The 57,671-nt window shown below is 35.3% G+C and carries 56 protein-coding genes, 3 pseudogenes and 3 riboswitches (1 of these 62 running past the window's edge); of the genes and pseudogenes, 35 read left to right on the top strand and 24 right to left on the bottom strand.

Annotated features, from left to right (window positions below; genetic code table 11):
- Nucleotides 1-204 carry the 3' end of a DUF4256 domain-containing protein gene (locus tag BAQ44_RS27535; protein WP_071724882.1) on the top strand. 363 nt of this gene lie to the left of the window's left edge, so the window shows 204 of its 567 coding nt (coding positions 364-567); the start codon falls outside the window, past its left edge; it ends in the stop codon at nt 202-204.
- Nucleotides 205-276: 72 nt separating this feature from the next.
- Here BAQ44_RS27535 and BAQ44_RS27530 read toward each other — a convergent pair whose 3' ends face one another.
- Together BAQ44_RS27530 and BAQ44_RS27525 are read right to left on the bottom strand one after the other, a co-directional pair.
- A complete protein-coding gene (locus BAQ44_RS27530) occupies nt 277-783 on the bottom strand; it encodes a DoxX family membrane protein (RefSeq protein WP_071724880.1) in 507 nt (168 codons plus the stop codon).
- A 202-nt stretch (nt 784-985) separates the two neighbouring features.
- Nucleotides 986-2,287 carry a DUF5068 domain-containing protein gene (locus BAQ44_RS27525; protein ID WP_071724878.1) on the bottom strand — a complete coding sequence of 434 codons (1,302 nt, stop codon included), beginning with the start codon at nt 2,285-2,287 and terminating at the stop codon, nt 986-988.
- A gap of 433 nt (nt 2,288-2,720) precedes the next feature.
- Between BAQ44_RS27525 and BAQ44_RS27520 the strand changes: the two are divergent.
- Nucleotides 2,721-3,493: pseudogene (locus tag BAQ44_RS27520) on the top strand (SDR family oxidoreductase).
- 37 nt (nt 3,494-3,530) lie between these two features.
- Here BAQ44_RS27520 and BAQ44_RS27515 read toward each other — a convergent pair.
- The 4 genes from BAQ44_RS27515 to BAQ44_RS27500 form a co-directional block, all read right to left on the bottom strand.
- A complete protein-coding gene (locus BAQ44_RS27515) occupies nt 3,531-4,199 on the bottom strand; it encodes a methionine ABC transporter permease (protein ID WP_071724876.1) in 669 nt (222 codons plus the stop codon).
- Complete coding sequence (locus tag BAQ44_RS27510; protein ID WP_071724873.1) at nt 4,174-5,214, bottom strand: methionine ABC transporter ATP-binding protein; 1,041 nt, start codon at nt 5,212-5,214, stop codon at nt 4,174-4,176. Before BAQ44_RS27510 ends, BAQ44_RS27515 begins: the two co-directional genes overlap by 26 nt.
- Before the next feature lie 12 nt (nt 5,215-5,226).
- Nucleotides 5,227-6,039 carry a MetQ/NlpA family ABC transporter substrate-binding protein gene (locus BAQ44_RS27505; protein WP_063259859.1) on the bottom strand — a complete coding sequence of 271 codons (813 nt, stop codon included), beginning with the start codon at nt 6,037-6,039 and terminating at the stop codon, nt 5,227-5,229.
- 85 nt (nt 6,040-6,124) lie between these two features.
- Nucleotides 6,125-6,239: riboswitch (SAM riboswitch) on the bottom strand.
- Between the two features lie 80 nt (nt 6,240-6,319).
- Nucleotides 6,320-7,228 (bottom strand): NAD(P)-dependent alcohol dehydrogenase, encoded by a 909-nt coding sequence (locus BAQ44_RS27500; protein ID WP_071724871.1) that lies wholly within the window; start codon nt 7,226-7,228, stop codon nt 6,320-6,322.
- Between the two features lie 145 nt (nt 7,229-7,373).
- On the opposite strand from BAQ44_RS27500, the gene BAQ44_RS27495 reads away from it, so the two are divergent.
- The 6 genes and pseudogenes from BAQ44_RS27495 (at nt 7,374) to BAQ44_RS27470 (ending at nt 14,149) form a co-directional block, all read left to right on the top strand.
- Complete coding sequence (locus tag BAQ44_RS27495; protein WP_071724869.1) at nt 7,374-8,138, top strand: DUF6612 family protein; 765 nt, start codon at nt 7,374-7,376, stop codon at nt 8,136-8,138.
- 117 nt (nt 8,139-8,255) lie between these two features.
- A pseudogene (locus BAQ44_RS27490) lies at nt 8,256-9,691 on the top strand (FAD-binding protein).
- On the top strand, nt 9,688-10,221 hold the full coding sequence (locus tag BAQ44_RS27485; RefSeq protein ID WP_061677904.1) for an MFS transporter: 534 nt from the start codon (nt 9,688-9,690) through the stop codon (nt 10,219-10,221). Before BAQ44_RS27490 ends, BAQ44_RS27485 begins: the two are co-directional and overlap by 4 nt.
- A gap of 78 nt (nt 10,222-10,299) precedes the next feature.
- Nucleotides 10,300-12,018, top strand: coding sequence for a DUF3981 domain-containing protein (locus tag BAQ44_RS27480; protein ID WP_071724892.1), 1,719 nt, complete (start codon nt 10,300-10,302; stop codon nt 12,016-12,018).
- A 127-nt stretch (nt 12,019-12,145) separates the two neighbouring features.
- Entirely contained in the window at nt 12,146-13,396 is a 1,251-nt protein-coding gene (locus tag BAQ44_RS27475; protein WP_084669660.1) for a multidrug effflux MFS transporter, read from the top strand.
- Nucleotides 13,397-13,645: 249 nt separating this feature from the next.
- A complete protein-coding gene (locus BAQ44_RS27470) occupies nt 13,646-14,149 on the top strand; it encodes a hypothetical protein (protein ID WP_061677906.1) in 504 nt (167 codons plus the stop codon).
- 16 nt (nt 14,150-14,165) lie between these two features.
- On the opposite strand, the pseudogene BAQ44_RS31885 reads toward BAQ44_RS27470, so the two are convergent.
- Nucleotides 14,166-14,338 (bottom strand): annotated as a pseudogene (locus tag BAQ44_RS31885) (DUF3951 domain-containing protein).
- Between the two features lie 103 nt (nt 14,339-14,441).
- Nucleotides 14,442-14,547, top strand: a riboswitch (SAM riboswitch).
- A 134-nt stretch (nt 14,548-14,681) separates the two neighbouring features.
- On the opposite strand from BAQ44_RS31885, the gene BAQ44_RS27465 reads away from it, so the two are divergent.
- Genes BAQ44_RS27465 through BAQ44_RS27445 form a run of 5 tightly spaced genes read left to right on the top strand, consistent with a single transcriptional unit; the run spans nt 14,682 to nt 19,961 of the window.
- Nucleotides 14,682-15,599, top strand: coding sequence for an ABC transporter permease (locus tag BAQ44_RS27465; protein WP_071724864.1), 918 nt, complete (start codon nt 14,682-14,684; stop codon nt 15,597-15,599).
- A gap of 17 nt (nt 15,600-15,616) precedes the next feature.
- Entirely contained in the window at nt 15,617-16,621 is a 1,005-nt protein-coding gene (locus tag BAQ44_RS27460) for an ABC transporter permease (protein ID WP_071724862.1), read from the top strand.
- Nucleotides 16,578-17,588: an ABC transporter ATP-binding protein gene (locus tag BAQ44_RS27455; protein WP_071724861.1), complete on the top strand. Its 1,011-nt coding sequence runs from the start codon at nt 16,578-16,580 to the stop codon at nt 17,586-17,588. Before BAQ44_RS27460 ends, BAQ44_RS27455 begins: the two co-directional genes overlap by 44 nt.
- The gene (locus BAQ44_RS27450; protein ID WP_061677909.1) at nt 17,585-18,358 is read left to right on the top strand and encodes an ABC transporter ATP-binding protein; all 774 of its coding nucleotides are present in this window, start codon (nt 17,585-17,587) and stop codon (nt 18,356-18,358) included. The genes BAQ44_RS27455 and BAQ44_RS27450 overlap by 4 nt, the downstream gene beginning before the upstream one ends.
- A 13-nt stretch (nt 18,359-18,371) precedes the next feature.
- Nucleotides 18,372-19,961, top strand: coding sequence for a peptide ABC transporter substrate-binding protein (locus tag BAQ44_RS27445; protein WP_071724859.1), 1,590 nt, complete (start codon nt 18,372-18,374; stop codon nt 19,959-19,961).
- 29 nt (nt 19,962-19,990) lie between these two features.
- Here BAQ44_RS27445 and BAQ44_RS27440 read toward each other — a convergent pair whose 3' ends face one another.
- Nucleotides 19,991-20,458, bottom strand: coding sequence for a YusW family protein (locus BAQ44_RS27440; protein WP_071724857.1), 468 nt, complete (start codon nt 20,456-20,458; stop codon nt 19,991-19,993).
- A gap of 172 nt (nt 20,459-20,630) precedes the next feature.
- Between BAQ44_RS27440 and BAQ44_RS27435 the strand changes: the two genes are divergently transcribed.
- Genes BAQ44_RS27435 through BAQ44_RS27425 form a run of 3 tightly spaced genes read left to right on the top strand, consistent with a single transcriptional unit; the run spans nt 20,631 to nt 22,087 of the window.
- Nucleotides 20,631-21,530, top strand: a complete 900-nt coding sequence (locus BAQ44_RS27435; RefSeq protein ID WP_071724855.1) for a helix-turn-helix transcriptional regulator — start codon at nt 20,631-20,633, stop codon at nt 21,528-21,530.
- Nucleotides 21,531-21,548: 18 nt separating this feature from the next.
- Nucleotides 21,549-21,740: a hypothetical protein gene (locus BAQ44_RS27430; protein ID WP_061677913.1), complete on the top strand. Its 192-nt coding sequence runs from the start codon at nt 21,549-21,551 to the stop codon at nt 21,738-21,740.
- 35 nt (nt 21,741-21,775) lie between these two features.
- Entirely contained in the window at nt 21,776-22,087 is a 312-nt protein-coding gene (locus BAQ44_RS27425) for an ABC-2 transporter permease (protein WP_063259872.1), read from the top strand.
- Nucleotides 22,088-22,133: 46 nt separating this feature from the next.
- Here BAQ44_RS27425 and BAQ44_RS27420 read toward each other — a convergent pair whose 3' ends face one another.
- The 7 genes from BAQ44_RS27420 to modA all read right to left on the bottom strand — a co-directional run bounded on the left by BAQ44_RS27420 (nt 22,134) and on the right by modA (nt 30,774).
- On the bottom strand, nt 22,134-23,774 hold the full coding sequence (locus BAQ44_RS27420; protein ID WP_063259873.1) for a peptide ABC transporter substrate-binding protein: 1,641 nt from the start codon (nt 23,772-23,774) through the stop codon (nt 22,134-22,136).
- A gap of 480 nt (nt 23,775-24,254) precedes the next feature.
- Nucleotides 24,255-25,895, bottom strand: a complete 1,641-nt coding sequence (locus tag BAQ44_RS27415; RefSeq protein ID WP_063259874.1) for a peptide ABC transporter substrate-binding protein — start codon at nt 25,893-25,895, stop codon at nt 24,255-24,257.
- A gap of 132 nt (nt 25,896-26,027) precedes the next feature.
- A riboswitch (SAM riboswitch) is annotated at nt 26,028-26,132 on the bottom strand.
- Nucleotides 26,133-26,284: 152 nt separating this feature from the next.
- Complete coding sequence (locus BAQ44_RS27410; RefSeq protein WP_063259875.1) at nt 26,285-27,118, bottom strand: glyoxal/methylglyoxal reductase; 834 nt, start codon at nt 27,116-27,118, stop codon at nt 26,285-26,287.
- A gap of 1 nt (nt 27,119) precedes the next feature.
- The gene (gene proC, locus BAQ44_RS27405; protein ID WP_063259876.1) at nt 27,120-27,923 is read right to left on the bottom strand and encodes a pyrroline-5-carboxylate reductase; all 804 of its coding nucleotides are present in this window, start codon (nt 27,921-27,923) and stop codon (nt 27,120-27,122) included.
- Nucleotides 27,924-28,135: 212 nt separating this feature from the next.
- Nucleotides 28,136-28,987, bottom strand: a complete 852-nt coding sequence (locus tag BAQ44_RS27400) for a GRP family sugar transporter (RefSeq protein ID WP_000353549.1) — start codon at nt 28,985-28,987, stop codon at nt 28,136-28,138.
- Between the two features lie 300 nt (nt 28,988-29,287).
- The gene (gene modB, locus BAQ44_RS27395; protein ID WP_063259877.1) at nt 29,288-29,962 is read right to left on the bottom strand and encodes a molybdate ABC transporter permease subunit; all 675 of its coding nucleotides are present in this window, start codon (nt 29,960-29,962) and stop codon (nt 29,288-29,290) included.
- A gap of 5 nt (nt 29,963-29,967) precedes the next feature.
- A complete protein-coding gene (modA, locus tag BAQ44_RS27390) occupies nt 29,968-30,774 on the bottom strand; it encodes a molybdate ABC transporter substrate-binding protein (protein WP_063259878.1) in 807 nt (268 codons plus the stop codon).
- A 133-nt stretch (nt 30,775-30,907) separates the two neighbouring features.
- Between modA and BAQ44_RS27385 the strand changes: the two genes are divergently transcribed.
- Nucleotides 30,908-31,855, top strand: coding sequence for a substrate-binding domain-containing protein (locus BAQ44_RS27385; protein WP_084669659.1), 948 nt, complete (start codon nt 30,908-30,910; stop codon nt 31,853-31,855).
- Between the two features lie 65 nt (nt 31,856-31,920).
- On the opposite strand, the gene BAQ44_RS27380 is transcribed toward BAQ44_RS27385, so the two are convergent.
- Together BAQ44_RS27380 and BAQ44_RS27375 are read right to left on the bottom strand one after the other, a co-directional pair.
- Nucleotides 31,921-32,022, bottom strand: coding sequence for a DUF3948 family protein (locus BAQ44_RS27380; RefSeq protein WP_001060018.1), 102 nt, complete (start codon nt 32,020-32,022; stop codon nt 31,921-31,923).
- 255 nt (nt 32,023-32,277) lie between these two features.
- Entirely contained in the window at nt 32,278-33,144 is an 867-nt protein-coding gene (locus BAQ44_RS27375; protein WP_061677920.1) for a LysR family transcriptional regulator, read from the bottom strand.
- Between the two features lie 127 nt (nt 33,145-33,271).
- Between BAQ44_RS27375 and BAQ44_RS27370 the strand changes: the two genes are divergently transcribed.
- On the top strand, nt 33,272-34,240 hold the full coding sequence (locus BAQ44_RS27370) for a DMT family transporter (protein WP_063259879.1): 969 nt from the start codon (nt 33,272-33,274) through the stop codon (nt 34,238-34,240).
- A gap of 21 nt (nt 34,241-34,261) precedes the next feature.
- Nucleotides 34,262-34,402, top strand: coding sequence for a YrzO family protein (locus BAQ44_RS27365; RefSeq protein WP_061677922.1), 141 nt, complete (start codon nt 34,262-34,264; stop codon nt 34,400-34,402).
- Between the two features lie 60 nt (nt 34,403-34,462).
- Here BAQ44_RS27365 and BAQ44_RS27360 read toward each other — a convergent pair whose 3' ends face one another.
- Nucleotides 34,463-34,558, bottom strand: a complete 96-nt coding sequence (locus BAQ44_RS27360) for a DUF3948 family protein (protein ID WP_001060007.1) — start codon at nt 34,556-34,558, stop codon at nt 34,463-34,465.
- A 336-nt stretch (nt 34,559-34,894) separates the two neighbouring features.
- Here BAQ44_RS27360 and BAQ44_RS27355 point away from each other — a divergent pair, with 336 nt between their 5' ends.
- The gene (locus BAQ44_RS27355) at nt 34,895-35,500 is read left to right on the top strand and encodes a lysophospholipid acyltransferase family protein (protein WP_000277789.1); all 606 of its coding nucleotides are present in this window, start codon (nt 34,895-34,897) and stop codon (nt 35,498-35,500) included.
- 73 nt (nt 35,501-35,573) lie between these two features.
- Here BAQ44_RS27355 and BAQ44_RS27350 read toward each other — a convergent pair whose 3' ends face one another.
- The gene (locus tag BAQ44_RS27350; protein ID WP_001060010.1) at nt 35,574-35,669 is read right to left on the bottom strand and encodes a DUF3948 family protein; all 96 of its coding nucleotides are present in this window, start codon (nt 35,667-35,669) and stop codon (nt 35,574-35,576) included.
- Nucleotides 35,670-35,973: 304 nt separating this feature from the next.
- On the opposite strand from BAQ44_RS27350, the gene BAQ44_RS27345 reads away from it, so the two are divergent.
- The 6 genes from BAQ44_RS27345 to BAQ44_RS27315 all read left to right on the top strand — a co-directional run bounded on the left by BAQ44_RS27345 (nt 35,974) and on the right by BAQ44_RS27315 (nt 42,142).
- Nucleotides 35,974-36,951, top strand: a complete 978-nt coding sequence (locus tag BAQ44_RS27345) for a LacI family DNA-binding transcriptional regulator (protein WP_061677923.1) — start codon at nt 35,974-35,976, stop codon at nt 36,949-36,951.
- 149 nt (nt 36,952-37,100) lie between these two features.
- Nucleotides 37,101-37,430, top strand: coding sequence for a PH domain-containing protein (locus BAQ44_RS27340; RefSeq protein ID WP_071724853.1), 330 nt, complete (start codon nt 37,101-37,103; stop codon nt 37,428-37,430).
- A 117-nt stretch (nt 37,431-37,547) separates the two neighbouring features.
- Nucleotides 37,548-38,384: a YitT family protein gene (locus BAQ44_RS27335; protein WP_063259882.1), complete on the top strand. Its 837-nt coding sequence runs from the start codon at nt 37,548-37,550 to the stop codon at nt 38,382-38,384.
- 138 nt (nt 38,385-38,522) lie between these two features.
- Complete coding sequence (locus BAQ44_RS27330) at nt 38,523-38,879, top strand: YxeA family protein (RefSeq protein WP_063259883.1); 357 nt, start codon at nt 38,523-38,525, stop codon at nt 38,877-38,879.
- Between the two features lie 897 nt (nt 38,880-39,776).
- Complete coding sequence (locus BAQ44_RS27320) at nt 39,777-40,541, top strand: TatD family hydrolase (RefSeq protein ID WP_071724851.1); 765 nt, start codon at nt 39,777-39,779, stop codon at nt 40,539-40,541.
- Between the two features lie 95 nt (nt 40,542-40,636).
- Nucleotides 40,637-42,142, top strand: a complete 1,506-nt coding sequence (locus BAQ44_RS27315) for a DL-endopeptidase inhibitor IseA family protein (RefSeq protein WP_071724849.1) — start codon at nt 40,637-40,639, stop codon at nt 42,140-42,142.
- 34 nt (nt 42,143-42,176) lie between these two features.
- Here BAQ44_RS27315 and BAQ44_RS27310 read toward each other — a convergent pair whose 3' ends face one another.
- Complete coding sequence (locus BAQ44_RS27310) at nt 42,177-43,826, bottom strand: DUF2334 domain-containing protein (RefSeq protein WP_071724847.1); 1,650 nt, start codon at nt 43,824-43,826, stop codon at nt 42,177-42,179.
- 250 nt (nt 43,827-44,076) lie between these two features.
- Here BAQ44_RS27310 and BAQ44_RS27305 point away from each other — a divergent pair, with 250 nt between their 5' ends.
- Nucleotides 44,077-44,610, top strand: coding sequence for a transglycosylase SLT domain-containing protein (locus BAQ44_RS27305; protein ID WP_063259895.1), 534 nt, complete (start codon nt 44,077-44,079; stop codon nt 44,608-44,610).
- Between the two features lie 11 nt (nt 44,611-44,621).
- On the opposite strand, the gene BAQ44_RS27300 is transcribed toward BAQ44_RS27305, so the two are convergent.
- Entirely contained in the window at nt 44,622-45,416 is a 795-nt protein-coding gene (locus BAQ44_RS27300) for a DUF4931 domain-containing protein (protein ID WP_071724845.1), read from the bottom strand.
- Between the two features lie 134 nt (nt 45,417-45,550).
- The gene (locus BAQ44_RS30595; protein ID WP_063259888.1) at nt 45,551-45,673 is read right to left on the bottom strand and encodes a hypothetical protein; all 123 of its coding nucleotides are present in this window, start codon (nt 45,671-45,673) and stop codon (nt 45,551-45,553) included.
- 426 nt (nt 45,674-46,099) lie between these two features.
- Here BAQ44_RS30595 and BAQ44_RS30710 point away from each other — a divergent pair, with 426 nt between their 5' ends.
- Both BAQ44_RS30710 and abc-f read left to right on the top strand, forming a co-directional pair.
- Entirely contained in the window at nt 46,100-46,234 is a 135-nt protein-coding gene (locus BAQ44_RS30710) for an RAxF-45 family protein (RefSeq protein ID WP_046956655.1), read from the top strand.
- Between the two features lie 124 nt (nt 46,235-46,358).
- Nucleotides 46,359-48,239 carry a ribosomal protection-like ABC-F family protein gene (gene abc-f / locus BAQ44_RS27290; RefSeq protein WP_071724843.1) on the top strand — a complete coding sequence of 627 codons (1,881 nt, stop codon included), beginning with the start codon at nt 46,359-46,361 and terminating at the stop codon, nt 48,237-48,239.
- Between the two features lie 244 nt (nt 48,240-48,483).
- Here abc-f and BAQ44_RS27285 read toward each other — a convergent pair whose 3' ends face one another.
- Nucleotides 48,484-48,681: a hypothetical protein gene (locus BAQ44_RS27285; protein ID WP_000369258.1), complete on the bottom strand. Its 198-nt coding sequence runs from the start codon at nt 48,679-48,681 to the stop codon at nt 48,484-48,486.
- A 236-nt stretch (nt 48,682-48,917) separates the two neighbouring features.
- Between BAQ44_RS27285 and BAQ44_RS27280 the strand changes: the two genes are divergently transcribed.
- From BAQ44_RS27280 to BAQ44_RS27255, 6 genes are all read left to right on the top strand, one after another.
- The gene (locus BAQ44_RS27280; protein WP_071724841.1) at nt 48,918-50,621 is read left to right on the top strand and encodes an ABC transporter substrate-binding protein; all 1,704 of its coding nucleotides are present in this window, start codon (nt 48,918-48,920) and stop codon (nt 50,619-50,621) included.
- Between the two features lie 238 nt (nt 50,622-50,859).
- Entirely contained in the window at nt 50,860-52,587 is a 1,728-nt protein-coding gene (locus BAQ44_RS27275) for an ABC transporter substrate-binding protein (RefSeq protein WP_063259891.1), read from the top strand.
- A 103-nt stretch (nt 52,588-52,690) separates the two neighbouring features.
- Nucleotides 52,691-53,647 carry an ABC transporter permease gene (locus BAQ44_RS27270; RefSeq protein ID WP_071724839.1) on the top strand — a complete coding sequence of 319 codons (957 nt, stop codon included), beginning with the start codon at nt 52,691-52,693 and terminating at the stop codon, nt 53,645-53,647.
- Nucleotides 53,648-53,660: 13 nt separating this feature from the next.
- Nucleotides 53,661-54,581: an oligopeptide ABC transporter permease gene (gene opp4C, locus BAQ44_RS27265; RefSeq protein ID WP_063259892.1), complete on the top strand. Its 921-nt coding sequence runs from the start codon at nt 53,661-53,663 to the stop codon at nt 54,579-54,581.
- A gap of 10 nt (nt 54,582-54,591) precedes the next feature.
- Nucleotides 54,592-55,572: an ABC transporter ATP-binding protein gene (locus BAQ44_RS27260; protein ID WP_063259893.1), complete on the top strand. Its 981-nt coding sequence runs from the start codon at nt 54,592-54,594 to the stop codon at nt 55,570-55,572.
- The gene (locus tag BAQ44_RS27255; RefSeq protein WP_001294507.1) at nt 55,569-56,534 is read left to right on the top strand and encodes an ABC transporter ATP-binding protein; all 966 of its coding nucleotides are present in this window, start codon (nt 55,569-55,571) and stop codon (nt 56,532-56,534) included. The genes BAQ44_RS27260 and BAQ44_RS27255 overlap by 4 nt, the downstream gene beginning before the upstream one ends.
- A gap of 36 nt (nt 56,535-56,570) precedes the next feature.
- On the opposite strand, the gene BAQ44_RS27250 is transcribed toward BAQ44_RS27255, so the two are convergent.
- Nucleotides 56,571-57,443, bottom strand: coding sequence for a Cof-type HAD-IIB family hydrolase (locus BAQ44_RS27250; protein ID WP_000766410.1), 873 nt, complete (start codon nt 57,441-57,443; stop codon nt 56,571-56,573).
- Between the last annotated feature and the right edge of the window lie 228 nt (nt 57,444-57,671).

Raw genomic sequence — 57,671 nt, 5'->3', positions numbered from 1 at the left:
TTAACGGAAGAACAATATCGCGAGTTGCAACAACTTGGAGATTTCGATATGAAATCATCAAGCTGGGTACAAACGCCTTCAGATATTCGAGAACTCGGTGGTGCTCTATTTTGCGATTATCGCTTCGGACACGTTTTTGTGTACCACAATGGAGCAGATTCCTACTATGCTGCTAGAGGATTTCGCGGTTCGTTAAGAGTTTAAATTAGGAGTAAGTAAGAAAAGAGCCTATACTTAGGCTCTTTTTCTTATTGATATTTTAAAAGTAAACTGTCACTACGCAGTTTTACTTAATTTATATGTTTCATGGTTGTTTTTACGGAAAAGTTTAGGGAAAACATAGCCATCTAATCCAATACGTCCAGCGTTATGACCTGCAACTAAAATGAACATAGTTAAAATAAGCAGATTTGGGTTTACACTAACAGTTCCACTTAGTAAAAATGAAAGATTCATTATAATTCCAAAGAATGCAGCAGTTTTTGTTAATCCGCCTAAAATTAAACCTAGACCTACTAAAATTTCTCCCCATTGAACGAAAAAGCTAAATAGGTCTGCGTTTGGAAGAACAAAGTGTTGAAGGAAGTCTGCCCACCAACTTTGTACGGCAGGGTGGTCACCCGATGCTTGAGCGATAGCGCCCTTTAGAAAACCACTTGCATCAAAAGATTGTCCGAAAACTTTACCTACCCCAGCAGCGAGCCATGCATATCCTATGTAAAATCTTAAAAATAATAATATGAAAGCAGCACGTTTATCAGTTCTTAAAAAATTGATAACCATTGAAATCCCTCCAATATTTTATTTACATGTTTATTATATATCCATTGTGAAAAGATTCACAATGGATAAAGTGTGAACAAAAATTATGATTTTTCATTTGTACATAAAGTATTTGGAAATGTATTGTTTGGAGGGTGAACAATACATGAAAGGCATATAACAATCATATGTTATATGCCTTTTCTAATATATACTTAGTAATTTATTTAGGTAATGTAAATTTAGCTTTTTTACCTTGTGAAATATCTTTAGCTTCTTTATTTCTCATAGGTCCTAACTCAATCTCAAAGCTTTTATCTTTCCAAATCTTTTCATACTGCTCTTGATCTAAAATATATACTTGTAGTAATTCTCCAGATGTTCCTGTTTTGACTGAAGCATTATAGTCATAATTTAATAGCATACCTTCATTAATCGTATACTGTGTCCCATCATTCACTCTCAATGTAGAGCTTATAGGAGATAGTGAAACGTCTTGAGTATCTTTGTTATCAAGTTTGAATTTTACTGTTAATAGAACAAGACCGTTTTTGAAATTTGCAAAGCGTGGAGCTTCGACGGAATTTGGTGTGAATTGAGTAAATTGGTATCCGTCTAATGTAACATTAACAGCGCCTAATTCTTGGCTGTTATTAATACTTGATTTCTCTTTTAACATTTTTTTATCGCCCATGTTATTAGCTGTAGCTTTATCTTGGTAGAAAGTGTTATTTGTTGCAACCTTTTCAGCACCTTGTTTGTTTAAACTTAATGAAAAGCTTCCAGGGCTTCCGATTGGAGCATCAAATTTTCCTTTATTCGCTTGTGCAGTTGGGACTGTGACCGAAACTGTTGAGAGACTTGAAATTTTCGCTAAATCGTCTTTTCCGAATGGATAAGCGATATAACCAGAAATAGTTTCTCCTGCTTTTACTAAGTAATCATTCGTTGGAGCAAGCTTAGTTGGGAGCTGGTCTTCTTTTGGAATTAAGTCTTTATAGTTACTATATGTTTTTTGCGCACCAGTAAATGATATGTCTAGTGCTGGCATATAGTAAATATCTTTAGCTGAACTATTTTTTACGCTGTAGTTCACAAGAATAACTCCGCCCTCTGTTTGACGATTAAACGGAATGTCGAAATTTGTATGGAATCCATTTAATTCAACTAATGTATAACTGTTCATTGATACTGAAACATCCTCAGCTTTATGAACTTGTGGTTCCTTATTTTCAAAAAGGACTTTTGTTTTACCGCCTGTTTCTTTTTCCATATAGGAAATCAGCTTAGAGTAATCGCTTGAGCTAGTAGCTGTATTTTCAGGCTTTTTCTCTTCAGTTTTTTTATCTTCGGATTTTTTTTCTTCCGGTTTATTTTCTTTCGTTGTATCCGTTTTTTCTGTTTTGCTTTCTTTTGTTATATTTTCTTTTTGTTCTTTATTTGTCGTATCGCTTTGACCACAGCCAGTTATTACAAAAGCTGCTACGATTACTGTAGAAAATAAAGAAAGTAATTTTTTTGACATGTTTCTTCCCCCTATTTGTGTAAAACTAGACTCTCACATTAGCCCCACGTTTTATTATAAAAAATAAAGCCAGTATTTACCAGTGTTTTTCTGATTATTTTAATTATTTAGTTATTGTAATATATTAAAATTAATAGAAGATCGGCATGGAATATTGGGTTTTATTTTTTTATCGTTTGAAATATTACATCATATTGGTATGATAGAAATAGAGATATATGGAAAGGGGACAAGGACTCAATATGTGGATGAACTTGTAATGATTAGGAAACTAGATAGATAAATTTTTCTCTCATAAGTGAGGGGTTATTTAGCTATCTGTAAATCATTCAAGGACTGCATATTTGGCTTGTACATCCCTTTTGTAAGGATAATGTGTAGGGAAATTCATATCTCTTATATAAAGTATGCGTCCTTTAAATTGGAGGAGTATATGATGAATCAATTAAAAAATAAAATAGCAGTTGTTACAGGTGTAAGTCGTCTAGATGGTATAGGCGCAGCAATTTGTAAAGAATTAGCTGAAGCAGGATACGATATATTTTTTACGTATTGGACGGCGTACGATAAAGAGATGCCCTGGGGCGTTGATCAAAGTGAACAAATACAATTAAAAGAAGAGTTACTAAAAAGCGGTGTTAAAGTATCGAGTATGGAGTTAGATTTAACTCAGAATGATGCACCAAAAGAGCTTATAAATAAAGTTACTGAACAATTAGGGTACCCTCATATATTAATTAATAATGCAGCGTATTCTACGAATAATGATTTCTCTAATTTGACTGCTGAAGAATTAGATAAGCATTACATGGTAAATATTCGAGCGACTACGTTGTTAAGTAGTCAATTTGCCCGAGGGTTTGATAAGAAATCTGGTGGTAGAATTGTGAATATGACGTCGGGGCAATTTCAAGGGCCTATGGTTGGAGAACTGGCGTATGCAACAACGAAGGGAGCTATTGACGCTCTTACGAGTTCGTTGTCAGCTGAGGTAGCTCATCTAGGAATAACAGTGAATGCAATTAACCCAGGCCCAACTAGTACGGGATGAATGAAGAGATAAAGCAAGGGTTAAAGCCGATGTTTCCTTTTGGTAGAATTGGTGAGCCAAGGGATGTAGCAAGACTTATTAAGTTTTTAGTAAGTGAAGAAGCAGAATGGATTACTGGACAAGTTATTCATTCTGAAGGTGGATTTAAAAGGTAAAAAGAAGGTATCTCACCAGGGTGAGATACTTTCTTTTTTAATCTTTCTTCAATCTTCTTGCAACACCATTTCCTAAAGACTGTAGCCCTTGAACGAGGACAATTAAAATAAAGACTGTTGCATACATTACCTCAGGTTCGTAGCGTAAGTGTCCGAATCGATATGCTAAATCACCAAGTCCGCCAGCACCTACAAGTCCAGCCATTGCTGTTGCACCAATTAGGCCGATTGTTGCAATTGTTAGGCCAAGTACAAGGGAGGGACGAGCTTCTTTCACCATAACGTGCCAAATGATTTTTATAGTAGAAACGCCCATCGCTTGGTAAGCCTCAATAACACCACGATCGACTTCTAATAAAGCTGTCTCCATTAATCGTGCAATATAAGGAGCTGTGAATACGACAAGTGGCACGATAACACCTTGTACGCCAATGGACGTTCCCATTAGAAACTTTGTAAAAGGTAAAATGAAGAATAATAGAATGATAAATGGAAGAGAGCGAATGATATTAATAATTGTATTAAGAATTGGATAAATGATTTTATTTTCGTGCTGTCCACCAGGTCTCGTTAAAACAAGTGTAACACCGAGTGGTAATGCAATAAGGATAGAGATAAATAGTGAAATAGATGTCATTTGAAATGTTTGAATGGTTGCTTCCCATATGACTTTACCCCATTCATCCAAAAAGGACTTGTTTCCCATAATCTGTTCTACCTCCTTCTACGATGATCCCTTGCTCTTGTAAAAATGATAAAGCGCGATCTACTTCATTTTTCTCACCCTGCATATGAATGATCAGTTTCCCGTATGCTTCATGCTTTAATTGTGTAATATTACCGGATAAAATATTTGGATACACTTGAAAACGTTTTGTAGCAACAGCTAATGCTGGCTCTCCTGAAGCATTACCTATAAAGGAGAGAGTTACAATTTCACCGGTAGTTTGTAGTTCTTTTTGTACGTCTTCTGGAATCTTCGCTGCAAATGCACTATTTACGAATTTCTTCGTTGTTACATGTTGTGGGTTTGTGAAGATATCCTTCACGGTCCCGCTTTCAACTACTGCTCCATGTTCCATAACAGCAACTCGATCACATATACGCTGGATGACATTCATTTCATGTGTAATTAATAAAATTGTGATCCCGATTTCTTCATTAATCTTTAGTAATAGGTCAAGAATAGAATCCGTTGTTTCAGGGTCTAAAGCACTTGTTGCTTCGTCGCTTAATAATACTTCCGGTTCATGTGATAGTGCACGTGCAATGGCAACACGCTGCTTCTGGCCACCAGAAAGTTCACTCGGATAGGCATCTTTTCGATTAAAAAGATCGACAATACGTAAATACTTTTCTACCCTTTTTTCAATTTCATTTTTGGGAAGGCCAGATAGACGTAACGGTAATGCGATATTTTCATAAACTGTCACAGTTTTAAGTAAGTTGAATCCTTGAAAAATCATCCCGATTTTTTGTCTCGATTTTGCTAGTTCTTTTGCTGATAAAGTTGTTAAATCTTGGCCGTTTACAATGATATTTCCTGTCGTTGGTTTTTCTAATAAATTTACACATCGAATTAATGTACTTTTACCAGCGCCACTATACCCAATGATTCCAAATACTTCGCCCTTTTTTACTTGAAGGAAAGTAGACTTAAGTGCTTCTACATTCCCTTTTTTTGTTGTAAATACTTTGGATACATTTTTTAATTCAATCATTATCGTCAGCTCCTACCAAGACGGTAAAACAGAACCATCAAATTTTTTCTCGATAAATTCTTTTACTTCTTTAGATTGATAAGCTTTTTTTAATTTATTTACAACAGCATCATCTTTATTTTCAGTACGAACAACGACCCAGTTCACATATGGTGAATCTTTTCCTTCACGGAAGATAGAATCTTTCGAGGGGCTTAATTTTGCCCCTAATGCAAAGTTTGTATTAATTGCAGCTGCTTTCACTTCACTTAGTTGTGTTGGTAATTGAGATGCCTCTAATTCAACAATCTTTAAATTTTTTGGATTTTCAATGACATCTTTCGCAGTCGCTTTTTCTGTCGCCTTTGGATCTACTTTTAAAACTCCTGCTTTTTCAAATAGCTTTAAAGCTCGAAGTTCATTCGTTGGATCATTTGGGACAGCGATTGCGTCGCCCTCTTTTAAGTCTTTTACATCTTTTAAGCTTTTAGAATATACGCCCATAGGGAATGTTACTGTTGAAAATACTTCCGTTAATTTCATATTGCGCTCAGCTTTAAATACGTCTAAATATGATTTCGTTTGATAGCTATTTACATCGAGGCTTTTTTCATCTAAAGATACGTTTGGTGCTACATAATCATTAAATACTTTTACATCAATTTCGAGTCCGTCTTTCGCTGCTACTTCTTTTACCTTTTCAAAAATTTGTTCATGCGGTCCGCCAGTTACACCGACAGTAATCTTTTTCTCATCTAATGCTTTTACCTCTTTATCAGAATTAGCACCACATGCACCTAGCAATAATACCGCTCCACTTACAATGCTCAATAATACCTTTTTCATCTATAATTCCCCCTTCATATACGTTCCAAAATAAAAAGCACCTCTCAAAAATAAGAGAGGTGCCGAATAGACAAAATAGGTTCCTCTCTTATCTTCCAAAACGAAAACTCGTTTTGCAGGAATTAGCACCTTAGCTTATACGTCATAAGCTCGGTTGCCGGGCATCATCGGGCCAGTCCCTCCGCCACTCTTGATAAGAGTTTGTGTATGTAGTTTTTTAATATGGTATTAATAGTAAATCTTACAAAAAGAATTGTCAATGTTATTTTCTGAATATATTTTATTTTAAGGTAATCGAAACATTACCTTTCTTATGTCCCTGTTCCACATACATATGAGCTTCAGTAATTTCTTCTAATTGGTAGGTTCTATCAATAACAGGTTTTAAATGTTCTGTTTCAGTTAGTTCTTTTAGTAGAATCATATCCTCTTTACTTACCTTTGCCATCATTCCATTAACAGATACATATTTTCCATTGGGTGTTAATGTATTTATACAAAGAGATTTTTTATATTTTCCAACTGCATCAAATATAATATCGTAGCGCTCGCCCTGCTTAGTAAAATCTTCTTTCGTATAATCAATTACTGTATCAGCTCCTAAAGATTGAACGAGTTCAAAATTTGAATTACTGCAAACAGCCGTAACGGTCGCACCGAAATATTTAGCAAGTTGTACAGCAGCTGTTCCTACTGATCCTGAGGCACCATATATGAGCACTTGTTTCCCTTTTTTTATACGGCCCTTTCTCAGGAAATGCAATGCTGAAGTTCCACCAAAAGGAATAACTGCAGCTTCCTCATACGTCACATTGGTAGGTTTTAATGTTATTAATCCACTTTCATGTACGCATGTGTATTCGGCATAACCACCGAGGTTTAGTTCTGTTAATGCAAAAATTGGATCACCTTTTTTAAATTGGGTTACATCTGTTCCTATTTCTTCGATTTCACCGGATAATTCTACGCCGAGTATAGGTTTTCTCGGTTTTCTGAAACCTAATATGATCCGCATAGGGATCCAAAATAAGAGGGGACTATTAAAACCACGTATTCTACAATCTCCAGTTGATACACTTGTTGCATGAATTTTAACTAATACTTCGTTTTTTTTAGGCATAGGTTTTTCTATATTTTGAAGCTGAAGAACGTTAGGTGGTCCATACTGTGTGCAAATGATCGCCTTCATAATGACCTCCTGAAATGAATTGTTGTTATTTACATCATATTTAAAACTTTTATCAAACATGTCGCGATATAGCGAATATAGATTAAAAATTATATAGATTTCATAGGAAAAGAGGTGATATTATTTTTGAAAAGGGGGCAATATTATGAAAAAAATTATTTTTGTTTCAAGTTTAGTACTTGCAATCAGTCTAGGGGTAGGGTGTAGTAATGACAAAACAGCAAAGACGGATGAACCGAAGAAAGAATCAGTTCAAAAGGAAAAGGAATTAACAGCGAAGGATGTTTTTAAGAAAACGAACGAAGCTTTTAAAAATGAAGAACATGTAACGATGACATATGATGTAGGGGTAAAAGCTGAAGGAACAGAGATGGATATATTAAAGGCTAAGATGCAATTAGAGCCAAAGACAAAAAATTCTCGTTCTGAAATGAATATTTCTGGTACAGATGTTGTAGTGTATACTGTGGATGGTAAAGTTGCTGGTGAGGTGAAAAACCCTAATACAGGAGAAGTTATAACCGTACCAGAGGAGCAATTAAACGCTGGTGGAATGAAGGCAACTCAAGATATTGTAGATAAGTTGGAAGTACCGGAAGTAGTTTTAGATAAAATGAAGATGGAGAAAAGCGGAGATAAATATAAACTGAAATTTACATTAAAAGGGCAAGAAACAGAAAGTATGTTAACTAGCATGGATGAAACGCAGAAGAAAATGTTACAAGCACAAAATGCGAAGATAGAAGAAGTAGATGCAGAATATATTATTACAAAAGATTTTAAATATGAATCAGCAAAGATAGACATGATTATGAGTAGTAATGGCAAGGATAAAGCACATATTATTACGAATGCAAAATATACGTCGTACGAAAAGTTTGACCCAATACAATTGCCAGCAGCAAAATGATAGTTTTGATAAGAGAGAGACCTAGAATAAGGGCTCTCTCTTTTTTTATTCATACTTTCTTCTTAAGAAAATAGTTACAATATGAAGAGGAAGAATTATAGAAGAGGAGAGTGTCATTTGAAAAAAAGAAAGATAGCGGTGGTCATTGTAGCTTATACAGTGTTGCTTGCAACATCTGTAAATACATATAAAGAGCAACTAAATCATCCATTATGAGCGATGTAGGAAAGCTACTTCCAACGAAAATTAAACGTGTTGAAAATGCTGAAGATGAAGGTTCATTAAAACAGGTCGTGCAAGATGCAAATGTTTCTGGAGAGAAGATTTCTATTGCGGGTATGCAGCATAGCCAAGGCGGGCAGACGTATTATCCGAACGGTACGATGCTTGATATGAAAGGGTACAATGAAATATTAGAATTTAATCCGGCGGAGAAGAGGATTAGGGTGCAAAGTGGTGTCACATGGAATGACATTCAAAAGAGAATCAATCCATATGGTCTTGCGGTTCAAGTGATGCAATCTCAAAATATTTTTACTGTTGGTGGTTCATTAAGTGTAAATGTACATGGGCGTGATATTCGTCATGAAGCATTGATTGATACAGTAGAGTCGTTTAGGTTGTTAATGGCAGATGGTAAGGTGCGTAATGTAAGTAGAGAAGAAAATGCGGATCTGTTTCCGTATGTAATTGGGGGATATGGATTGTTTGGCGTGATTTTAGATGTGACGCTAAAGTTAACAGATGATGAATTGTATGAAGCGCATACGAAGGTACTAGATTATAAAGAGTACTCTTCATATTTTAAGAATAAGGTGCGAAGGGACGAGAATATACGCATGCATTTAGCACGTATTTCTGTTGCCCCACATTCATTTTTAAAAGAAATGTATGTGACAGATTATGTATTGGCAAAAGATCAGCAGAGGTTGAAAGAGTACAGTAAATTGAAAGAAGAAAATATTATAGCTGCGCCAAAATTTTTACTCGGTTTATCACGCTATAGTGATTGGGGAAAGGATACATTTTGGGATATACAAAGAAGTTATTTTGAACGTACAAATGGTAAGTACGAAACACGAAATAATGTAATGAGGTCGGATAGTGCCTTTATGGAATACGATAATCCAAACTTGACTGAGATTTTACAGGAGTATTTCGTACCGGTAGATAGTTTTGCAGCTTATATAGATGACTTACGAAGTGTTTTGGATGAAGAGGAATTAAACCTTCTTAACATTACCATCCGCTATGTAGAAAAGAATGAGAATGCGGTACTATCGTATGCGAAAGATGATATGTTTGCACTTGTGCTTTTAATTAATCAAGGGCGCTCAGAGGATGAAATAAAGAAAACAAAAGCGGTCATTCAGAAGATGATTGATGTTACTTTAAAGCATAATGGAAGTTATTATTTACCGTATTATTCTTATCCAGAAAAGGAGCAACTAAAGAAAGCATATCCTCGCATAGAAGAGTTCCTTCAGAAGAAGAAGGAAGTAGACCCAGAGGAACGGTTTGTGAATTTATTTTATAAGGAGTATAGCAAATGACATATAGAAGATTTGTAGCGTCACAAAGCATAATTATGATGGCGGGAAGTATGGTATTTCCTTTTTACATTCTATTGCTTCGGAATGTTGGGAATAGCTTCTCGCAGTTTGGCTGGGCGTATGGTTTATTCGCCTTAACTTCAGCACTTGTATATCCGGTAGTAGGAAAGGTGTCTGATCGAGTAGGTGATCGGAAATTATTAATTATATATGCTTGGTCCATGGCAATATTAATGCTTTGTTTCCCGATTGCCACGGAAGTCTGGCATGTGTACATTCTTCAAATTGTAATGGGGGTTTTAGGTGCTGTCCAGCGTAATACGGAGAAGACATCGTTAGCGCGAAAGGTTGTGCAAGAAAATGCTGGTTATGAGATTGGAAAATATCATGTGTGGACATCGATTGGAGGAGCAGTAGCAATTATTGCAACGGGATATTTAGTAGATTTCTTTACGATTGGGACGATTTTTTATATTGCATCTATCTTATATGTAGTGAGCGGCGTTGTATTAAGTAGTAAAAAAATATAATCATCCCCATTTTTACCTGAATACCCTTTATTTGTTATACTAAAAGGGAAGACAAAAGAAAAGGGGACATTGCCTTTGATGAAATTTTTAATTTTAGCTATTCTCACTTTGTTTTTGATTCCATGGACAAGAAGCGGTAGTAAACTTCGAGCGGTGGATAAGAAAGGGGATGAGAAGGTTGTAAAGGGTAAGAAATCATCCATTTTAGTTATTCCTGTTTTATTTTGGATCGGTATTGCAATCTATGAATATCTTTGGCTAATTGATGATCGAGCAGATTCGATTCTTACTCATTATTCTGTTGCAGTAGCAATTTTAATTGGGCTTGTTTTATTTTCACAAGATCAAATAGGGAAATTAGAAGGTACGTTAAAAGGACTTCTAATGTTTGTTTTACTCGCAAGTTACGGCTATTTTGGTTATTTGCACGATATAGTAATCACGCAAAAAAAATATGATTCTGTTGTAAAGGTAGAGAAAGATATTTCAGAGCCATTTACTGAAAATGATCAGCCGTTTACAGTGCCGCCAAAGACAGCGGAGAATAAAATGAAAAAAGTATTTGGGGACATTCCGAAAGTAGCTTATTTTGAGCTAGGGGAATTAACGCCACAAATGGTAAATGGTGAGGCTTTATATGTAGCACCGATTGAAGTTTCAGGCTTTTTTAAAGCACGTAAAGCTGAGACAATTCCAGGGTACGTAACGATGTCAGGTACGAATCCTGATGCGGAAGCGAAACTGCATCTTGGTTATAAAATGAAATATGTGCCGAGCATGTTTTTTGGTAATAAATTAGAACGCGTCGTTCGAAAAGCAGAACCGGATTTGATTTTTAAAGGGAAACCTAAATTCGAAGTGGATGATAAAGGGAAACCGTATTATACAATGACGTATGGTGAATTTATCTCAGGAAGATCTGGCTTTGAGGTAGAGGGCGTTGTAGTAGTAGATGCACAAACAGGTGAAGTGAAAAGATACGATAAAGGAAAGGCACCTAAATTTGTTGATGGTGTATTAAATCATGAGACCGCATCTACATTAAATACGTATTTCGGTAAATATATTCACGGATTTTGGAATACAAAATTCTCGCAAACGGATATGAAGATTCCGACTGAGTGGGGAACGAAAGAAGGAGTTACACCAATTTTCGGTAAGGATGGAACGTTATATTACTTTACTGATTTCACCTCTCCGAAAGAGGGAGTAGATTCTGCACTAGGTTATTCGCTTATCGATGCGCGTACCGGTAAGTTGTATTACTATAACGGAAAAGAAGTGAAGGGAATTATGGATGGTTCAGCTGCTTCGGAAGTAGTGGATAATTCCTTTAAGAGAGAGAAATGGCATGGAACGATGCCGGTTATTTATAACGTGTATGGTAAACCTTCTTGGATTGTACCTGTTATTGATGACGGGGGATTAGTACGTGCTCATACAGTTATCTATGCTTCTAATGCAAAAATATTTGCAACAGGTTCGACGCAAAAAGAAGCGCTTGAGAATTATAAAAATGCGCTGAGTGGCAGTGGAGATTCATTTAGACCAACTTCAAGTGGTAAAGAGGCACAAAAAGAAGGCGTTGTACAACGTGTATATAAAGAAAAATCAGGTGAAAATACTATTGTGTACGTACTGTTAGAAAATGAACAAAAAGTATTTATGATACCTGTGAAGAAATTCCCATATGCTATGTTTACAGAAGTGGGAGATCCAATTCAAATCACATATTTAGATACAGGAGAGGCGATGTCTTCCGTATCTAAATTTGCCAATAGTAATTTGAAAAAGTAAAGCGATAGAAATTCTATCGCTTTTTTTTACAGCATGAAACAGGAAAATGCACTATACTTGACGTATGTTTATGTTGTAACTATAATTGTTACGATTCAGTAGTTATAGGAAAGGGTGAACGGAAAAAGTGAATGGAGTTAATCAAGAAATATATAAACCTTTAAAGACAAATAGGTTATGGATGATTCTTGTACTAGGGACACTTACGGCGATTGGGCCATTATCTATTGATATGTATTTGCCTTCTTTACCGAAATTAACGGATGATTTACAAACAGGTGCATCCCTTGCGCAGCTTACATTGACAGCTTGTTTACTTGGGCTTTCAGTTGGGCAATTATTTGTCGGTTCAATTAGTGATATTTACGGAAGGCGCAAACCTCTTATTATTGCTCTTATTATTTATGTTGCTTCTTCTTTACTTTGTGCTATTGCGCCATCTATTTGGAGTTTAGTGTTATTACGCTTCTTACAAGGAGCTTCAGGATCGGCTGGAATTGTTATATCACGTGCAATGGTACGTGACATGTATTCAGGTTCTGAAATGACGAAGTTTTTCTCACTGCTCATGTTAGTAAACGGAGCAGCGCCTATTTTGGCACCGATTATTGGAGGACAATTGCTACAGTTTACAACATGGCGCGGTGTCTTCATCGTTCTTGGAGCAATTAGTGTATTCATGTTAATATCAGCTACTTTCGTATTACGTGAAACATTACCTCCTGAAGAAAGAGAAACAGGTGGTTTGTCAGGGACATTGGCGACGTACGGAAAACTGTTAAAGGATCGTTTGTTTATGGGATATGCATTGTCACAAGGACTAGTAACAGCGGCAATGTTTGCTTACATTTCAGGCTCACCATTTGTATTGCAGAACATATACGGAGCATCACCACAGCAATTTAGCTTATTCTTTGCAATCAACGGTATCGGTATTATTATTGCTAGTCAGGTTACGGGCCGTTTAGCAGGGAAAGTGAATGAGAAAACATTATTCGTTTCCGGTATTATTCTGGCAGCTGTTGGTGGTCTATCGTTACTATTTACAATCGTATTAGGAATAGGACTAATCGGTGTTTTATGCTCGTTATTCCTTGTCGTATCAAGTGTCGGGGTTGTATCAACGACGGGGTTCTCATTAGCGATGAGAAATCAGAAACAAGCCGCAGGAACAGCGTCGGCTTTATTAGGATTATTACAGTTCATTTCAGGAGCACTTGTTGCACCGTTAGTAGGTATTGGCGGAAGCAATACCGCATTACCGATGGGTGTTGTAATAGCTCTTTGTGAAATTGGTGCTGTGCTATGTTATCTATTTATGGCCAGAAGAAGTGAGAAGCAGTTTGAACTGCAACAAAGACAAAATTTAGAGGCTTAATTTATAAAAAGAGCTGATTCAAACGTGTGTTGAATCAGCTCTTTTTTCATTTCTTTGAAATAACTTATACAGTATTGTAAGGTGATGCAAAATTTATTTGCATAAAGTGACGATACTGTGACAAAAATGTTGGTGTGTATATTAAGATATCGTCTTAAGTGTAAAAAGTAGGGTGTTCTCGGTATAATAACAAGTGGAGATAAAAGAAACTATAATGAGTAATAGCTGTAGATAAAAGGAGAAGAAGAGATGAAGAAGGTTTTGGGTATTGCTGTAATGGGAAGTATGCTCCTTCTAGCAGGGTGTAATGGAAATAAAGATACGAAAGAACCGAAAGAAAAGGTAGAGCAATCTACTGAACAAACAGAAGAGATAAAAGAATACCTTGCAGTACATGAAAAATACGATATAAAAATAAATAAAGAAATTAATAAAGCACTGCAGTTATTTGAAGTAGCAAAAGAAAAGGGCGGTAAGGAAATAACGAATGCTACATATAAAGAGGATGTGCAAAAGGTAACAACGAGCATGTTAGAAGATATCGATAATATACGTAAAGAAATTCGTGTTCCAAAGTCGAAAGAGCAAGAACATGAGGTATACGCTGGTTTCTTGAATGAATCGGAACAAGCGATGAAAAAATTACAGAAGCTAGCTAAAGAAGAAGACTCATCATTGATTCGTGATATAGAAATTAATTTTGCAACAGCATCGACATACTATAAACGTTTTCAAGCAGAAACGAAAAAATAACCTTGCACATGCAAGGTTATTTTTTCTTCTTACCGCCTCCGTCTTCATCCTCGGATACTAATACTTGCTTCTCTTCATGAAATATAGAAATGGTTTGCCAGGTAATAGTATCGAATGGATTATAAAAAGTTTGTAGAAGCCGAGGATGACAAGTAGAACGATTGTTGATGGTAATTCCGATAAAAGAATTAAAAACTGATTTTTCTAAATATATACAATTTGATTGACTTTTCATTTTTTCAGAATTATAATTCGAAATATACAATTTGAACCAAATAATAATATAGCAATTTACTTATCCAGAGAGGTAGAGGGACTGGCCCTATGACACCTCAGCAGCGGGTTCTGTAACAGGAACACCGTGCTAATTCCAGCAAGCAAGTCTTGAAAGATAAGTGATGGGCCTTCGTTTATTAAGCCTTGATCTTATTTTTTAAGATCAAGGCTTTTTGTATTTTAAGAAGCGGAAAAGTAAGGAGAATAAATATGTCAATAAAACAAAGTAAATTCATTTGTTTAGGGGGTTATTGAAGTGTATGTTATTAAAAAACTATCGGTTATGGTGTTTACACTATGGATTATTACGACAGTAACATTTTTGATTATGCACATTATTCCGGGGGATCCATTTTCATCGGATGCAAAGATCTTTCCGGCAGAAGTTGTGCAGAATATGAGAGCGAAGTATCACCTTGATGAACCGTTATGGAATCAATATGTTGCTTATTTAGACGGTGTAGTTCATTTTGATTTTGGTGAATCGGTTCAATCGACGGGGCAAGGCGTATCAGAAATTATAACGACAGGGTTTGGCCCGTCAGCGATTATTGGTTTACAAGCACTTGTTATTTCATTATTAGTCGGAATTGCAGCAGGTACATTTGCAGCTCTATATCATGGAAAAGTAATTGATTATAGTGTGAGCTTGTTGGCGATTCTTGGTATTTCTATTCCAAGTTTTATTCTAGCACCACTATTTATACAAGTATTTGCTATACAGTTTGAATTGTTACCTGTTGCATCTTGGGGCACATTTGAACATACGGTATTGCCATCCTTCGCATTAGCATTAGGGCCAATCGCGGTTATTACAAGGTTTGTTCGCTCTAATATGATTGAAGTATTGCAGAGTGATTATATTAAATTAGCAAGAGCGAAAGGTATACCAATTAAGAAGATTATTATAAGGCATGCCCTTCGAAATGCAATTGTTCCAGTGCTTACATTTGTTGGGCCATTAATGGCTGGGCTTTTAACAGGGACGTTCATCATTGAAAAGATTTTTGCAATTCCTGGTCTCGGAAAATATTTTGTAGATAGTATTTTTAACCGGGATTATCCGGTCATTATGGGAACAACAATTTTCTATAGTGCATTATTAATTTCTTGTATTTTCATTACAGATATTATTCATCGTATTGTTGATCCGCGTATTCGTTCTATTACGTAAGGAGGGGGGACATTTAAATGGGAGCTTATGAAATCAATAAAGAGCTATTAACGAATGAAGAGAAAAAAGAATTAACGATAAATAAAGAGCAGCAAACAATTAGCCGAAAAAAAGAAGTGTTTCGTAAGTTTGTATCAAATCCAATCGCAGTTCTAGGAACAGTGACATTGTTACTCATTATTATATTCTCTCTTATCGGTGAGAGTTTAACTCCTTTCACTGCGAGTGAACAAGTAAAAGAGGCGACAAATTTACCTCCTAGTAGTGAGCATTGGTTTGGAACAGATGATTTAGGAAGAGACATATGGGCACGTACTTGGGCTGGTGGGAGAATTTCATTAGTAGTTGGATTAGTAGCGGCCGTTCTTGATATAGGACTTGGTGTACTGATTGGGGGATTTAGTGGGTATGTGAGAGGGCGTAATCGCCTTGGAACGTTGATTGATGAGTGGATTGTACGAGGAATTGAAGTATTATACGGTATCCCATACTTATTAATTGTCATTTTACTACTAATCATTATGAAACCAGGACTTTTTACAATCATTATTGCCCTTGCATTAACGGGATGGATTGGTATGGCACGTCTCGTTAGAGCGCAAGTCTTATCTTTAAAACAAAGGGAATTTATTATTGCGGCAGAGCGATTAGGTACATCGCATATGAAGATTATATATGGACATATCATTCCAAATTTAACAGGCATTATTATCGTAAATTTATCATTTACAATTCCAGCAGCTATTTTCTCAGAATCATTTTTAAGCTTTATCGGACTCGGGGTACAGTCACCAGCAGCAAGCTGGGGGACGATGACAAATGACGCGCTCGGGACACTATTAAGCGGGGAATGGTGGCAACTCTTCTTCCCATCGCTGATGATTGCACTCATCATGTTCGCATTTAATGCAATTGGTGATGGTTTGCAAGATGCAATTGATCCAAAAATCGTAAAAAGGAATCGAAAGGAGAAAAAACATGGGACAGCTTTTATCTTTAGAAAACGTAACGTTAGCCGTTGAAAAAGAGAATAGTAAGCAAGCGATTGTGAAACATGTTTCCTTTTCTATTAACGAAGGTGAAATAGTTGCACTTGTAGGAGAAAGTGGCTCAGGAAAAAGTGTTACAGCACAATCTATTATCGGACTAAATCAAGATTCTATTCATATCGATGATGGAAATATTTCTTTCCAATCTCAAGGATTAACGAATTTACAAGAATCAGAATGGAATCAAATTCGAGGGAAAGATATTTCCTTTATTTTTCAAGACCCTCTGTCCTCCTTAAATCCGACGATGAAAGTGGGAAGACAAATTACAGAAGTGATTTTGCAACATGAGAAAAAATCGAAAAGGGAAGCAAAAGAAATTGCGATTAACTTATTAAATGATTTAGGGATACATGAAGCAGAGAAACGTTTTGAACAGTACCCGCATCAATTAAGCGGAGGTATGAGACAACGTATTTGTTTAGCAATTGCATTTGCGTGTCACCCAAAGCTCGTTATTGCAGATGAGCCTACAACTGCATTAGATGTAACAATTCAAAAACAAATTATGGGGTTATTAAAAGAGCGAAAAGAAAAACAAAATACGAGTATTTTATTAATTACACATGATTTGGCACTTGTACGTGAAGTAGCGGATCGAGTAGTTGTGATGTACGGGGGACGTGTTGTTGAAAAAGGAACGATACAAGAAGTAATAGGTTCACCGAAGCACCCATATACGAAAAGCTTATTGCAAGCCATTCCGAATATGGATGATTCTGAAAAGGTGCTTAGGGCTATAGAGGGAACAACACCATCAATTGAAACGTTAAATAGCTTTGGGTGCCCATTTGTAAATAGATGCCCAGTAGCAATAAAAGAATGTATTCATCGTTTCCCTGATAGAACATCGTATTCTGAGGAACATAATTCACATTGTTGGCAACATGTTTTAGAGCATAACCAAGCGAAATCAAAAGAGAAGGTGAATGCCTCATGACTACAGATTTAATTACTGTAAAGAAAGTAACAAAAACGTATGGAAGTAAAAAGAAAGAAATAGCAGCGCTAAAAGAAATATCACTTTCTATCCCGAAAGGAACAACACTTGGCATTATTGGAGAAAGTGGTTCAGGAAAAACAACACTTGGTAAGCTCATAGCTGGGATCGAGAGTCCAACGTCTGGTCAAATAGATTATAACGGTCAAGTTGTCCACAAGTTGAAGTCAGCTCATAAACGGGATTTCTTGCAGAAAGTACAGTTCATTTTTCAAGATTCAACAGCTGCATTAAACCCGCGCTGGAAAGTACGCGATAGTGTAACGGAAGGCTATATTTCATTCGGTTTAGGCGATAAAAGGCTGAAAGATAAAGTCGCAGGTGATGCACTAGAACGTGTTGGACTAGATAGACGATATATTGATCGTTACCCACACGAATTTAGCGGAGGGCAACGTCAACGAATTGCTATTGCAAGGGCGTTATTATGTGAGCCAGAGGTATTAATTCTTGATGAACCAATTTCTGCATTAGACGTTTCATTGCAAATTCAAGTTGTACATTTACTGCAAAAGATTCAAAAGGAGCAAGGGTATACATATTTATTTATCGCTCACGATTTGCCGATGGTTCACTATTTATGTGAAAAAGTGGCTGTCTTATATAAAGGAGAACTTGTTGAATTTGGAAATACGGATGAAGTATTCCGTAATCCACAACATTCTTATACAAAAACATTATTAGCATCAACACCAAAAATTTCAGGTTAAAGGGGAATGGAAGATGAAGAAGTTTTTATTATTTGTCATTATGGCTGTATTAGCAATTACTTCTGTCGCTTGCGGTAAGAAAGATACTTCAAAAGCAAGTGCTAGTAAAGGAGACCGTTTTGTAACGAATCTTGGTAGTGATCCTTACACGTTAGATTCAGCGATTTCAACAGATAATAACTCTAATTATGTAATTGAGCACTTATTTGCAACTTTGTATAGACAGACAAGTGATGGGAAATTTGAAAAGGATTTAGTAGAAAAAGAGGAAGCTGGGGCAGATGGAAAAGAGTATACATTCTATTTGAAAAAAGGATTGAAATGGTCTGATGGTTCTCCATTAACAGCAAAAGACTTTGAATTCGCTTGGAAGAGAATATTAAATCCTAAAACTGGTTCTATGAATGCAACAGAACTATATTTCATTAAAGGTGGAGAAGCATTTAATACGGGGAAAGGTGTAGAAGATGCAGTAGGAATTCAAGCGGTAGACGATGTAACTCTAAAGCTACAATTTGAACATCCAGTAACATCTATTAAACGAACATTATCTCAGTCGTTATATATTCCACTTAATAAAAAATCTATTGATGAAAAAGGTAAACTAAAGGTAGATCCAAAAGAATTAATTACAAACGGTCCTTTTACATTGAAAGAATGGAAACATAATCAATCGATTATTTTAGAAAAAAATAAAGAGTTTCATGATAAAAAAGTAGCATCAAAAGAAATTGAATTCCGTATTATTCCTGAAGGTAAAACAGCGTATCAATTATATAAATCTGGAGAATTAGATTTACTATCTCACATACCTACAGATTTAGTTGAAAAGGAACAAAACAATAAAGAGTTTAAAAAAATGCAAGACTACTCAACTCATATTTACTCATTTAATTCAGAAAAGCCACCATTTACAAATGCGAAAATTCGTAAAGCTTTTGCAATAGCTGTAGATCGTAAGTTTATCGTAGAGAAAATATTAAAGAATAATGCAAAAGAAGCATATGGATTTGTACCAGAAGGAGCAAAAACAGAAAGTGGTCGCGACTTCCGTAAAGAGAAAGGTGACTATTTTAAATATGATCCTGCAGTAGCTAAGACGTTATTAGAAGAAGGAATGAAAGAAGAGGGATGGACTACTCTTCCAGAAGTAACAGTGAAATATTCAGATAAGAAGAAAATAGCTGAAACACTTCAAGAAATGTTTAAGAAAAACCTTGGGGTAGATGTGAAAATAGAAGGTAAAGAGTGGAAAAGTTATATCGATATGTACAAACAAAGTGACTTCCAAATTGCATATATGGGATGGGGAGGATCTACATTAGATCCAGCTGCTCAATTAGAAATTTATGCAGGTGATGGTCCAAATAATTATGCGAAATGGTTTAATAAAGACTTTGATAATTTAATTAATCAAGCAAAATTAGAACAAGATGAAAATAAACGCTTTGACTTATTACATCAAGCAGAAGATATTATGTTTACAGAGTATCCTTTAATCCCACTTGTATTCCCGACAGATTCTTATTTACAAAAATCATCTGTATCTGGATTAGAATACTACGTAGGATCTCAACCGAGCTTACGATATGCTAAGAAATAAAATAAAGAAGTAGGCAACCGCCTACTTCTTTATTTTATTTCTCTTTTATATTCTTTTTTCGTTCCATCAGAGAAGACAACTTCTAAATCGAACTTTTGGTAGTCTTTATCAAGCTTGAACACGTTTACTACTTGGTCGATTACTTCTTGGTCAGGAGTATCTTTATTAAATTTTAATTCTTGTAGAAGTGGGCTTAATTTTGTGATAGCCTCGTCTCCTGTTAATTTTACATCTGCTTTATGATCTTCAATTTTTGCTTCCATTTTTTTATCTGCTGCTACATTTTTATAGTCAGCTTCGTAGTCTTTCTTTGTATCTTGGTAGTCTGCCTTTAAATCGAATTCATTAAAGTCTAGTTTTAAATCAGCAGGAGCTTCATTCTTTGCCTCTTCTGTAGTCTTTTTATTAGAAGTTGTGTCTTCTTTTGCAGGAGCTTTACATCCTGTTAATGCAGGTACTAGCATAAGAGCTAATAAAACTGATAGTAACATTCTCATTATAAATTCCTCCTTATGTAAATTCGTTCTATACAAGTTTTTCCCAAAATCATGTAATTATGTATGAGTTGAAAATAAATTATTACCCTATAGCCACAAGGGATAATCCGCAATTTAAATCAAAAATGATTTGTATGTATATGGTAAATTGAAGTTGTGAGGGGGTACTAACATGCATGAAGAATATAAAGAGATGATAAAAGAAGCAATCGAATATATAGAAGATCATTTGCATGAGGAGCTTACAACAGAAAGAGTAGCATCTCACAGTGCAGTATCGATGTACCATTTTCATCGCATCTTTCAAAGATATGTTGGGATGAGTGTAACGGATTATATTCGAAAGAGAAGGTTAACTCATGCTGCGCAAGTTTTAGTTTCAACGGAGAGAGCTGTTATTGATATTGCAGTGCAATACGGTTTTTCCTCACAAGAGGCATTTACGAGAGCTTTTAAAAGAATGTTTCAATTGCCACCAAAGAAATATCGAAAGTACTTTCAGTCATTTTATATAGAAAGAGAGGGTGTTTCAATGCAAAAAGGTATACCGAAAGGATGGATCTTAAGTGGAAGTCATCCTGCTGAATATGAGATGGGTTTAGATTATGAAATTGTCCATCAAGGAAAAGTATCTGCATACATAAAAGCAAAAGAGAATGTTACGCATGGAGGATTTTCAACATTAATGCAAATGTTCCGAGCAGATAAATATGTAGGTAAAAGATTACGTTTAACAGCATTTGTTAAGAGTGAGAACGTAAGGGATTGGGCAGGATTGTGGATGCGAGTAGACGGAAAAGATACAGAACCACTGGCTATGGATAATATGCAAAATCGCCCAATTAAAAATACGAATAACTGGCAATCGTACTCGGTTGTATTAGATATAAAAGAAGGGGCGCTTGGTATTGCATTCGGTGTTTTATTGTCAGGAGAAGGTTGTGTATGGCTAGATAGTATTCGATTTGATGAAGTAGATGAAAAAATTACTTCAACAGATTTGGCAGAAAATTTTTATGAAACACTCTTAGAAGAGCCGGTGAATCTGCAATTTGAAGAAGTAGAAAAATAAAAAATAAGGAGAAAAGATATGCTCAAATATGTAAAACTAATAAGTATTAGCTTAGTAATATCGTCTTGTATTATGGGGATTAACTATTTAATTAGCTATCTTTGGTCAGGGCATGTACCTTCTTTGACGTGGCGAACATATTTGATGTTTATGTTTATATTTCTGATGAGTTTTAGTTCGATGCAAAAAGAAGGGGAAGAGGATTATTAAAAATAGTCTTCTTCGCCTTTCTTTCATTAACACAAATGTTCATAACTGTTTTCGGAAATGCAGGTATGATCTTTAATATAATTTCACTTTCACTACAACTTGTAAGTTCGGGTGTCATTGTACCACACGAGATGCTTTCTAAAACATATGAAACAATCGGCGAATTATTTCCCGCAACCTATGCAGCGAATGGCTATTATACAATAATATTTAGGGGAGTTAGTTTAGAGAAAAATATTATTTCATTATTAGTCATTATATTAGTTACACAATTGGTAGCAATGATTACTGTATCTATAAAAGGAATAGTAAAGGGAAGAAGAAGCTCTGTAGTTAAAGAAGTATAAAGTAAAAAGGTATCCTTCAATTGGATACCTTTTTTACTGGTACTTATTATTTTGCAACTTCTGTCCACTTGTAGTTAAATTCACCGCCGAAGTCAGTTGTTACAAGCCCTTTAATGAAAGAGCGTTGTAAGTAAGAACGACCTTGTTGGTATAAAGGAGCGACAGCGCCGTCTTGTAATAGGATTTTTTCAGCTTGCTTCATCGCTTCAAAGCGAGCTTTTTCATCGCCAGCTAAATCTGTTTTCACTTTATGGATTAGCTCATCATACTCTTTGTTAGAGTATTTATCGAAGTTATAAGCGCTATCTGTTGTAAATAAATCTAAGAATGTAATTGGATCCGCGAAGTCAGGGCCCCAGCCATCAATACCGATTTCATAGTCACCACTTAATAGTAGTTTTAACTGTTGTTTACGTGGTTGTGGTTTTAATGTCACTGTTAATCCATCTAGATTCTTTTCTAGTTCACCTTTTAAATATTCACCAGTCTTTTTAGCTAAAGCATTATCACTTGTTAATAGTTCGATTGTTACTTTGTCAGTACCAAGTTCTTGTTTCGCTTTTTTCCAGTTTTCTTTCGCTGTTTTCACATCATCTTTGACTAGGTTTCCGTTTTCTTTACGGAAGTCGTTACCTTCTGGACTCTTTGCGAATTTCGCAGGAATCATTCCTTCAGCTGGAACAGCACCGTTATTTAAAATTGTTTCTACGTATGCTTTTTTATTCATTGCTCCGTTAATAGCAAGGCGTGCATGTTGATTTTTTAATGTTTCATTTTTTTGATTTAGTCGTAAGAATTGAATGCCAACTTCAGCACGGTCCTTGAAGTTTGGATCGCCCTTATATTTATCAACAAACTCCGCAGTTAAAGCAACGCGATCAATTTGTCCTGAATCATATAAGTTAACTTCTGTAGACTTATCTTTAACGACATTGAAGTTGATTTCTTCTAATTTTACAGTTTTAGCATCCCAATAGTTAGGGTTTTTCTTCAATTGGAAGCTTTGCTCGTGTTTCCAGTTATCTAATGTGAAAGCACCGTTGTAAATTAAATGATTTGTTTCTAAACCATATTTATCTCCTTGAGATTTTAAGTACTCTTCGTTAATTGGTAAGAATGTTGAGAATGTCGTTAAGCTTAAGAAGTAGGGAACAGGACGGTCTAGTTGTACTTCTAACGTTTTATCATCAAGAGCTTTGACCCCTAGTTGATCAATTGGCAATTGTTTCTGGCTTATTTGTTTTGCATTCTGTATATCGAAGAATAAGAATGCATATTCAGCTGCTGTATCAGGATTTACGGCACGTTGCCAAGCGAAGACGAAGTCCTTTGCTGTAACAGGAGTACCGTTTGACCATTTTGAATCACGCAGGTGGAATGTATATTTTGTTTTGTCGGGACTAACGTCAACCGACTCAGCAACACCAGGAATCGGTTTGTTATCTTCTCCCATTGCATATAAACCTTCAAAAACATTTCGCATTACGCTCATGGATTCCCCATCCGTTGCTTTTGCAACATCCATTGTTGGAATTTCTGAAGCAAATGATAAGTTAATTGCCTGTTTATCAGGTGCTTTATCATTTGCTTTCGCTCCGCTTGCATGATCTTTATTTCCCCCACAAGCAGTTAGTAATAGACTTGCCCCTAAAACAGATGCAACAACAGGTATAACTTTTTTCTTCATTGTTCGTTCCTCCCTAAATGTGTTGTTCGTAACGTCGTAATGTCCACGTTTTGAAGTGTAGCTATAGAAGAAGAGAAAACCTATTACGGATATGTGTATGTAGGTAATCAGGTGTTCTATATGTATATACATGTCGAACTATAATCTATCGTTATATGTTTCAACGTAGTAGACGTTATATTTTGATGGTGAAATATTTCGTTTCTTTGATTATTTAGAATATTAACACTGGAAAGAACTATATGTCAATAATAAAAATAGATTGTTAATTTCTTAGAATAATATATTGAAAAAGCAGATTTCCTCGGATTAGGGAATCTGCTTTTCATATGTTTTGCTAAAAAAATAATTGGTATGGGGGAGAAATTTTAAATAAAGTGGCCTTTTATTCCGCTATTTGCGGGCTACCGATAAACCCCCGATTGATGCGGGTTAATAATTAGTGGGGGTGGAGAAAACCCCGCTAATTAAAGTTTTGCTTTATTTTTCAATTTTTGCCCATTTGAAGTTTAATTGACCTGCAAAGTCTACTTGCACAATTCCTTTCACATAAGAACGTTCTAAATAAGATTCGCCTTTTTGGTAAAGAGGAGCGATAACAGAGTCTTTAAATAATATTTTCTCGGATGCTAGTAATGCTTCCCAGCGAGCTTTTTCATCACCGGCTAAAGTTGTTTTCACTTTTGCTATTGTTTCATCAAACTCCTTATTAGAGTAATGATCTAAGTTGTAAGGGTTATTCGTTGTAAATAGCTCAAGGAATGTAATTGGATCCGCAAAGTCAGGGCTCCAGCCGTCAATTCCGATTTCGTAGTCACCTTTTAATAAAAGTGAAACTTGTTGTTTACGTGGTTGCGGCTTTATATTTACTGTTAAGCCATCTAAATTCTTTTCTAGTTGTCCTTTTAAGAATTCACCAGTTTTCTTTTCAAGGTCACCGTCACTTGTTAATAGTTCTAACGTTATTTTTTCAGACCCAAGTTCTTGTTTGGCCTTTTTCCATAATTCTTGAGCAGATTTTGTATCAACCTTTGTTAAATCGCCGTTTGCAGCACGGAAATCTGTTCCGTCAGGTCCTTTTGCAAAGTTTTTCGGTACGAGACTAGATGTTGGTGTAGAGCCATCATTTAATAACGTATTTACAAAGGATTTTCGATCAATTGTTTGATCGATTGCTTGGCGTGCAGAAACGTTTTGAAGTACTTTGTTTTGTTGATTCATACGTAAAAACTGTACTCCTACATTCGGACGCTCTTTAAAGTTAGCATCCTTTTTATATTTATCAACGAAGTCAGATGTTAGTTTGATACGGTCTAATTGTTTTGACTCGAATAAATTTACTTCGGTAGACTTTTCTTTTACGATGTTAAAGTTGATTTCTTCTAGTTTGACAGTATCTTTATCCCAATAGGTAGGATTTTTCTTGAATTTAAAGCTTTGCTCGTGCTTCCAATCGCTTAGTGTAAAAGCTCCGTTGTACAAAATTGTATTGTCTTCTAAAGCGTATTTATCACCTTGTGCTTTAAAGAATTCCTCGTTAATTGGTAGAAATGTTGGGAACGCTGTTAAGCTTATAAAGTACGGAACAGGACGTTCTAATTCTACCTCAAACGTATGGTCATCAATTGCTTTTACACCAAGTTGATCGGCTGGAAGTTCTTTGTTGTTAATTTTTGTTGCATTTTTAATATCAAAGAATAGAAATGCATATTCAGAGGCTGTTGCTGGATCAACAGCTCTTTGCCAAGCGAAGACAAAGTCTTTTGCTGTAACAGGAGTGCCGTTTGACCATTTTGAATCTCGTAAATGGAATGTGTATTTCGTTTTATCGCCACTTACTTCATGAGATTTTGCAACACCAGGGACAGGTTTGTTACCTACACCAAGATTATACAAACCTTCAAATACGTTTCTCATTACTTGACCAGAATCAGTATCTGTAGCGCGAGCTGTATCCATTGTTCGTATTTCAGTAGGTGAAGATAAGTTTAAAACCTGTTTACTAGGCGCCTCGTCTTTTGCATTTGCTCCGCTTGCTTCGTTTTTATAACTACCGCAACCAGTTAATAAAATACTTACTCCTACAACTGATGCAATACCGGGTACAAACTTCTTTTTCATTTGATTTTCCTCCTAAATAATTAAGTTTGGATGATGATGAGGGAAATGAAAAATAAAAAATCCCTCTTTTCGTATTGAGAAAGAGGGATTTTTACGTACAAGTTATGCACCCGTATATAAACGAAGTCCCTCATTCTATCTTTCAAGCATAAAGCTTGCAGGAAGTGGCACAGTATTCAAAATGAACCTGCTGCCGAGGTTTCAAAGGGCCAGTCCCTCCACCTCTCTTGATACAATGAGTAAACGAATAAACTTTATTAATTTTTGTGTTTCTTTGATAATTCAAAATCTTACACCTTGGATAATGAAGTGTCAACCAAATGAAATGTAGTTTAAATTTTCAGTTTTCTTTGATAAAAAAACCACTGCATATGGCAGTGGTTTTTCTATTAGAAGTTAAAGTTATCTGGATCTGGACCAACGCGACGATCTTCATTTAGAGCTTGAATTGCTTTCATGTCATCGGCGCTTAATTCAAAATCGAATATATTTGCATTTTCAATAATGCGATGTTCTTTAATAGATTTAGGGATTGTTACAACTTCGTTTTGTAGATCCCAGCGTAAAATAACTTGTGCAGTTGATTTATTATATTTTGTTGCAATGTCTTGTAATGTTGGGTTGTCTAGCAGTTGGCCTTGCATTAATGGTGACCAAGCTTCCAGTTGGATGTTATGTTCTTTACAGAAAGCATGCAGCTCTTCTTGTGCTAAACGTGGGTGATATTCCACTTGGTTGACCATTGGCTTAATTTCGGCAATTTCAAATACGTCTTGTAAGTGGTGAATGTGGAAATTACTCACACCGATAGCGCGAACACGGCCGTCTTTATAAAGCTTTTCTAATGCTTTCCATGATTCAGTATACTTCCCTTTTACAGGCCAATGTACTAAATATAAATCTAAATATTCTAGGCCTAATTTCTCTAATGTAGTTTCAAATGCTTGAAGTGTTGTTTCATACCCTTGATCGCTATTCCACACTTTTGATGTAATAAATAATTCTTCACGTGAAACACCTGATTCACGGATCGCTTGTCCAACGCCTTCTTCGTTTTGATAAATTGCTGCAGTATCAATGCTGCGGTAGCCATTTTTAATTGCTGCTTTTACAGATTCAATTACTTCTGAACCATCTTCTACTTTAAAAACACCTAAACCGAACCAAGGCATTTTTACACCGTTATGTAATGTTGTATAGTCTTTTAAACTTGTTAAATTCATATTATTTCCCCCTAGCTTTTTTGTTTGTTGCTTCTACTGCTTTTTGAATTGCCTCTGAAAAATTATATTCATATAAAGCTTTGAGACCCTCAGCTGTGGAACCACCTGGTGTTGTTACTTGTTCGCGGAGGTTAGCTGGATCTTGCGTTTGTTCAAGCATAGAAGCAGAGCCAGAAATCATTTGAATGACAAGGTGTTTGGCAGTTGCTTCATCGACTCCATAACTTTTTGTTGCTTCAATTAAGCTTTCAGCAAAGTAATAAAGGAAAGCTGGTGCACTTCCAGTAACTGCAGTAAGCTGATGAACTTCCTCTTCAGTGCAAAGTTGCGAAGCACCAATGCCTCTTAAAAGCAGTTGCAGGGTTTCTTGATGCATCTCGTTTACTGATCGTCCCATTGTATATAAGGAGATAGACTTTCCAATTTCAGCAGCTGTGTTTGGCATAATCCAAGCAACAGGTGTTCCCCCGGGAAGTCTTTCTTCTAAATAAGATGGGCCAATGCCAGCGGCTACCGTTACGACAAGTTGATTCGATAGTAACGGAGATAATTCTGCTAATAATTCTTCATGTGCAGAAGGTGGCATTGCTAAAACAATCGTATCAACAGATGTAACATGCTGCTTCCAATCTGTTGCAGTAGACACATTATATCGTGCTTGTAATTGTTCTAGCTTTTCTACGTTGCTTCGGTTAGAAACGATAATTTCTTCGATGTATTCTTTGCTTGTTTTAAGTAATCCGGAAAATATAGCTTCTGCCATACGACCAGCACCAATAAATAGAATTCGATGTTTAGTTAGCATATCCTTTATTCCTTTCTAGTGGAGATATGTTATAAAAAACGATACCATTTTTAAGAGAATTTTGTAAAAAGAAAAGACTTATCGTGAAAAGAATGGAATGGGAGGGAGGAGAGGTGATACAAATAAGGCTATAAAGATTATTATATTTAAAAAATAGTTGTAATAAAAAATCCCTGAAACATAATTGCTTCAGGGATTAATAGATTATAAGTTTATGCTTTTGTCATACCTAACAATACAGCGCCGCCGATAATTAAAACACTACCTAGTGCAATAAAGATCAATTGACGTTTTGTTTTCTTTTCACCTAAGAAGACAATCGCACCGAATGTTGAGATAACGATTCCAGTTTGAGATAATGGGAAGCTTGTTGCTACTCCGACACGTGGTAATGAAAGAAGTAAGAATAAGTTTCCAGTTCCCCATAGTAAACCAGATAAAGCATTACGGATTGCATATTTATTAAATGGCTTATGTTTAGATGTCAGTACAACCGCACCAACAAACATACCAACTGCTTGTGGTAAAATAGCAGACCAACCATCGATATTATACCAACGAATAATAATTACATATACAAGGTAGCCGAAAGTAGAAACAATTAAAGTAAGAAGTCCTTTTTTCAATTGTCCTGGTGGCTGTGCATTTTCTTTATCATCTAGTGATGTGAATACAACACCAACTACGATTAATAGGATTGCAATCGTTCCCAGAACAATCGTCGTTGTAGTAGTCCACTCACGGAAAGCGATAACCCCAAAGATAGAAGTTGCAACAAGTTGCATACCAGTAGAAATCGTTACAGTAGTTGAAACACCTAGTTTTTCAACTGTTTTTAATTGGTTTACTTGTCCTAATGCCCAGAATAAACCTGAAATAAAACCAACAATCAAGACTGTCATTGTTAAAGCTGGTTGAGTAAATACATACATAATTGTTGCGAAGAATAGAGCACCGATTGTCATACCTACCGTTTGGCTATATGCACCACCGCCCATTTTTACGCTTACTAATAAGATGTTTCCCCATGCAATTGCAGGAAGAAGCGCTAATAAAATGTCCATTACAAGACTCCCTTCGGTTTTCTATACCAATATAATTACATATCGTTCTAACGATCGGTAATGCCCCACTAATAGAGTAGAAGATTACCGATCGCTAAAACAGGATGAAGAATTCACAATATAAATGCGTTTTCATTTCTTCATTTTTTGAAACACCTCCATATAATAACAGGAAATTGCCTATTTTAGAAAGTGAATTCAAATAAAATGTATATTTTAATAAAAGGTAAAATTCAGTTATTTCCCGTTAGTATATTTTATTTCCTAAGAAATAAAGAAGCAGCTTCGATAGAAGCTGCTTTAAGAGTTAGTGATTCTTTTATTAATAAGCTGAATACATAGCAGAAATAGGAGTGACATACTAATAGTTATAACTACTAGTGTCCAAGCAAGTTGCATATTACTTGCATCAATCGCCATATAAATTGCAGTTGGGATAGTCTGTGTTTTACCAGGAATATTTCCGGCAAACATGAGTGTAGCACCAAATTCCCCTAGTGCACGAACAAAGCTCAAAATCATTCCGCTTAGTAAGGCAGGAAATGCAAGCGGGAGTGTGACGTGTAGAAAAACTTGATATTCACTTGCACCAAGATCACGAGCACTTTCTTCAATTTGTACATTTGCAATAGAAAATCCTGTTTTTGCTGATTGGTACATAAGCGGAAATGCAACAACTGTAGAAGCAATGATAGCAGCAGTAGATGTGAACATAATAGACTGCTGAAATATTGATTCTACCCACGTTCCAATGGGACTATTATTTCCGAAAATGATAATGAGAAAAAAGCCGATTACAGTTGGCGGAAGTACCATTGGTAATAAGAAAATAGTTTCTAATATTACTTTATATCTCCATGAGGAGCGTGCTAGCGCTCGTCCAATTATCGTTCCTAAAATTGTAACGATAAGGGTGGCGCATGCAGCTACTCGTAAAGATAGAAAGATTGGTGACAAAATAGCATCAAAGCTCATGGCAATTAGGATAGGACTGTAAATCCATATTTCTTAAAGATAGATTGTGCATCTTTTGACTGCAAATACTCATAAAATGAGGTCGCCTCTTTCTTGTGCTTAGATTCTTTTATAACACCTAAAGGATAGTGAATTGGCTCATGCGAAGTAGCTGCTGCTGTCTCGCCAATTTTTACTTTGTTTGAAATAAGAGCATCTGTTTTGTATACAATACCAGCATCGACATTACCTGTTTCTACATATGTTAACACTTGGCGAACATCTTTTGTAAATACGATTTTATTTTGAATGTCATTCCATAGATTTTCATGTGTGAGAGAAGCTTTTGCGTATTTTCCAGCAGGTACTGATTCAGGTGTACCAAGTGCGATTTTCTTAATTTTTTCATCTTTTAAATCTTGAATTTTTGTAAGAGAACTATCTTTTGGGACGACTAGAACGAGTTCGTTTCCAAGAAGATTTTTCCCTTCTTTTTCATTAATGAATCCATTTTTAACAAGAGTTTGGAATTTATCTTCGGCCGCTGAGAAGAATAAATCAGCAGGTGCACCTTGTTCAATTTGTTGTTGAAGTGCACCAGAAGCACCGAAGTTAAAAGAAAGTTTAATAGTAGGTTCTTTTTCTTTATATTTTGTTTCAATTTCTTTTAGTGCATCTTGTAAGCTTGCAGCAGCTGATATAGTAAGTTCTACTGTTTTTCCTTCTTTAGCAGTTGATTTCTCTTTCTTTTCACCGCTTGTACATGCAGCACTAAATATAAGAAGAAAAGAAAGTATAAGTGCTCCGATGGATCGTAATGTAAACTTGTTCATAAAAATTCCCCTTTCGTTTTGACATATTTAATTATAACTAAATATAACTAATTATAACTAGTTATAATTGAATATAATTTGAACGATGTAGTTGTTTTTAAAATATAGGAGAAATATTCTTTTCTTTGTTACAATGAAGGAAGAAAGTGAGGAATCGTCTATGGATCATCATTCCTACACAACGGAAGAAGTAGCGAAGCGATTAAAAGTATCAAAATTAACTGTATACGATCTAATTAAAAAAGGAGAACTGCCTTCTTATAGAATCGGTAGACAGATGCGCATTGATGCAACAGATTTAGAACAATATATAAAGCAAATGAAAACAGGGAAAATACAAGGTACTCCTGTAAAGAGCGAAGATAGTAGAGGCTTGGATACATGTATTATTAGCGGACAAGAACTAACGTTAGATATGTTGGCAAAACGTATAGAAAATCGCCTGCCAAGTTCAAATATATTAAGGGCATATCAAGGTAGTTTAACGAGTTTAATAAAAATGTATCAAGGAGAAGGAAGTATCGTTAGTCTTCATTTGTTTGATGGAGAAACGGGTACATATAATGTTCCTTACGTAAAACGTATTTTAGTTGGACAACCATGTACTATGATTAATTTATTAGCAAGGAACGTTGGGTTTTATGTGCAAAAGGGAAATCCTAAAAATATAAAAACATGGGCTGATTTATCTCAATCATCTATACGATTTGTAAATCGAGAAAAAGGTTCTGGTATTAGGGTGTTAGTCGATGAACAATTGCGCATTCAAAAGTTAAATAAAGAACGTATTAGTGGATATGAATGGGAAGAATCGAATCATCTTGGTGTTGCCACGCAAGTCGCGAATGGAAGAGCTGATGTGGGAGTAGGATCAGAAAAATTTTCGCAAATTGTAAATGTAGATTTTATTCCAATCATGAAAGAACAGTATGATTTGGTGATTTTGAAGAATAAAGAAAATGAAGAGCTGATTGAAGTCGTGAAAGATATTCTGCAATCAGAAGAATTTCATAATGAATTAAAAGCAATTGGCGGATACGATATGACGAAAACAGGTCAAATTATATATGAAATAAACTAAAAAGCAGCTTGTCCATAAGACGAGCTGCTTTTTCTATATATAAAGGGGTTTGGGGAAACAAAGTATTAAACAAGACCTTGAGCAAGTGTGTAAATGAAAGCTGTAAGAAGAGTAGCTCCACTTGCAAGTCCGATGAAGTCTGATTTGTTAAATGTGATGTTGTTCATTATAATCTCTCCTTATTTGTTTAATGTAGTTGCAACGGCTTTTGCATCGACAAGTGCGGATAGCACCATGCCCATTGTATTTAAAAATTTGTTTGATTTCATTTTGTTCATCATGCGTATCCGCTCCTTTTCGAATTGTTGTTGCCCTGCTTTATATCTTAATTATAGGGAATATGATCGCCTACAACTATCGAATTAGCTTACGGAAGGCTTACACTTTTGTAAGAAAAAAAGACATTCGTGTAAGAATGTCTTTTAAAGCATATTGATATGATGATGCTCTTCAATTGTTTTTAAAAAGCTACGCATTGAATTCGTCATATAGCTATCTTTACGGCGTATGAAAACCGTTGAAATACTACCATATTTTTCAGGGATTGCATGACAATGTACCTTACCAGCTTTAGAAAGATGGTGGACAGCGGACTGTGGTACGAGTGTAATTCCAAGGCCGAGTGCAACACTGTTTAATATTGTCTCTAATATATTAAATTCCATAATTCTTTTTGGTAGCAAACCCTCATCTTTCAGCCATCGTTCTAGTTTGGAACGGTATCCACATCCTTGGTTAAAAACGAGTAGGGGCGTGGTTGTAAATTCTTCAATATGAAAAGCTTTATTTTGTGTTACAAGCATTAATTTCTCTGTACTAACATCATATTGTTCGATTAGTGGATGTTTAATTGGACCTGATATAAAGGCACCATCTAATTGATGATTAAGGACTTCTCTAATCAATTCTTCTGTTAGACCTGCTTGTAATGATAAGTCGACATTCGGATAGCGTTTATAGTAAGAAGATAAAATGGTAGGTAATGTACTTACTGTTTCGACTGTACCAATTTTTAATATACCGGAGGGTGTTTCACTATCTAAAAATACTTGTTTTAGCTCGTCAACATCTTGCAAAATTTTATGAACATAAACGAGCATTTTTCTTCCTTCGGCTGTTAAAGTCATACCTCGTTTATGACGATAAAAGAGCGGTGTTTTTAGTTCGTTTTCTAGTTGTTTAATACGTGCAGTTACATTTGATTGTACGTAGTTTAATTCCTTTGCTGCGCCGCTTACACTACCTTGGTCGGCAACGCTTTGGAAGATTTGTAAGTCTCTTAATTCCATTTTATGCTCCTCCTTGATGTTAACTATCATTATAAGTGATAGTTAACATCATTTCGAATCATTTTACGTGATATATTTTTTCTTTTACAATTCTCTTTGTGCAAATAGAAAGAAGTGGGGGATTGTGGTGAAAAAAGGTCAAATGATAATAGGGGCTTTAGCGTGTTTAATTGCAAGTATGTCGTGGGGAGCAATGTTTCCGGTTGCTGATCATGCGCTAGAATACATAGATCCATTTTATTTTTCTCTTATTCGCTATGGAGCGGTGGCAATCGTATTGATTGTATTGTTGTTAGCGAAAGAAGGAAGGCAGGCATTTCGTTTAGAGGGAAGAGGAAAGTTACTCGTCTTTTTCGGGACGATGGCGTTTACTGTATATAATGTACTTATATTTTTAGGTCAAATGTTAATGGGAAAATCAGGCGTGATGGTAGCCTCCATTATGGAAGCACTTATGCCGATGATTTCTATTTGTATTTTATGGGGATATAAGCATGTAAAACCGAAAAAGTATATGATAACGAGCATGATTATCGCTTTTGTAGGAGCTATATTTGTTATTACAAAAGGTGATATGAGTTTCTTTTTAACGTTGAAAGATAACATGTTTTCACTAGCATGTATATTTGTTGGAGTTGTAGGCTGGGTTATTTATACGATGGGTGGTCAAACGTGTAGCGACTGGTCAACATTACGTTATTCTACGTTGACGTGTGTATTCGGTACGACTGTCACAGGGATTATAACTGTAATTATTACATCGCTTGGATATGTATCGGTTCCGAGTATGGGAACGATTTCTATCGTGAAATATGATTTATTGTTTATGATGACATTACCGGGAATCGTAGCGTTACTCGCTTGGAATTACGGTGTGAAGATTTTATCATCTATTAATGGGATTTTATTTATTAACTTTGTGCCGATTACGACTTTAATGATTATGATGATGCAAGGATACAAAATAACGATGTTTGATATTGTAGGAACTTTACTTGTTATTGCAGCACTTATTCGCAATAACGTTTGTCAGAGAAAAGAAGAAAAAATAAATAAGAAGGTTTTACAAGAAGAGCAATTACGCCAAGCTGTTTAGTAGGCAATTGGAGGATTTCACATGTTAGAAAGTGTATTGTTTTTCTTTGCTGTCGGAGTTGCTTGTGAGCTTGCAGCGATTAACCGAAATGGTCGTAAGAAGATAAAACAACAAGCTGAAATGATACAGCTTTTAAAAGAGTTAAAAGAAAGAAACATTTAAAAAGACGACCGGGCATAGACGGTCGTCTTTTTCTATATAAAGGGGAAAGGGGACACAAAGTTATACAAGCGTAGCAGCGTAAATAAAAGCAGTAAGAAGAAGAGAGCCGCTAGCTAATCCTAAAAAATCTAATTTGTTAAAAGTGATATTGTTCATAATGAATTCTCCTTACTTGTTTAATGTAGAAGCAACAGCTTTTGCGTCGATTAGAGCGGAAAATACCATGCCCATTGTATTTAAAAAATTGTTCGTTTTCATCTTGTTCATCATATTGATCCGCTGCTTTTCGAATAGTTGTTGTTTCTTTCTGACTTAATTGTATGAAATATTGCAAGAAGTAACTATCGAATTAGCTTACAAGAAAATTACACTTTTGTAAGAATTGAAATTTAACAATTAATACTCATTTTTATTACCAACTCCTAAAACTTAGTGTTATAATCGTTGTAAGAGAATGATTATAATTCGGATGTTCAGAAAGGAACGAAACAAATGTATAAACCAATTACATTTTTGTTGAAATATATATTTAAAACAGCTGGAAAAGTAGAAGTGCAAGGAAGAGAAAAGTTACCAGAAGGCGGCCCGTATGTTGTTGCGTGTACACATACAAGTTTTATGGATGTATTAATGTTAGCTACAGGGATGTATCCGACCCAAATTCATTACATGGCTAAAAAAGAATTATTTGAAGGGAAATTCAAAAACTGGTTCTTTAAAAATGTGAATGCATTCCCTGTAGATCGTGCAAATCCAGGACCGAGCACACTCAAAATTCCGTCACGCTTATTAAAGGAAGGAAAAGTAGTAGGGATCTTCCCAAGTGGAACGCGATCAACAGAAGACGTTTCATTAAAAGCTGGAGCTGTTACGATTGCGCTACGTTCTAATGTCCCGTTAGTACCGGCAGCTTATGTTGGTCCATCAAGTGTAAAAGAATTAATAAAGGGGAAAAAGGCACAATTGATTTTTGGAGACCCAATTCAAATTGATGCTGAAGAACAAATAGATCGAAAAACAGCTATGAAAATGATGACAGATCAATTAAATGAGAAGTTTGAGGAGCTAAAGGAAACTTTGCAATCAAATCAAAAATAAGAAAAGACGACCGGGCATAGACGGTCGTCTTTTCTATTACTATTTATAATAAGGGGGAAAGGGGACACGAAATTTATACAAGCGTAGCGGCGTAAATAAAAGCAGTAAGAAGAACTGATCCGCTAGCTAGTCCTAAAAAATCTAATTTGTTAAAAGTGATATTGTTCATAATGAATTCTCCTTACTTGTTTAATGTAGAAGCAACAGCTTTAGCATCGATTAGAGCAGAAAATACCATGCCCATTGTATTTAAAAAATTGTTTGATTTCATTTTGTTCATCATATGAATCCGCTCCTTTTCGAATAGTTGTTGTTTCCTTCTGACTTAATTGTATGAAATATTGCGGGGAGTCACTATCGAATTAGCTTACAGGAAAATTACACTTTTGTAAGAAAAACGAATGCAGGTGTAATGATGAGTAGATTTGACATATGTGCATGGAATTCATTAATTTAAAAGTAGAGGTGAGTGTATGGCTAATATTAAAGATATTGCAAAGATGGCGGGAGTTTCAGTTACGACTGTTTCGAGAGTATTGAATGATCATCCGTATGTAAGTGAAGAAAAAAGGAAAGCGGTTATAGAGATAGTTGAGAAATTGAATTACTCGCAAAACGCAAATGCTGTTCATTTATCAAAAGGGAAAACGAATATTGTTGGTGTGATTTTACCGTATATTAATCATCCATGCTTTGATGCGATGGTGGGCGGGATGATGGAGGTGGCGTTAGCTCATAATTACAGAGTGCTACTTTGCCAAACGAATTATAATAAAAAAGAAGAAATGAAAAGTTTACATATGTTAAAAACAAAACAATTGGATGGTCTTATTATTTGTTCTCGTGCAAACGATTGGGAAACGATAGAGCCGTATGCTTCCTATGGGGCAATTGTTGCTTGTGAAGATAATGATATTTCAAATATCTCAAGTGTATATACGAATCATTCGGCCGCTTTTCAATTAGGAATGGAGTATTTAATCGAGAAAGATTATAAAAAAATTGGTTATTGCACGGGAAGGAAGTTAGGACCGAGTAGTCAAAAGCGTTTTGATGTTTATAAACAGCAATTGCAATCTATAGATGAAGAAGTGAATGAAGAATGGATTTTCACAGAATGCTTTACATTAGAAGATGGTGTGAGAGTGGCTCATAAATTAAAGGAGATGCAGCATCTTCCTGAAGCGTTAATAGTAGCAGGAGATGAAGTTGCGATTGGGGTGATGACAGAAGCTGAAAAATTAGGTATTCAAGTTCCTAAAGATTTAGCGATTATTGGATTTGATAATCAACCTATTTCGCAAGTGTTACAACTTACAACCATTGATCAAAATTTAAAGGACATAGGTAAAAAAGCCTTTGAAATGTTTTACAGGCAAATAAGTGATGAAAGTTCTAAACAAGAAAAGGTGGAGATTCCATACGAACTTGTGGAACGCTCTACTGTTTAGTTTTAATCCGTTATGTGTAAATTGCATAACGGATTATTTTTTTGAAATATCTTTGACAGGAAACGCGTTTCATACTTTATAAAGGAGTTAAACCGGTCTGTAATAATCCATGGATTCTTTTCAAGAATAGTATTTTTGGAGGAATATGCATGAATGAACTTTTATCGAGTATGAAAAAGTATATAGAAGATGATGAAAAGATTTTGGCCTTTGTAGTAGGGATATTTGAGAAGGATGATTTTGCGCTATCGTATCAGCATGGGATTTTTGCGGCTACTACTAGACGTCTCCTCTTTTACGGGAAATTTCCATACTATCCTGCAACAGTTAAAGATTATTCGTATTTGCATATAGATAGCATAGTTTGTCGTCCGCATTTCGAATGTACTTGTAATTATGAAACCATTCGAGCTAAGTATATTCAGAAGGGGAATGTGGAGCGATTTGTCCGTACAGTTAGAGCAAATATGAATAATTAATCACCCCTTTGTTTAAACATAATATCTCGATCTTTAAGAGTGAAAATGCGCAATAAAAACAACTTCTAAACCTCTAGGAGATAGTGATACAATGTCAAATGGGGGGAGGTATGAACTATGGTTAATCAACGTATAAAGGAAATAACACTAATTACAATTGGTTCATTATTATTCGCAATTGGTATTAATTACTTTGCAATTCCAAACCGTTTATCAGAGGGTGGAATTATTGGTGTAACGGTTGTTACGTACTATTTATTTGATTGGTCGCCGGGGATTGTGAACTTTGCTATAAATGCAATTTTACTAGCTATCGGTTATAAATTTTTTGATAAGAAAACGATGGTTTATACAATTTTAGGGATTGTAGAAACATCCTTGTTTTTATATGTTACGGAACATATTGAGTATCATGTAAATAGTGATACGTTATTAGCTGCTCTATTCGCTGGTTTATTTGTCGGTGTTGGATTAGGCTGTATGTTCAAAGCTGGAGGTACATCAGGAGGATCGGCAATTTTAGCTCAGTTAGCAAATCAATATTTAGGGTGGAGCGTAGGTAAAGGCGTACTTATTATTGATATCGTTGTAATTGCTGGGTCTGTATTTATAATAGGACAAGAAAAAGCAATGTACACACTTGTTGCAGTATTCATTGGAGCGAAAGTGATTGATTTCATTGTAGAAGGAATGGATACAAAAACGGCTGTTACAATTATTTCGAATCAACCAGACTTAATACGTGAAACTATTACGAGAAACATGACACGCGGTGTCACTGTATTAGAAGGACGCGGCGGATATACTGGTAAAAATAAAGAAGTATTATATATTGTTATTAATAAACAAGAGCTTGTTAAGTTAAAGCAAGTTATCAGCCGAGTAGATGAAGATGCTTTCGTTGTTATTCATGATGTACGTGATGTACTTGGCGGTGGCTTTAAAGCGAGCTAAAAGGTGAACGAGTAAATTCGTTCACCTTTTTTAATTCTTACAAAAATGTAAGTGTAATGTAATGAGATTCAATAGTAGATTTTATTCCTTCTTTTTAAAATGGATGTATATATATCCTGCTGAGGAGGAATGTTTATTATGAAGAAAAAAATGATCACTACTATAATAGCGATGGTAGTGATAGTAATAATGTTACTGCCTACGAAACTTGGACCGGTTATCGATAAATATAATCCGCTTTATAAGACGAAAGAATACTATACTGTTGTGAATACAATTGGTCAGCCTATTGGTGATGAATGGTATGAATATGAATTAATTGCATTTGATGAACGTGGAAAAGAACAAAAAATAAAGAAGACTGTTAAGCATATGTTAAAGAGAGATGAAGCATTGAAGGTGTATGCAAAAGGGCGCTATGGCGAGGCGATTGAAGAAATTGAAGCTGTAAATATTCCTATTAATGCGAAGAGTAAACTTTTAGCGATGAGATAGCGAATTATACCCCCACCTATTTTTTGTCGAAAATAAAAATACTAGGTAGGGGTATTTTTGGGTGTGTAAGAAGGCCTTAGTCCATATGGACTAAGACCTTCTTCATTATATAAAGGGGAAGGGGGTACATTGTAGTAGCATGAGTGAAAGGTATAAGAAGAGTAGCTACTAGCAATGTAATTTGGTTATGTGAGTGTTCTTCTTATTTGGCTTACTTTCTAACTTTATCCCGCTTTAATGGGCAGTAAGACCCCCACCTCAAAATTCAGCGAAAGCAAAGAAGTTAGGTGGGGGATCAACTGCCCATAAAAGTCCGATTGGTGAGGGCTAATAATCAGTGGGGGATGAAGGAAACCCCCACTGATTAAAGTTTCACTTTATTGTACGAGATGTAGCGAAGGTAAACTATCGAATTACATTACACATAGCTTACAAACATGTAAGCCTTCTGTAATGTAATTCGATGGTTAAAAGATAGTGAATTTTATATAGTGTACTTAGAAAGTCTCACTGTATTACTTTCTGTTTGTAATATGAATGAAGAATGAAAACCAACTACTTTTTAATAGCCCTCATCTGTATGTAGATGAGGTTCTTTTTATAAACCTTACAACATTGTAAGGTTTACGTAAGTTAATTCGATAGTAAATTTGTCATATTTTTTGCATAATAGATACAAATAGATAAAAATAATTAGGGATATAGTAAGAAGGGAGAAAACTGGGATGCGTAAAGAAGAAGTAGTGAAGTTTCCAATTAAAGATTTCTGTAGCTACTTTACTGTTGCCGTAGTATGTATTGGATTATTTGATATCATAACAAACTTAATTGTTAAATAACATAGATGATAAAACAAGAAGGGAGATCCTTTCTTGTTTTTTTTATGGGGGAATAAATATGAAATGGATTGATAGCCATATACATGTTGACCAATATAAGGATGAAGAAAGAAGTAGATTACTTAAAGATGTGGAACATAGTAAAGAGATAAAGGGGCTTATCGCGGTATCTATGAATTATCAATCATGTAAAGAAACTTTATCTTTAGCAAAGCGATATCCTTTTGTACATCCAGCTATAGGTTTTCATCCGGAGCAACCAATTCATAAAGAAGAATGTGAGCAAATTTATAAATTAATTGAAGAGCATGTAGAAGACATAGTTGCGATTGGTGAAGTAGGCTTACCATATTATTTAAGAAAAGAAGATGAGCACATTGCTGTCAATTCATATATGTCGGTGTTACAACGATTTGTTGAACTAGCTAGTAAATATGATTTACCAATTATATTGCATGCAGTTTATGAAGATGCTGATATTGTATGTGATTTATTGGAGAAATATAAAGTTTCACGCGCACATTTCCATTGGTTTAAAGGAAGTGAAACAACAATGAAACGGATGATCGGGAACGGTTATTATATTTCTATCACGCCAGATGTTTTATATAAGGAGAAAATTAGAAAAATTGTTTTGTATTATCCACTTGAATATATGATGGTAGAAACGGACGGACCGTGGGAATTTCAAGAGAATGTTATGACGCATCCGAGAATGATTCGAGAGGTATTGAAGGAAATTAGTGTTATAAAAAACATATCTGTTGATAGGGTTGCGGAAACGATATATGAAAATACGATTCAATTTTACTTGAAAGGATAGGAGAGTTACTCTTATCCTTTTTATTATGGATATTTTTTCTAGTATTTTCTATAATTTATGATGTGCTTAATTTGATGAGGGAAGTGGGGAAGAAAATGGGGAGAACATATAAAAAAATAGCTATTACAATGATGGTCGGTGTACTTTCACTTGTAGCGTTTGGGTGTGAGGCAGAAAAAAAGGTTATAAATCCAAACACAACACAGGAGAAGAAGGAAGAATCAATTGATCCAGTAGTTGAAAAACAAATGAAAGAAAATGAGAAAAATGGGAATACGGTTGGAAACAGTTCTAATAAAGGGAAGATGGTAGAGAGTAAGGGATGGGTTTACTATGCGGTAAATGGTGATAAAAATACAGGAGGCATTTATCGTACGAAAGATCAATTTCAGACTTCGGAACGTGTAGTGGAAGGTGTAAATGCTTCGTACATAAATATAAAAGACAAAGCTTTATATTTTATTCATACGGATGAAGATAAGAATGCGGGATTATCTTCTTTAATGAAGTATGATATATCTAACAAAAAGCTAGACACGTTAAAAGCAGATACAAATTATGTTTATATAAAAGATCAAACTTTATTTTATCCGAAAAAATATTCTGAGCATGGTGGTTTTGATATTGTAGGAATAGTAAAAATGGATTTGAAAACGGGGCAGGAAGAAGAAGCGGTATTTAAAAACTCAGGTTGGTCTCAAACGATAGACGATAGTATTCTACATTGGAATAAAAATCGTGGAACACAAGTGACAAAAGATAATAAAACTTGGTCAAAGGAAAATTATGCAACAATATATAGTGCTACTTATAATAATGAAAAATTATATGCTGTTGTCGACTTTTCGTTACCTTTTGAAACAAATGAAGCTGAGCATGGCATATATGAAATAGACATTCAACAAAATAACGAAAAGTTATTGGTAAAGGATGCCCTGCAGATGAATGTGAAAGGGGATACTTTTTATTATTTAAAAAAGGATGGAGTATATAAGAAGAAAATGAATGGTGGAAATGAAAAAGTAATTTATAATAAAACGGTTGAACCAACTAAATCCTATTTATATTTTGTAGCAGGAGATATGTATCTTTATACAGATAATGGAACTATTTTAAATTTAGATACAAAGAAATCAAATGAAGAAAAAGATAAGAAATTAGCAGATGATGTTATGTTACAGAAAGTATGGAATGCACAGAAGGAACTTACTAATGTTCAAATGGCTGCACTAACAGGAAACCCAAAACGAGTAGGAGATTTTTCATACGGGGAATTAGTGAATCCTATTTATAATACGAAGGATACTTTAGAGACTACGCTATCTACGTACTTCTCACAACCATTTATAGCAGAGTACATGAAGAGTAAGTATATTAAAGAGTTAAATGGAAAAATGCACTACGCTATTGGAGATCCAGGATCAAAAGCAGCAACTAAATTTACAAAAATTATTTCTGCCGAGCTAAAGGATGGAAAAATAAAAGCGCAGGTAGAAACGTATAATGATTATGATAATGTAACGGAAAAAGTAGAAGTTGAATTTATTTATGAAAATAATCAATGGGTTATTAATAATATGCCGCGTTTTGGTTTAAGTTAAAAAACCACCAAGCATTTTGCTTGGTGGTTTTATTTTAGGATTCTAATTTTTTCGCACGTCTTAATAACAATAGAAAGACAATGATGAAGAAACCAAGTATAAGGAAGAATCCATATTGTTTTACATAGTCCATTACGTCGCTTGCGCTTGTTGGTTTTTCAACGTGAATGCCGTCCTTATTAGTAGTAATATGAATATCTTGCATTTTCACTTCATTTGTTTCTTTTTGTAAATCAATCCATTCTATATTCGGAATGCTTTCTAGATCCTTTAATACTTCTTTTAATGGTTTCACACCTAAGTAAGGATGATAGAATGCACCAATAACTCCATCGGATAATTTAGCAACAGATACAGCACGTTCCTTCATCTTTGCAATAGCATGTGGCTTATCTTCTTCAATAAAACCAACTGTTTCAGGCATTAATTTCATCCCGTGTAAAAATGATGGGGTGCTTGTATAAAATGGTGAGTGCATGGATTTCCAAGTTGTATCACTTAACTGTAGTTGTCCTACATAAGTTGAAAAGTATCTTGATAATATTTCATATCCTTTTTGGGACATCGTGTAATGGGGTGCTTCAAATGCGACAGGATATAGTTTGGCATCTACAAGTTCTTGAATACCTTTTTCAATATGCTCAGTCGTATATTTTTCTTCAAATTCTTCCCCTTTTTTTACGTATGCATTATATGCTTCTATATTAGGAAAGTCATCTTTTGTTTTTGGTTCTTCATGCTTCGGTTGACGAATTGGTTGGTCTGTTTTTACGTCCCAAAATTCAAAACCTTCTCCAGTTTCACTATCATAAAATTGGTGCGTATAACCATGCATAATAATTGCTGCACCATCATCTTGCATAGAGCGTAAAAGATCGACTAGCTCAGGTTTATCTTTTAAATGTATTGTCTTTCCTGTATCCGGATCTTTATATACCGGTATGACTGTAATCATGTAAGGAATCTTTTTCTCTTTTAGTAATTCAGCAATTTCTTTTAATTTATTTATATCTGCGGCTGGATGAACATCCTCAAGACGTAAATAAGCTTCCACTTTATCTGTCATTGGTTTTTGTCCGAAGTAAGAAAATAACATTTCGCCGACGTAATGAGACATCCAGTCAAAGAGATTTGATGTTGCAACATAATAAGATGTTTCATGCTGGACGATTAGTGGGCTCTTGCTATTTGGGCTTAAAGCGTTAGCAAGAACAGTTCCGTTGGTATCAAAAGCTTGAATCAATCGTTCCTCTTCTAAAGTGTTTTTTAGCTTATGGCTTGGATATTCGATTTTATTAACTCGTATATCATTATCCTTTAGTGTAATGAAAGAAAAGCGATTAGATAATTGTTCAACATTTTGTCCTAAAACTAATACTGGGCCTGAGAAATTTTCTATCAGTTGTTTTGTTTCAGTAGGAAATTCTTCTTTTTGCTCACCGATATAGACAATATGTGTATAAGAAGATGAATTAGTAATTTCATTAGCCTTTTTTAAACTTTTCGTAGTTATATCGTTTGTAAAATGTCCTAATTGAGTATTAAGGATTTGAATATTATTTGTAATTTGATCGTCTTTTGTACTGTATAAAACAAGTACTTTTGGTTTTGATGATGTTTGTGCAGAGGTGTGGATAGGGATAAGTAGTAAAATGCTGAACAAGAGTAATATGCACTTCTTCATTTGGTCTGCTCCTATTCTATATGTAGAGTTCAATTTACAATTATATACAAGAAATACGTTGTAGTCTATGAAAGTTACATTTTTGCACGTATTTACCAGCTGTTTTTTCACAAAATCGGTCTAAAGCATGATGATAATATGCATAGTTATTTGCTATGATAAAAGGGTAAGAGAATGATAGAATGTGGGTAATTGTAAAGGGAAGAAGGCTGAAAGGGGACAAATTTCAGCGGAGAAAGAGGTAGAGGTAGTGAAGAAATTCTTTGTAGGATTTTTAGTTGTTCTTGGGGTGTACTTATATTTCCAAGGAAAGTCTGAAGGAATGGACAAGCTAGTGAATGAGACAAGCTATGTTGACTCAGAGGAAGCAAAACAGATGAAACAAATTATTATAGAGGAAGCAAAGAAAGTCAATCTTCCAGAATGGATACCTCTTACAATTGCCGAACATGAAAGCCGGTTAAATCCAAGAAGTATTGGAGATAACGGAACTTCATTCGGATTGTTTCAATTGCATCGCGGTGGCGGGCTTGCACCAGATCATTTAACTGATGAAGAGTTGAAAGATCCGCGCACAAATGCGCAAATTGCAATGCCGCATTTAATGAAAGGGTATAAGCGCGGGGTGCAGAAAGGTTTGACGGATTTTGCATTACTAAAATATGTAGCAAATACATCTGGATGGCCAGGAAATTTAGGGCCCGAGTGGACGGATAATAACATGAAGTATAACATCGGATTAGAAGATGTGTACTATCGAAATAAAGGCGTAATAAAAGAGTAGGTTTTTTGTACCTACTCTGTTTTTTTATGAATAACTTCATCCTTTTCTTGTATGAAATACTGCGCTAGTTGTATTTTCACGTCTTCTAGTTTTGTAGAAACTTGCGGTATTTTATATCCTACATACAATGGTGAAACGACAAACCTAGGAACAACTTTACAAATGATTTTTTCGTTCAAGTAATAGAAGAATAAGTTATAACTACTACATCCTTTATGGAAATCTGTCAGTATATAACGTACAGTTTGCTGAATATAATTTGCTAGTTCATCTATGCATCCAATATCTTCAATGATGATATTAAATTCAGTAAAACCAATAATAGGACGATCTGAAATATTGAGTTCAATGCGTTCGTTTTTTTGTACAATTACTCCTCGGAAGTTGTCCTGTTCTACGTTACCGAGATAGTCTACATATTTCATTCCGATAATCTGCATGTGTGCATGATGCAAACTTCCGCCTGAGAATGGCCCGTGATTTTTGTATAAAATCACAGATGTGAATTCTTCATTCTTCTGTAAGCCTAACCAATGTTTAATCGAGAAACGAATTAGCGATCTCATATGTTCTTCTGTATATGTCGCAATATGATCTTCACAATTATCGGTTTCGATTAGCACCGTTTGAAATGTATCTTTTAATGTAGGAAATTTGTTTTCCAGCCAAATAATCGAGCCCTCAGTTGCTAAAATATCTGTTAAATTTTCTCTGTCACAAAAAGGACATGCAGCGCTTCTATTCCGGATGCTTTCTGGTTTTTGTTTGCCGATATCGTTTAAAAAGTATAGTTGTTGTTTATCCATTTGTATATATGCCCCTTTAAAATGTGTGTAAAAATCCCGCTTAATACATTCGTGAAAAGAAGACGGAAATCCTTTAAAGGGAATAGGAAAAATAAAAGACAAGATATCCTCATTACAACAGGGTACCTTGTCTTTTATTTTTTCTTTAATAATGTGTATGGATAATATAGATCGTTTTTATTATGTTTCTTTTTTCTATTTTTTATTGTGTATAAGGCAATTGCTGTACTCACGATTACAATAATGGCTTTCTTCATATTCGTTTACCCCTTTTTTATTGTTGGTTTAATTCTTGGCTAACTGCTTTTGCATCAACTAGAGCGTGTAAAATCATTTTTACCATGTTCATCATATTCTCTCACTCCTTTTTATAGTTCGTTTAGTTCTTTTACAACTGCTTGTCCGTTCACTAATACCTCAAAGATTGCTTTTACGATTTCTTTCATCATGATTGTTTCCTCCTTTTGTTGTCTCTCTTGTTTACATCTTTATTGTATAGGGAGGCATCTTTTCGTACTATCGCTTTCCATTACGTGAACATAACAGTTTTGTAAGATTTGATGTCACTTATTGAAATGTTTAGTCTATCTTCATTATTTTCAGAAAAATGACTATTCAAACATGAAATGGGAAAGTATAATAAAGAAGTAAGTATTAAATTCCGTACGAAAGAGGTGAATGAGATGAAACGTTCTTTAGCTGCACGTGCCAAATTTTTAGATTATATCTATTTTTGTCGTGCGATTTTTCATGATGTAGTTGTTAACGGGATACGTCTGTCCTTTTTTAACAATTGCATAGTAGCTATTGAACGATAGAAATCTCTTCACCCATTTTTAATAAACGTGTGAAAAGGGAGCTATTTGGCTTCCTTTTTCTATGTCGAAAACCATGGGGAATGTTTCTTTCCCATGGTTTTTTATATTGAAAGGAGTACGGAAAATGACAATTTGTAGTGTAAATAATGTAACGAAATCTTTTGGTGGAAACATCATATTTGAAAATATATCGCTTGAAATAAAGAATGGTGAACGTGTTGGATTAGTTGGTCGTAACGGTAGTGGGAAGACAACAATCTTTCAGCTTCTAACTGGAATGGAAAGTTTAGATGCAGGAGCCATTCATATGAAGAAAGGTACACGTATTGGTCATGTGGCACAAATTCCGAAATTTGATGAGGATATGACTGTATATGATGTACTGAGTTCGGCTTTTAAAGCAGAAAAGGAATTAGAAAGAGAAATGCGTACTTTAGAAAAAAATATGGCGGAAGAACGAGAATCGTCTGCTTTACAAAAGTTAATGGAGAGATACGGAGTAATTCAAGAAAAGTTTGCGTTCCTTGGTGGTTATGAAATAGAAGCGAATTTGATGAAGGTAGCAAATGGGCTACAGGTGACAGAACTATTTCCTCGATCCTTTCTGGAGTTAAGTGGTGGAGAACAAACAAAGATAAGTCTTGCATATATGCTATTGCAGAAACCAGATCTACTTCTATTAGATGAACCAACCAATCATTTAGATTTATTCGCCGTAGAATGGCTAGAACAATTTTTAAAAGAATACAATGGAACGGTTATGGTTATTTCACATGATCGCTATTTCCTTGATGAAGTTGTAACGAAGATTTTTGATTTAGAAGATGGAGAGATTCACGTGTATCATACAAACTATTCTCAGTTTGTTGAGGAAAAGGAAGAACGGTTGCTGCAGGAGTTCCAGGCTTATCAAGAACAGCAAAAGAAAATAAAGAAAATGAAAGAAGCAATTAAGCGACTACGTGAATGGGCAAATCAGGCGAATCCTCCGAATGAAGGATTGCATAAGAGAGCGAGAAGTATGGAACGGGCACTGGAACGTATAGAGAAACTAAAGAAACCTATTTTAGAACGAAAACAAATGGGACTTCAGTTTGAAGGGCAAGAGAGAAGTGGGAAAGATGTTGTTGTAATGAAAGAAGTGAGTAAAGGGTTCGCTGGCCATCTTTTATTTAATGAAGCGAGTTTACATGTTCGTTTTCAAGAGCGTGCGGCGATCGTTGGTCGTAATGGTACAGGAAAGACAACGCTACTAAAATTACTATTAGAAGAAATAGAACCAGACGCTGGTGAAATTCGAATTGGTAGTAGTGTGAAAATCGGTTATTTATCACAGCATGCGTACGGAAATGTGAAGAGTAATGTATTAGAAGCTTTCAGGGAATATGTAGCTGTAACAGAGGGAGAAGCGAGACATATATTAGCTAAGTTTTTATTTTATGGTCCAGCGGTGTTTAAGAAAGTAACGCAACTGAGCGGTGGAGAAAAAATGAGATTAAGGCTTGCGCAACTTATGTATCAAGATATCAATTTTTTAATTTTAGATGAGCCGACAAACCATCTCGACATTGAATCAAGGGAAGTTTTAGAGGAAGCTCTCGAACAATATAATGGAACAATTTTAGCTGTTTCACATGATCGTTATTTTTTAAATAAGTTATTTGAAAAGACGTATTGGATTGATGAGCGTAAATTATTTGAGTTTGCAGGGAACTATGCATGGGCGCGTCAAAAGTGGGAAGAAAAACTTGAGACACAAGTAATAAAGCAGCAACGCCAAGGAAGAAAAAGTATGGAAACAGCTCCTATAAAAAAGAAAGAAGTTAGGAATGTTGAGGAGATTGAAACCGATTTAATGCGTGTAGAAGAAGATATATATACGCTTGAGTGTAAGATGGAACATGTAGTTGATGTTGAAATGCTTGAACAATTGTATGAGGAAAAAACGAAGCAAGAGTTGTTACGAGCGGAGTTATATAATGAGTTAGAGAATATTGTGGAGTAAAAAGTGGAAAGCGAATTCCTTTCAGTTTTACTGAAGGAATTCGCTTTTTTATATGGATACTTTATTTTAAGAGATAAGTAAAAGTTGTGTTTCACGTGAAACAGTAAATTTGATAAATCTTTGTTCCGTAATTGGCATAGGGTGTGAAACATAAAAGGTATTAGAAGCTTTTTGGATCGATAAATTATTTCCCGAGACATAAGTATGTGAACGGCGATTCGTGATTGAAAACAAAAAAACAGAGTTACAGCTTTACGCGCTGAACTCTGTTTTCTTTTTGTGTCGTATCTTCTCTTGTTGAAATGATAATGGCGATCCCGAGCATAATAAAAAAAGCTAAAAAGAGGACGAACTTTGGGAAGAATGGGAATAGTAATAGCGCCCCGACTATCATAATTGTTAATAATACGTAGTGCAGGACGTATTGGAATAGGTTGTCCATGTTTTCGCCCCCTTTTTGGTAATTGGTTATTAGTATTCTATGTCCCATACGGAACGAATAGAAGTGGATTTTTAATTTTTTAATACGAAATAAAAGAGAACAATTGACATGGTGAAAGGAAAGGAATAATCTTGAAATTAATTCATACTATTTTTATAGGTAAAATAAAGATAGTTACAGAAAGGGGGCTATGTTCCTACATCGTTAAAAATTAGGAAGGTAAAGGTGAGCGTCTAATGAAAAATGCTTTTAAAGGAGCACTTGCTACATTTCTTAGTGTATCGGTATTACTAGCCGGATGTGGTCAAGAGGAAGCAAGTACAAATGAAGCCGGGAACGTACTAAAAGTAAAAGATGAATTTATTAAAGCAAGCGACAAAGCAAAAAGTCCTACTAAAGTAAAAGAAAGAAAAGATACTTTTGTAGTTGGAATGCCAAGTCCTGGCGGGATATTCCTTCCGCACTTTATGGAGAATGGATGGGATGGTAACATAACGCAAGCTATCTTTGCTCCCCTTGTTGGACTCGATAAGGAAGGAAAACCAATTCCAATTTTAGCGAAGAAGTGGGATATTTCGGAGGATCAGCTTACATATACGTTCCATTTGAAAGATGATTTAAAGTTTAGTGATGGATCCCCGTTAACTGCAGATGATGTAGCATTTACATTAACGTTATTACATGATCCAACTTATAGTGGTGCGACTGATATAAGTCAAACAGCAATAAAAGGTGGGCAAGCATATAAAGAAGGAAAAGCGAATTCTATTGAGGGAATTCAGGTCGTAGATTCGAAAACAATTAAAATTACAACTGAAAAGGTAAATGCCCAAACATTATCGTTAATTGGCGGAGAAGTGATTTCAAAAGCTTATTACGGGAAAGAGTATAAACAAGGACACTTGGAGTATTTAAAAGAATTGTATGGGAAGCCGCTGGGAGCAGGAGCTTATAAATTGGATAAATATATTCCTGGTCAAGAAGTTCGATTTGTAGCAAATGAAAATTATTTTGAAGGAAAGCCGAAGATTGAGCACTTTATTTATAAAATTACAAAAGGTGATACGAAGCTACAACAATTTCAAGCGGGAGAAGTAGATTATGATGGTTTTACGACAAACGCGGAGACGATTGAACAGTTAAAGGATTTAGGTTTTGCTAATATTAATGTATATACAGGAAGCTCTTACGGCTACATTAAAATGAATTATAAGAAGCCATACTTTAAAGATAAACGTGTCCGCCAAGCATTTATTTATGGATTAGAGCGTCAAAAGGTTATTGATACGTATTTCCAAGGATATGCGTCACTCGTTAATGTACCGATTACGCCAGTTTCTTGGGCGTATACAGAAGAGGGTATTAATAAATATGAGTATAATTTAGAGAAGGCGAAGAAACTACTGGATGAGGCTGGGTGGAAAGCTGGTTCGGATGGAATTCGTGAAAAGGACGGACAAAAACTGAAAGTAAGTTATTTTGCCTCATCAGCAAGTAAAATAAATGATGTAATGATTCCTGTGATGAAAGAAGATTATAAAAAGCTTGGTGTAGAGTTTAACCCAGAATATATGGACTTTAATACGATGATTTCAAAAGTGATAAAAGGTGATTATGATTTGGCGATGGTATCTACGCCAATGATTGATGATCCGAGTGGAACGATTGAGGAGTTTGTTTCAACAAGTAAACGAAATTATGATGGATATTATAATCCAAAAGTAGATGAATTAGCTAAGCAAGCATTAGAAACGTTGGATATTGAAAAGCGAAAAGAAATTTATAAAAAGTTATATCAACAGTTAAGTGAAGACCCGCCTGTAATCTTCTTAAATAATAGCAAAGTTGTGTCTGCACATCATGCACGCATTCAAGGATTGCAAGAAGATAACTATAACGGTATTTTATTAAGTTTACCTAAATTGAAGATAGAAAAATAATTTAGGAAGAATTATCAAAATATTTATTCAGAAAGAATTGACAAAATATAACTGACGATATAAGCTAATAACCATAAAGTCTACCGGAAAGGTCGGAATAGGATTGTTACCCCTCAAAAACATCTATTTTTTTACGATTAAAACCGACTTTTCCGATTGGCTATAAAAGTGCTGTGGGAGGCATACATAAGCTAATAAGTTCAAAGGGTATAACTATTAAACAGTTAGGGTGGGGACAATGAAGACAAAGACAAAAAAATGGGCTGGTGTATTTTCGGTATTACTGAGTAGTTCGCTTGTGTTATCTGCTTGTGGGGGACAGGAGGATACGGCTTCTACAGAACCGGTTAAACAGCAGGATTTAAAAAACATAAAAATAGAAAAGATTGCTGCTACAGATAAAACGAAAGTGCCAGATAAAGCGAAGAATAGAAAAGATACGTTAGTTGTTGGGATTAATAAACCAGGCGGCGTATTTTTACCATATTTCCAACAAAATGGTTGGGACGGAAACGTAACTTCAGTTATTTTTGCATCTCTCATATCAACCGATAAACAAGGGAAACCAATTCCAGAATTAGCTGAGAAGTGGGACGTTTCTTCTGATCAGTTAACATATACATTCCATTTACGTAAAGATTTGAAATTTAGCGATGGCTCGCCATTAACAGCGGATGATGTAGCGTTCACATTGACACTTTTACACGATAAGGCATATGAAGGCGAAGTGGATATCTCTCAATATGCAGTTAAAGGTGGTAAAGAATATAAAGAAGGAAAAGCAACTTCAATTGAAGGTATTGAAGTTGTCGATCCACAAACAATAAAAATTACGACTGAAAAGGTTAATTCACAAGCTATATTTGTTTTTGGTAGCACAGTACTATCAAAAGCTTATTACGGAAAAGATTACAAACAAAATACAAGTTTAGATTACTTAAAAGATTTATATGGCAAACCACTAGCTGCGGGTCCATATAAATTTGAAAAGTATATTCCAGGTCAAGAAGTTCGATTTGTAGCAAATGAAAATTACTATGCGGGTAAACCAAAAATTCAAAACTTCATTTATAAAATTACTTCTGGCGATACCAAGCTTCAGTTATTCCAAACAGGTGAGGTTGACCACACTGGTTTAGGTACTGGTGACGAAGTTCTTGAACAGGCTAAGGCTTTAGAATTCGCAAATATCCAAATCGAAACAGCACCATCATTTAGTTATGTTTATATGAATCATAATAAGCCGTACTTAAAGGATAAAAAGGTTCGCCAAGCGCTTATCTACGGATTAGATCGTAAAAAATATGTTGATACAGCATACAAAGGATACGGTACGGTAGCGAATGTACCAATTCATCCGACTTCTTGGGCTTACACAGAAGAAGGCGTTAATAAATATGAGTATGACAAAGAAAAAGCGAAAAAGTTATTAGATGAAGCAGGGTGGAAAGTTGGCTCGGATGGAATCCGTGAAAAAGATGGTCAAAAATTAAAACTTTCTTATTTCGGCCCAAGTTCAGCTAAAGATAGTGATTTGTTAATTCCAATTGCGAAAGAGAATTATAAAGAGATAGGTGTAGAATTTAATCCTGAATTTATGGACTTTAATACGATGCTTTCAAAGGTGAACAAAGGTGATTATGACTTAGCTTCTGTTTCAACACCGATTACAAGTGATCCAAGTGAAACAGCTGGTGAATATTTATCTAGTGCGAATGAGAAGAGTCTTGGTTATAAAAATGCAAAAGTAGATGAGTTAATTCAAAAAGGTATTGAAACGGTAGATATTGAAAAACGTAAACCAATCTATAAAGAACTTTATAAAGAATTAAGTGATGATCCACCAGTAATTCTATTAAACTATCGCAGAACAATTACTGGTTATAACGGGAATATAAAAGGAATTGATCCTGAAAAATACAATAGTATTAGTGCAAACTTACCAGTATTATCATTTGAAAAATAACGAGAAGAATGTATAAGTAGAAGACATTTTTTCATTCGGTTAGAAATGTGCCGATTTGAAAAAATGTTCTTCTATTTTAAGCATTAGATTGGAGAGAAAAAGGGTGAAAACATATATTGTTCGTAGGTTGCTACAAATGATTCCTACACTGTTTGGAACATCAATTATTATCTTCTTCCTGTTCGCACTTCTTCCGGGTGATTATATTGATTCAAATCCAAAGATTACACCGGAAAGAGCAGCTGAGCTTAGGGAATTGTATGGATTGAACAAACCAATTGTCGAGCGCTATTTCCACTGGTTAGGTAATGCGTTACAAGGAGACTTTGGTTTTTCGCTTCAATATCAAGAACCTGTAACGTCACTATTAAATAAGTTTATTTGGAACTCGTTTAGTGTAGCGATTATTGCATTATTTTTTATTTGGCTAATTGCACTTATTATCGGCGTATTATCGGCGACGAAGCAACATTCTTTATTCGATAAACTTGTAACGATTGGTGTCTTTGCAGCAATGTCATTCCCGTCCTTCTTTATCGGTTTGTTCTTAATTAAAGTGTTCGCAGTTGATTTTAAGTTACTACCGATAGGTGGAATGATTGATGTTGGTAGTAATTCAACTGGATTCGCTTATGTGATAGAAGTTGCAAAACATATGGTTTTACCGGTATTTATTTTGACACTTCTTGGAGTGGGTTCATTAACTCGTTATTTTAGAACGAGTATGTTAGAGGTTGTAAGACAAGATTACATACGAACAGCACGTGCGAAAGGTTTAAAGGAGAAGACAGTTATTTATAAACATGCATTAAAAAATGCTATTTTACCGGCGATTACTTTATTGGCATTTGAATTACCAGGTTTATTTTCAGGAGCAATTATTATTGAACAAATTTTTAATTGGCCAGGTATCGGTAACATTCAGTTAGAGGCACTTAATTTTCGTGATTATACAGTATTAATGGCATTTACGATGTTTCTTTCTTGTTTAACAATTGTTTCAAACTTTTTTGCAGACATTGTATATGCAGTTGTTGATCCACGTATTCGGTTGAAGTAAAGGGGGGAACGAGATGGAAACTGTTACAGCGATTACAGAGAAAAAAGGAAAAAAGAGAAGAAATGAATCATCACCATGGCGACAAGCTCTTAAAAAGATAAAGAAAAATAAGATGGCGCTAGTAGGGTTGTATGCATTAATTTTTATGTTCTTATTTTGTTTTATCGGACCATTTTTTTCACCATATGCATCAGGGAAAATACAAGTTGCGTTAATTAATAAACCACCTAGTTTTTCTCATTGGCTTGGTACAGATCAATTAGGAAGAGATATTTTAACGAGACTTATGCAAGCGGGACGAATTTCATTAACAATTGGCTTAGCTTCGATGGTTTTATCGGTAATACTAGGAGCCGTATTAGGGGCTATTGCAGGATTTTATCGTGGCATCGTTGATAATATTATTATGCGTCTTGCTGATATTTTAATGTCGATGCCAGGATTACCATTACTTATTATAATGGGAGCGATTCTATCAGAGTGGAAAGTACCGTCTGATTATCGTCTGTATGTCATTATGATTATTTTAAGCTTAGTAGGCTGGCCGGGGCTTGCACGTCTTGTAAGAGGTCAAATTTTATCACTTAGGGAGCAGGCGTTTATGCAAGCTGCTGATGTACTAGGAATAAAAGATTACCGGAAAATTATCTATCACTTAATTCCTAATGTTTTACCGATATTAATTGTCGTATCCACATTAGGCGTTGCTGGTTCTATTTTAGGGGAGTCCGCACTAAGTTACTTAGGTCTCGGAGTTGTTCCACCTACACCATCATGGGGGAATATGATTAGCGCAGCTAACTCATTAATTGATTTCCAAAAGCGTCCGTGGTTATGGATTCCACCTGGTTTCGCAATCTTTATAACAGTTGTATCAATTAACTTACTTGGTGATGCACTTCGTGATGCGTTAGATCCAAAGATGAGACGGTAGGTGAGGGAATATGAGTAGAGCGGTAGTAGAGCTGAAAGATTTACAAACACACTTTCAGACAGAAGAAGGAACAGTAAAGGCTGTAAACCATGTTAGTTTTACAGTTCGAGAAGGTGAAACTGTTTGTGTTGTAGGCGAATCAGGTTGCGGGAAAAGTGTAACAGCTTTATCTATTATGGGACTTATTGCTGAATCAGGCAGTGTAGTAGGTGGAGATATTTTATATGAAGGAAAAAGTCTTTTAGGAATGAAAGAGAAGGAGCTTCGTAGTTTAAGAGGTAATGATATTGCGATGATTTTCCAAGAACCGATGACATCGCTGAATCCGGTCTTCACTGTAGGGGAACAGATTGTAGAGACGTTAAGGGAGCATGAATTACTTAGTAAAAACGAAGCGTATAAGAAAGCAATTGAGTTAATTCGTAAAGTCGGCATAGCTCGTGCGGATGAAATCGTCCATTCTTATCCGCACGAACTAAGTGGCGGGATGTTACAACGTATTATGATTGCTGTTGCACTTAGTTGTAATCCTAAGTTATTAATTGCTGATGAACCGACAACGGCTCTTGATGTTACAATTCAAGCTCAAATATTAGACTTATTAAGACAAGTGAAAGAGGAATTTAAAACATCCATTTTATTGATTACACATGATTTAGGCGTTGTAGCAGAAATGGCTGATTACGTTGTCGTTATGTATGGCGGGAAAGTTATTGAAGAAGCACCAGTACTAGAGATATTCCAAAATCCGAAACACCCGTATACGAAAGGCTTGTTGAAATCAAAACCAGTGATGGGAAAACGAATAGATAAACTATATTCTATTCCAGGGCAAGTTCCTAATTTAGTTGGTTTGGATGAATTTTGCTACTTCAGCGGCCGTTGTGAGCATTGTATGGAAATATGTAAAGAAGAAGCACCGAATCTAAATGTACATGATGAGAATCATAAAGTAGCTTGTTGGTTATATGAGGAGCGTGCGGGACAATGAGTGAACCATTATTAGAAGTGAAAAATTTAAAAACCTATTTCCCTATTAAAGGCGGCATATTTAGTAGAACGGTTGGACATGTAAAAGCAGTTGATGGAGTAAGTTTTACTATTAATAAAGGCGAAGTGTTTGGTCTTGTTGGTGAATCAGGAAGCGGAAAAACGACGATAGGAAAAACAATTTTACGTCTCGTCCAAAAAACGGAGGGAGAAGTGAAGTTTAAAGGACACGATGTTCATTCTCTATCAAAAGAGGAATTGAGAAAACATCGTCCTAATATGCAGCTTGTGTTTCAAGATCCATTTAGCTCACTAAATCCGAGAATGAGAATTGGAGAAGCACTGGGCGAGCCAATGTTGGCCCACGGACTAGCGACGAAAGAAAATGTTCGTGAAAAGGTAACAGAAGTATTAGAGTTATGTGGCTTAGCACCATATCATATTGACCGGTATCCTCATGAGTTTTCTGGTGGACAACGTCAGCGTATCGTTATCGCAAGAGCTATGGTATTAAACCCGGAATTCATTGTAGCTGATGAACCTGTGGCAGCACTAGATGTATCTATTCAAGCACAAATCATTAACTTATTTAGTGAGTTACAGGAGAAAAAGGGATTATCCTATTTGTTCATTTCACATGATTTAAGTGTAGTCGAACATTTATGTACGAAAATCGGGATTATGTATTTAGGAACAATTGTGGAAACAGCGCCACGTGATGAGTTATTTACGAACCCGCTTCATCCGTATACAAAAGCATTGTTATCGGCTGTGCCAATACCAGATCCAACAGTGAAGCGAGAGAGAATCATACTAGAGGGTGACATTCCAAGTCCAGCAAATCCACCTTCGGGTTGTCGTTTTCATACACGTTGCCCGTTTGCAACAGATATTTGTAAACAAACAGTACCAGAATTCCGTAATGTTGGTGAGGAGCATTTTGTTGCTTGTCATCATGTATAAAAAAAGGACTCTTTCAAATAGAAAGAGTCCTTTTTTTTATTTACTAGATGAAGTTTGTTTCAATACAAATTGCTCGATTGCATGAGCAACACCATGTTCATTGTTTGTTAATGTTACAACATCACATAATTTTTTTACATCTTCTTCAGCATTTCCCATTGCAACTGATAAGCCAGCTACTTGTAACATTGGTACATCATTAAAGTTATCCCCGATAGCAATAGTATCTTCAATTGGTATATTGAAATAAGCAGCCATTTCTTGTAGACCGTTCCCTTTATGACCATGCTTATCCATAATTTCTACATTAGTAGGAGCTGATGCCGTAACTGAAATATCAGTGTCTTCTTGTAACATGCTTAATAGCTGTGCACGATGCGCGGCATTAAATGTCAAAATGAAGAATTTAGATATTTCTAATTCTGGATTATTTACAACATCTTCGATTTTTTGGAAATCAGTAATTAAGTTTGATTTCTTTTGTTTTTCTGTAATTCTTTCAAGTTCTTCAAGTGTAACATCTAGAGCATGCTTGTTCTCTTCAAACGCTTGCATGACTTGATCTTGCCATGTATATGGAGAATAAACTCCTTTATTCGTATATAGCTTATATGGAAAACCTTCAGATTCTAGTAATTTTGCAAGCTTGTATACTTTATCGTTTTGTAAACAACGCGAGTTAATTACCTTTCCATCCACATAAACAATTGCCCCATTGCTCGCTCCAACTGGAAGAGATAGTTTATATTCTTCCAATAATTTTAAAGCATCCTCTTTTGCACGACCAGAACAAATCATGACAATATGACCGGCCTCTTTTGCAGTTTGGATAGCCTGTAAGTTCTCTTTGGAGATCTCAAGATTAGATGATAGTAGTGTACCATCCATATCTAATGCGATTAATTTCAAAATGACCACCTCTTTGCTTTTATTATACATAGTTATATAGAGGAAACATATAAACTTATCTTGGAAAGATTGTATTTTATCCCGCTTTAATGGGCAGTAAGACCCCCACCTCAAAATTCAGCGAAAGCAAAGAAGTTAGGTGGGGGTCGGGCTGCCCATAAAAGTCCGATTGGTGAGGGCTAATAATCAGTGGGGGATGAAGAAAACCCCCACTGATTAAAGTTTCAC

This window comes from Bacillus mobilis (assembly GCF_001884045.1).
Lineage (GTDB): Bacteria > Bacillota > Bacilli > Bacillales > Bacillaceae_G > Bacillus_A > Bacillus_A mobilis.
Note: the sequence above shows the minus strand (reverse complement) of the source record. Positions and strands in the feature narration are given on the sequence as shown.

Excerpts from the sequence above, each read along its gene's own strand:
- BAQ44_RS27360 (WP_001060007.1), bottom strand. The coding sequence starts at position 34,558 with ATGAACAATATCACTTTTAACAAATTAGATTTTTTAGGATTAGCTAGC.
- BAQ44_RS30710 (WP_046956655.1), top strand. The coding sequence starts at position 46,100 with ATGAAACGTTCTTTAGCTGCACGTGCCAAATTTTTAGATTATATCTAT.
- BAQ44_RS27440 (WP_071724857.1), bottom strand. The coding sequence starts at position 20,458 with ATGAGAATGTTACTATCAGTTTTATTAGCTCTTATGCTAGTACCTGCA.
- BAQ44_RS27320 (WP_071724851.1), top strand. The coding sequence starts at position 39,777 with ATGAAATGGATTGATAGCCATATACATGTTGACCAATATAAGGATGAA.
- BAQ44_RS27500 (WP_071724871.1), bottom strand. The coding sequence starts at position 7,228 with ATGAAGGCGATCATTTGCACACAGTATGGACCACCTAACGTTCTTCAG.
- BAQ44_RS27330 (WP_063259883.1), top strand. The coding sequence starts at position 38,523 with ATGAAGAAAAAAATGATCACTACTATAATAGCGATGGTAGTGATAGTA.
- BAQ44_RS27425 (WP_063259872.1), top strand. The coding sequence starts at position 21,776 with ATGTTCATAACTGTTTTCGGAAATGCAGGTATGATCTTTAATATAATT.
- BAQ44_RS27260 (WP_063259893.1), top strand. The coding sequence starts at position 54,592 with ATGAGTAGAGCGGTAGTAGAGCTGAAAGATTTACAAACACACTTTCAG.
- BAQ44_RS27530 (WP_071724880.1), bottom strand. The coding sequence starts at position 783 with ATGGTTATCAATTTTTTAAGAACTGATAAACGTGCTGCTTTCATATTA.
- BAQ44_RS27380 (WP_001060018.1), bottom strand. The coding sequence starts at position 32,022 with ATGAACAACATCACATTTAACAAATCAGACTTCATCGGACTTGCAAGT.
- BAQ44_RS27485 (WP_061677904.1), top strand. The coding sequence starts at position 9,688 with ATGACATATAGAAGATTTGTAGCGTCACAAAGCATAATTATGATGGCG.
- BAQ44_RS27510 (WP_071724873.1), bottom strand. The coding sequence starts at position 5,214 with ATGATTGAATTAAAAAATGTATCCAAAGTATTTACAACAAAAAAAGGG.
- BAQ44_RS27525 (WP_071724878.1), bottom strand. The coding sequence starts at position 2,287 with ATGTCAAAAAAATTACTTTCTTTATTTTCTACAGTAATCGTAGCAGCT.
- BAQ44_RS27385 (WP_084669659.1), top strand. The coding sequence starts at position 30,908 with ATGAAGGAAGAAAGTGAGGAATCGTCTATGGATCATCATTCCTACACA.
- BAQ44_RS27420 (WP_063259873.1), bottom strand. The coding sequence starts at position 23,774 with ATGAAGAAAAAAGTTATACCTGTTGTTGCATCTGTTTTAGGGGCAAGT.
- BAQ44_RS27255 (WP_001294507.1), top strand. The coding sequence starts at position 55,569 with ATGAGTGAACCATTATTAGAAGTGAAAAATTTAAAAACCTATTTCCCT.
- BAQ44_RS27455 (WP_071724861.1), top strand. The coding sequence starts at position 16,578 with ATGGGACAGCTTTTATCTTTAGAAAACGTAACGTTAGCCGTTGAAAAA.
- BAQ44_RS27300 (WP_071724845.1), bottom strand. The coding sequence starts at position 45,416 with ATGGATAAACAACAACTATACTTTTTAAACGATATCGGCAAACAAAAA.
- BAQ44_RS27515 (WP_071724876.1), bottom strand. The coding sequence starts at position 4,199 with ATGGGAAACAAGTCCTTTTTGGATGAATGGGGTAAAGTCATATGGGAA.
- BAQ44_RS27280 (WP_071724841.1), top strand. The coding sequence starts at position 48,918 with ATGAAAAATGCTTTTAAAGGAGCACTTGCTACATTTCTTAGTGTATCG.
- modA (WP_063259878.1), bottom strand. The coding sequence starts at position 30,774 with ATGAACAAGTTTACATTACGATCCATCGGAGCACTTATACTTTCTTTT.
- BAQ44_RS27480 (WP_071724892.1), top strand. The coding sequence starts at position 10,300 with ATGAAATTTTTAATTTTAGCTATTCTCACTTTGTTTTTGATTCCATGG.
- BAQ44_RS27495 (WP_071724869.1), top strand. The coding sequence starts at position 7,374 with ATGAAAAAAATTATTTTTGTTTCAAGTTTAGTACTTGCAATCAGTCTA.
- opp4C (WP_063259892.1), top strand. The coding sequence starts at position 53,661 with ATGGAAACTGTTACAGCGATTACAGAGAAAAAAGGAAAAAAGAGAAGA.
- BAQ44_RS27355 (WP_000277789.1), top strand. The coding sequence starts at position 34,895 with ATGTATAAACCAATTACATTTTTGTTGAAATATATATTTAAAACAGCT.
- BAQ44_RS27335 (WP_063259882.1), top strand. The coding sequence starts at position 37,548 with ATGGTTAATCAACGTATAAAGGAAATAACACTAATTACAATTGGTTCA.
- BAQ44_RS27340 (WP_071724853.1), top strand. The coding sequence starts at position 37,101 with ATGAATGAACTTTTATCGAGTATGAAAAAGTATATAGAAGATGATGAA.
- BAQ44_RS27345 (WP_061677923.1), top strand. The coding sequence starts at position 35,974 with ATGGCTAATATTAAAGATATTGCAAAGATGGCGGGAGTTTCAGTTACG.
- BAQ44_RS27365 (WP_061677922.1), top strand. The coding sequence starts at position 34,262 with ATGTTAGAAAGTGTATTGTTTTTCTTTGCTGTCGGAGTTGCTTGTGAG.
- modB (WP_063259877.1), bottom strand. The coding sequence starts at position 29,962 with ATGAGCTTTGATGCTATTTTGTCACCAATCTTTCTATCTTTACGAGTA.
- BAQ44_RS27450 (WP_061677909.1), top strand. The coding sequence starts at position 17,585 with ATGACTACAGATTTAATTACTGTAAAGAAAGTAACAAAAACGTATGGA.
- BAQ44_RS27430 (WP_061677913.1), top strand. The coding sequence starts at position 21,549 with ATGCTCAAATATGTAAAACTAATAAGTATTAGCTTAGTAATATCGTCT.
- BAQ44_RS27275 (WP_063259891.1), top strand. The coding sequence starts at position 50,860 with ATGAAGACAAAGACAAAAAAATGGGCTGGTGTATTTTCGGTATTACTG.
- BAQ44_RS27310 (WP_071724847.1), bottom strand. The coding sequence starts at position 43,826 with ATGAAGAAGTGCATATTACTCTTGTTCAGCATTTTACTACTTATCCCT.
- BAQ44_RS27505 (WP_063259859.1), bottom strand. The coding sequence starts at position 6,039 with ATGAAAAAGGTATTATTGAGCATTGTAAGTGGAGCGGTATTATTGCTA.
- abc-f (WP_071724843.1), top strand. The coding sequence starts at position 46,359 with ATGACAATTTGTAGTGTAAATAATGTAACGAAATCTTTTGGTGGAAAC.
- BAQ44_RS27445 (WP_071724859.1), top strand. The coding sequence starts at position 18,372 with ATGAAGAAGTTTTTATTATTTGTCATTATGGCTGTATTAGCAATTACT.
- BAQ44_RS27435 (WP_071724855.1), top strand. The coding sequence starts at position 20,631 with ATGCATGAAGAATATAAAGAGATGATAAAAGAAGCAATCGAATATATA.
- BAQ44_RS27350 (WP_001060010.1), bottom strand. The coding sequence starts at position 35,669 with ATGAACAATATCACTTTTAACAAATTAGATTTTTTAGGACTAGCTAGC.
- BAQ44_RS27460 (WP_071724862.1), top strand. The coding sequence starts at position 15,617 with ATGGGAGCTTATGAAATCAATAAAGAGCTATTAACGAATGAAGAGAAA.
- BAQ44_RS30595 (WP_063259888.1), bottom strand. The coding sequence starts at position 45,673 with ATGAAGAAAGCCATTATTGTAATCGTGAGTACAGCAATTGCCTTATAC.
- BAQ44_RS27285 (WP_000369258.1), bottom strand. The coding sequence starts at position 48,681 with ATGGACAACCTATTCCAATACGTCCTGCACTACGTATTATTAACAATT.
- BAQ44_RS27375 (WP_061677920.1), bottom strand. The coding sequence starts at position 33,144 with ATGGAATTAAGAGACTTACAAATCTTCCAAAGCGTTGCCGACCAAGGT.
- BAQ44_RS27315 (WP_071724849.1), top strand. The coding sequence starts at position 40,637 with ATGGGGAGAACATATAAAAAAATAGCTATTACAATGATGGTCGGTGTA.
- BAQ44_RS27410 (WP_063259875.1), bottom strand. The coding sequence starts at position 27,118 with ATGAATTTAACAAGTTTAAAAGACTATACAACATTACATAACGGTGTA.
- proC (WP_063259876.1), bottom strand. The coding sequence starts at position 27,923 with ATGCTAACTAAACATCGAATTCTATTTATTGGTGCTGGTCGTATGGCA.
- BAQ44_RS27400 (WP_000353549.1), bottom strand. The coding sequence starts at position 28,987 with ATGGACATTTTATTAGCGCTTCTTCCTGCAATTGCATGGGGAAACATC.
- BAQ44_RS27415 (WP_063259874.1), bottom strand. The coding sequence starts at position 25,895 with ATGAAAAAGAAGTTTGTACCCGGTATTGCATCAGTTGTAGGAGTAAGT.
- BAQ44_RS27470 (WP_061677906.1), top strand. The coding sequence starts at position 13,646 with ATGAAGAAGGTTTTGGGTATTGCTGTAATGGGAAGTATGCTCCTTCTA.